Origin of the sequence: Nitrosomonas sp. (assembly GCF_022842015.1) — a bacterium.
Lineage (GTDB): Bacteria > Pseudomonadota > Gammaproteobacteria > Burkholderiales > Nitrosomonadaceae > Nitrosomonas.
On record NZ_JALHQJ010000020.1, the window covers coordinates 1 to 41,241 of the forward strand.

Here is a 41,241-nt window from a genome sequence, read left to right on the forward strand (position 1 = left end):
AGACTCAGGCCCAAAAACCGCATCACGTGCAGATTCGCGTTAGCCATGTCTTCAACTGATTCATCACTGAGTCCACCGTGCCAGATTCCTGTCAGCAACATTTTGAACAGCAGCAACCCGGGATAGGCAGGACGGCCTGCGGCATCAGATGTGGGGGCATAATGTTCAGCGATTGCTTTTTCTATCGGCCCCCAATCAATCAGATAATTGATTTGATTGAGGAAGCTTCCTTTGCGAGTGCGGCGGGTAACATCAAACTCTGAAAAACTCATATCAATTAATTCAATTATATGATTTAAAACGTTATTATATCATCATCTGTACCTGAAAATGACTCTAACCGTGCAAAGGTCTCAAAAATTAAGTCTGTTTTGCGTGTTACGTACAGCATTCTCGACACCAAGCAAAGCTTGGTTTGTTGATTGTTACCACGATGAAGATCATCCGAAACGAGCTTGAATCAAATCTGATAGGCTGGCTGTATACGACAGTGGTTTTAGTCTGGCACGATTCGATAATCAATGCAGTGGTCAATCGAGCATGTACCAGTTTTAAGACGCAGCGTGATAAATGCACCAATACACAAGCGGACTTCACTGCTTCTTGACGATTTTGCTGCTTGGTTAATAAACCTGAATTTAAACAACATACAGTTATTAGATAGCGTAAATTCTACAGATTGATACTCTAAAACTGTAGTACGGGGTATGAAATTGATTCAGCCTTGATTGAGACGGATTGGAATCCTAGGGATAAAAATGTCAGCAAAATAAATATAAATAAATTAAGCGGTTGCTTCTTAGACTGTTTCTTCTTACGACTGGAAAAACTACTTAACATGACATCCTTTCAACAGCAACGATATGCTACGGGTTAATAAAATGTTTCAGCACATTCAAAAATAGTACAGTACAGAGAAAGCTTAACAACCATACTATTTAATGCACCGGCTAAAGAATTTGTTAAATATGGAACATTAAATATAAAAGGCAGCAATTTTAAAGTTTTTTCTTAAAACTTGCAACATTCCATTTCCAGCTTATTCCTTATTCTCTAAAGACCTTAAGTCTATGACCAATTCAACTGTCGAGCAATCACCCACTTACTGCGAATCAATTTCCCCGCAACTTAATCCCCAATAATTTTATTTTGCGATAAAGATGCGTACGTTCTAATCCAGCCCGCTCAGCCACACGCGTCATATTCCCGTTTTCTTGATCAATCAATCTTTCAAAGTAAGTTTTTTCAAATAAATCACGCGCTTCGCGTAATGAAAGGTCAAGAGGAATTTCCGGAGCAACTGATGCGGAAGACGATTCTGGAAATACCATTGCCTGCTGCACTGCTTCAACTGAAATTTCATCGCCGGTGGATGTTAGTGCCAAAGAATGGACGACACCCGTTAGCTGCGTAAGATTTCCTGGCCAATCATAATTACGCAAGCAATTCAGCGCAGCAGTAGTAAACTGCAATGTTGACGAAGCTTCACCTGATTCAACAAAGCGTGATAAAATTTGATTAGCTAATTCAGGAATATCTTCCCGATGTGCTCTCAAAGCAGGAATACCAATACTTAAACCACTTAACACTTCATATAACTTGGGATGATAGTTGCCTTGGGCAGTTAATTCCGCTATTGGGTGCGATGTCGCACAAACCAGCCGTACATTATATTTTTCCAGTTTATTTAGTAACAACAACATACCCTTTTGTGCTAATTTGCTGATTTCACCCACCTCCTTGAGAAATAACAAACCATCACGTGCAGGCTCTAATAAATCTAGTGGTGATTCTGCTAATGAATTCAATGTCTCTGGTTCTACCCACGGTGTATTGGGACGATGCATAAAGCGAGCGCATATTTCGGCCCCTGCACCAGGCTCACCCATCAGTAGCACGGGTGCTTTCAGATTGACTACTTGCTCCAATCTTTTCCGCAGATCTGCAATCAAATTACCTTTGCCCAAGCTAGCCAGAGAAAGCACTGATTGCTGTTTATTTTGCCCACCTCGCAACGCTTTGCTGACGGTGCTCAACAATTTTTGCAGTGGTATCGGTTTTTCCAGATAACTAAATGCACCAATACGCGTCGCTTCAACTGCTGTATCAATGGTGCCGTGCCCCGACATCATGATCACTGGCATCGTCAGCGCTCCATTACTAACCCATTCTTTTAACAACGTAATACCGTCAGTATCAGGCATCCAGATATCCAGCAACACCAAATCCGGGCGCGTCTGATTCCGCCAGGCACGTGCTTGTTCAGCGTTCTCTGCCAACGCCACACGATATCCCTCATCACGCAAAATTTCTGACAGCAATTCGCGAATACCAATTTCGTCATCGACGATGAGTATTGTATTGTTTGTTATCATCTAGAATTCTCTCCACGACTGTAATCCAATCAGCCAGTTTACGGTTAACTATAAAACTTTATGCATATTTTTGGATTCGGAGTTTATGATTAACGAGCACCAACACATGGAATATTCTACTCGCCTTTCTATATTTACAGACTCGATAATTTAATTTAATGTCAATCTGTTATTTCCTACAGCTTTATTTTTTTTCCACCGCAGGCAGGATGATTGAAATCTGCGCACCCAGCGGCTTCATATTCTCGATATGAATAAGCCCATCATGTTCTTCAATAATTTTCTTGACAATAGGCAAACCCAAGCCTGTACCCTTCAATTTGGTCGTAACATAGGGCTCAAAAACACGCGCTCTGATTTCTTCCGAAAAGCCGCAACCATTATCACGGACACTTAGCTGCACACCTCCATGCACTGCTTCGGTTTTTACTTCTATCTCGGGTCTCAAAGCATCAATTAACGCATCCTGCGCATTCTGCAATAAATTATGCAGTACTTGGCGTAATTGCGCAGAATCTCCTCTAACCTCCGGCAATTTTTCCGCCAACTTCTGTTTAATTTTTATGTGCTTACCATTCTCAGCCGCCATACTTCCAGTCTCATAGAGCGATAACACTTCACGAGCCAGCTGGTTAAAATCTAACGGCCGCAATTCCAGTTCAGGAATACGTGCATATTGATTGAACTCATTGACCATTTTCTTTAGCGCTTCGACTTGATTAACAATGGTTTCAGTTGAGCGCCTTAATATCTTGGCGTCTTCTTCGTCGAGTTTATTAATTAATCTATGCTGTACCCGCTCCGCAGAGAGTTGAATCGGCGTCAACGGATTTTTAATTTCGTGCGCAAGACGCCGCGCTACTTCGCCCCAAGCTACCGCACGCTGCACTTGGAGTAAACTAGTAATGTCGTCAAAAACCACCACACCACCGCCGCCCGATAACTTAGGTAGTCGCGTACCCCGCAACAACAAAACCTGGTTGCGACCATCTTCCGAGCGTGTTAGTTGGCGTTGCCAAACACCTGCCTCTTCTGAATTAAAACCCATTCTAATTTCAGCAATTAACGTATCCAATTGCGGCTCATTGGTTACGCACCCTTCAATAATTGAGCCATCCAAACTGATTAAAGGTGTTTGAAGTATTTGCTCTGCACTACGGTTTGCTTTAGATAAAACCAATTGATCATCGAATACTAATACACCGGATGAAAGATTTGCCAGGATACTTTCCAGATGTGCTCGGGCACTTTCTACTTGCTGCTGATTATGCTGCGCAATTGCTTGTGCTTCCTGCAGTTGCTGCGTCATCAAATTAAATGACTCTGTCAACACACCCAATTCATCGCTACTTTGAACCAGATGACGACGGCTGTAATCACCCTGCGCAATAGCGCGCGTTCCTTCAGCTAACATACCGAGTGGAGCACTTAACTTCTCACTAAGCAATGATGCTGTTGCCAGCGCTGAAAATAATGATAATAACAATGCCAATGTCAATGTCACACTATATAATCGAGTTAACCCGTGGCGAGACAATGAAAGCTCCTGGTAATCTCGATACCCGGCCTGCACCCGCTCAGCATCTTTGGCCAACTGCACAGGGACCGGCTGCAATAACTGCAGAACCCGGATATCTTCTTTCAAACTCAACACATTGACAGGCACAACCACACGCAAATATAAACCTTTATCGGCTATCGTCTCAACTGCAGTGTAAGCTTTCTGGATCCTTACATGCCGCATAACCATTGCATTTGGCTTTTCAGGAAATAATGCCAGATTAGTTTCGCTTGAAAATGCAATCACCTTGCCATCTTGGTTGAATAAAGTCGATTCTTCCACCTGAGATTGTAGCAATAACTCGTTAAGCACCAGCAAAGGTGGACTGGATGTTTCTGCTAGCAGCAAAGCTGTAGCCTGCGCTTTTTTTTGCAGCTCCTCCAACAAATTATCCAGCATAGTATGCCCAAGATTCAATCCGCCCTCCAAAGCACGGTCCACTTTTACATCAAACCAGGATTCAATACTTTTCTCAAGGAATTGAACTGACACAGCATAAACCAAAGCGCCAGGAAGTATTGCCATCAGCGAGAAAACCAACATTAATCGTAACGCCAGCTTAGATCCAAACACACCTGATTTAAGTCTGCGCCTGAATCGCCACAACAATATTGCAACGATTGCCATGAGGAAAAGCACAAAGGCCGCATTTATAACCAGCAGCAAGCGGTACTTCCGCTCAAAAAACTCCGTATTGGCACCTGCTGTAGCAAGTAAAAACAACATGACCGCCCCCACACCCGCGCCAATAATGAGTACATACTTCATTACTGACCTTTCATTTGGAAAGGTTGCTCCGGTGTAGGTAACTTCATGCTCCACTCCAACTTGTCTGAACTCAAATTCCATCGACTGGAACCAAAGGCCTCGACCTGGAATGGTTTGGGCATACGTGTCAGATCAAGCCATATACGCAGTGACGCGATATAATCAGTGTTCTGATTTAATTCTGACTTAACCGTCAAGGTAAAATCATGCAATCGACCCATAACCTGCAATGCTTCAGTGAGCGTGTTAAAGCTCTGTGAAAACGAAGCGTGATTTAAATGATACTGTCGCGTCAGTGCATAATACCTCAACCCCACCCTGTATTTACCGCGTACAACTTCGTCATCCAACCAATACCAGCGCACATCGACCAGACTGAATTTGAATACAAAGTAAAGTACAATGCCCTTCTCAAGCGCCTGCTCCAAAGTCGGGTTAAGCGCAATTTCAGAATCTACGCTGATTTTATAACCCTCACCCGCTGCTGCTAAATTGACATTCTTTATGCGGATACCCTCCGCCTGCGCAGTAGCTGCTGGCAACAGCAAAATCAACCATAAGAAAACTAAACTGGCATAAGGTAACTTCACTCGACCCATATATCGATCAGTTTTTTTGCAGTAAGGTATAAAAGAAGCCGTCATGTTGAGTATCAGGTAACAGTTGTCCATCAACCATCCCCGCAACAGAAATCGGCAATTGGCATGCATCAGAATGATGTTTAAGAAATCTCTCCATCTGTATGGTATTTTCTTCTGCGAAGACTGAACAAGTCACATAAAGCAACTTACCATCCTTCCTTAGGGTGTTCCACAATGCATCAAGAATTGCTTGTTGATATACAGCAAACTTGGTCAAATCACTCTCGCGCCGGAGCCATTTAATATCAGGATGCCGGCATACCACACCCGATGCAGAACATGGCACATCAGCCAAAATTCGATCATAGGGTTGCTCATCCCACCATTCATCAGGTTTCGCCGCATCACCGCAAATTAATCGCTCTGATGTCATCCTCAAGCGCTCAAGATTTTGCTGCACCTGGATCAGCCTCTCTGGGTCATTATCCAATATTGACAGCGATATATTCGCCAACTCCAGCAAATGCGTGCTTTTACCTCCGGGAGCAGCGCAAGCATCCAACACCCGCATACCCTCATGCACATCCAGCAATGGCGCAGCAAGTTGTGCACCTGCATCTTGCACAGTCACCAACCCCATTGCAAAGCCCGGCAGAGATTCCACCCTAATCGGCTGACTCAATTGAAGTGTATCCCGCCATAATAATTCAGCCTGAATCCCATTTTCTGTCAATAAATTGCGGTAATCCTCCACGCTAATCTTACGCCGATTAACCCGCAGAGTCATTGGGGGGCGTTTGTTATTTGCTCTCAGTATGGCTGCAAAATTTTCCGGATATTGCCGACGCAACTTATCGACCCACCACTGCGGATGCGAATAACGTCCAACTTCTTTTTCAGTAGCTTGTCTCAATAAATTTTCCTGTTGCCGGATAAAATTGCGTAACACCGCATTGACCAGTCCTTGCATTCCACCACCCTTCACTAAGCAACGTGAAGCTGAGACCGCCTGATCTACCACAGTGTGCGACAACACCCGGCTATATTGCAATTGATATAAACTTACCAGCAGCAGATGATACAAACTTTTATCGCGTAGCGGCTTCTTCAGCAAGAGCTCTAGGATTGCTCCCAGTTGCCCATAGAAACGCAACACTCCGTAACTTAAATCCTGAATGGCACCTCTCTGTTGCTTCGACAGCGAAGAATCCACACGCCAAACATCCTGCAGCACCTCGGTCAAGCTTGCTCCAGCTAGCACTTTACCCACTACAGAAGCCGCAGCAAGTTGCGTTCTGATCATACTCTATGAATAATTAACCAAAGTAAAGCACTCACCTAGTTGAAGGTTATTGCCCGCCAGAAAATCCGCCACATTCATTTTTTTTCCGCCCGATTTCTGTAGCATTTCCACTTGTAATAGGCCAGAACCGCATGTTACTGATATACCATCTCGGTTTGCCGCAACAATTTGACCTGGTTGTCTGGATTCACCCACCACTATTTTTGCCTGCCAAATCTTCAAAACCATTCCTTGGAAAGATGTATAGGCTCCCGGAATTGGATTAAATGCACGCACTACCCGATCTATCTGCTCAGCTGAAAGTCGCCAGTCAATTTCAGCTTCTGCCTTGGCTATTTTAGCGGCATAGCAAGCTTGTGCCTCATTCTGAGCAACTGGAACAAGCTTTCCTTGCTGCAGCTGAACCAAGGTTTCAACAATACTCAGAGCGCCTAACAGACTCAACCTGTCATGCAGTGATTGCGTGGTATCGTCCGGCGCGATCTTCATTTCGTGTTTCAGTAAAATGTTACCCGTATCAAGCCCTGCGTCCATTTGCATGATTGTAATACCAGTTTCATCATCGCCAGCCAGAACCGCCCGTTGAATCGGCGCGGCGCCACGCCAGCGTGGTAAAATCGAAGCGTGAATATTTAAACAACCCTGATGAGGAATACTTAACACTGCTTGCGGCAAAATCAGTCCATACGCCGCGACGACCATAACATCCGCATGTAGCGCTTCTAATTGTGCTTGTATTTCAGGCGATTTAAGCGTCGGTGGCTGTAGTATCGCAAGATCATGCTGTTGAGCCAGCAACTTGACTGCACTCGCAACCGTTTTCATCCCTCTTCCGGCCGGCCGGTCTGGTTGGGTTAAAACCATCACAATCTGATGCCCGGCATGGATCAATCCTTCCAGTGCAGCAGCAGCAAAAATAGGGGTTCCGGCAAAAATAATTTTCATGCAAGTTTCTGCGCTTACATTGTACTACGCAGTTTTTTCTTTAATCTCGCCAAAGTGCGTGCTTGTTTAAGCCGGGACCAATATTCAACAAACACTTTACCTGCCAAGTGATCCATCTCATGCTGAATACACACCGCCAGCAATCCATCGGCATCCAAAACAAATGATTCACCTTGAACATTTAAAGCTTTAACCGTAACAAGCTCAGCACGCTGCACTTTTCCATAAATACCTGGCACTGACAGACAGCCTTCTTCAAAATCAGATATACCACTGCTCGCAATGATTTCAGGATTAATCAAAACGATCAATTCATCCCGCGCTTCTGAAGTGTCAATAACGATAACGCGCTCATGCACATCCACTTGTGTTGCGGCTAACCCTATCCCAGGCGCAGCATACATAGTTTCTGCCATATCATTTATCAGCGCACGGATTTTATCAGTGACTTGCGCAACAGGAATCGCTACAGTATGTAGTTTTTCGTTGGGGTATTGTAATATTTTTAAAATAGCCATGAAAAAATTATGTAGATAAATAAACTCAATGCCGCATTTAGACCGTATCATTAGCCGATTATTCTGCATGTTAATAACTTAACGGGGATCGTCCATGCGAAAGCCTATTATAGCTATGATTTTATTCCTGAGTCTGCTTTCTATTCCACCAGTCAATGCTGAGGATAACTTGTTGCGAAGCGATACTCCCTATCGCCATATCGTTGTGCCAGGCGATACGCTATGGGGGATTGCTTCCAGATTTCTTAACGACCCTTGGCGTTGGCCGGAGATCTGGGGACTCAACCGTGAGCAGGTAAAAAATCCTCACAGAATCTATCCCGGCGATATTGTAGTACTGAGAAAAACATCCTACGGATTTCGATTGAGCCTCGAGGATACTGAAGATGAAATCAGGACGGTCAAATTATCTCCAAAAATTCGCTCGGAACTATCAGATGATGCTGCCATACCCAGTATCCCAGCCGCCGCCATCGAGCCTTTTCTTAGTCAACCGCTAGTTATTGAAAAGGATGGCCTCGACAATGCCCCCTATATCTTAGGCTCCAGCGACAATCGAGTCGTTCTAAGTACAGGTAATACTGCTTATGTCAATGGATTGCCGAAAGATAAAGGCTCGACATGGCAAATTTTCCGTCCGGGCAAAGCATTAAAAGACCCCGATCAAAAAGATCAGATTCTCGGCTACGAAGCAACTTACTTAGGCAATGCCAAAGCTACTGTATTTGCCGATGTTAGCACAGTCACTATCACGCGGGCTGCGGAAGAAATCCTGAATGGAGATCGATTGGTTCCAGCACCTGATAACATATTCAATAACTACGCGCCCCATGCGCCAGATTTTCCAATCAATGGACGAATCATTTCAGTCTATGGCGGTATCACCGAAATTGGCAAAGGCGCCATCGTTACCTTGAATAAAGGTGGATTGGATGGCCTGGAAATGGGTCATGTGCTTGCTATTTTCCGAACAAGCCAAGCTAAATCTCTGACAGGGGAAACGTTACAGTTGCCTGATGAAAGAACGGGGCTAGCATTCGTATTTCGCGTTTTTGACAAAGTATCTTACGCGCTGGTCGTTCAAAGCACACATTCCATTAAAATACTCGATGCGGTCAAAACGCCTTAAAACAATAGCTGCACATTCATGAAATATGCATCTGATATTGAATCATGGCTAAGTCTTAATCTGATTGACGGCTTGGGCGGCGAATCTATCCGTCGGCTTTTGATTGCTTTTGGCAACCCTGCAGCAATCCTTTCGGCACATGTTACAGCGCTCGAACGCATTGTAAAAAAAACAACGGCTCATCGCATCAAGCAAGGCGCCGAACGCGATAACATTATAAATGTACTTAAATGGCTGGAAGATCCCATTAACGCAGTCATTACGTTGGCTGATTCCGATTACCCGGCACAATTGCTCAATATTGCGGACCCTCCTCCATTACTTTATTTTAAAGGCCGGCGCGAACTTCTCCAGCAACCTGCTTTGGCGGTCGTTGGAAGCCGTAACGCAACACCGCAAGGGTTATCCAATGCAGAAGCATTTTCAGAAGCCTCGAGCAATGCCGGGCTTTGTATTATCAGCGGCATGGCACTTGGTATAGATACTGCCGCCCACCATGGCGGCTTGCGTGGCTCTGCCGCTAGCATAGCCATCGTAGGAACAGGGCTAGATATTGTTTATCCAGCAAAAAATCATCCTTTAGCTCATAAACTCGCAAAAGAAGGTGCGCTGATTTCTGAATTTCCTTTGGGCACACCCGCCATAGGCCGGAACTTTCCGCGCAGAAACCGCATCATCAGTGGCATGACCCAGGGTTGCCTAGTAGTAGAAGCTGCATTGCAAAGCGGTTCATTGATTACAGCACGCCAGGCTTTAGAACAGGGTCGCGAAGTGATGGCAATTCCAGGATCTATTCATTCCCCTCTTTCAAAAGGCTGTCATGCATTAATCAAACAAGGTGCAAAATTGGTTGAAAACACACAAGATATTTTAGACGAATTAAGTCATCTGGCATTAATCGATGCCGCACCCGTCAGAAAAAAAGAATTCACCCATGAGGAATCAACCGAAAATTCGTTATTACTGAGTCATCTAAGTTATGATACCGTTAATATTGATACTTTGTGCGCACGTAGCGGCTTGACTGCCGAGGTTGTATCAGCCATGCTATTAACGCTTGAACTTGACGGTCAAATCAGCAGTCTACCAGGAGGATGGTATCAGCGAATTAAATGACATTTGATGCCATTAACTAAAACCGTTCATCTGTAAACAAATCCGCACCAATAGACATAATTATGTTCGATATACTCGTTTATTTATTTGAAAATTATTTTGATTCAGGAAGCTACCCTGACTCTGCAACACTGACACGCAAACTCACCATGGCTGGATTTGCCGACGAGGATATTAGCGAAACACTTAGTTGGCTCTCTGAACTTGAGCGCCATGACATTGGTAATTACCCAGCCAGCTTTGCCGGGAACAATTCCTTCCGATGCTTTACCGAATATGAAATAGAGAAAATTGATACTGAAGGACGAGGATTTATTTTCTTTCTGGAACAAGCCGGCATTATTAATCCGTTGCAACGAGAGTTATTAATTGATCGCGTACTGATGATGCATGAAAACTCACCCAGTCTTGAGAAAATTAAACTGATTGTTTTGACAGAACTATGGATCCAGAACCAGCTTACTGACGATACCATACTAGAAAAATTACTGATTGTCAGTGACTCTCATTATCGTCATTAAGACTAAATCGCATTCTTTTTATACCAAATAGCTGCTTGAGTAAATACAGCAAACACGCTCATTCAGTAAGTTTGATTCAAATTTCACAGTTATCAATAATCATGCGCGACAATATAGAGCCAGCAAATTATTTTTCTCGGAAAACTCATGGGTAAATCTCTAATCATTGCTGAAAAACCTTCAGTAGCAGCAGATATCGCGCGAGCACTGGGCAACTTCACCAAAAATACTGATTTTTTCGAGAATGATCAATACGTCATATCTTCGGCAGTAGGTCATTTACTCGAGCTAGTTATTCCTGAAGAATATGAAGTAAAGCGTGGTAAGTGGAGTTTTGCAAATTTACCCGTGATTCCTCCGCATTTTGATTTGAATCCGATAGAGAAAACGTCCTCACGTCTGAAGCTATTGAGTAAGCTCATCAAACGTAAAGACGTCGATTCATTGATAAACGCTTGCGACGCCGGGCGTGAGGGTGAATTGATTTTTTATTATATTCTGCGCCATGTTGGTATCAACAAACCTGTAAAACGCCTTTGGTTGCAGTCCATGACACCCGATGCCATTCGTCAAGGCTTTACCAAGCTAATGGACAATGACGAAGTCAAGTCGCTTGCGGAAGCCGCTGTCAGCCGCTCAGAATCGGACTGGTTAGTCGGAATTAATGGTACGCGTGCCATGACTGCCTTTAACTCGCAGGAAGGGGGATTTCATAAGACTACCGTTGGACGGGTACAAACTCCCACTTTGGCAATTCTTGTTGAACGCGAAGAAAAAATAAAAAAATTTCAGCCACAGGATTACTGGGAAATTCACGCTACATTTACAGCCAGCAGCGGCAATTATAATGGCAAATGGTTTGATGAAAAATTCGTCAAGGATAAAATCAATCAAGAGTCAAGACCAGAAAGACTTTGGGAGCAGAAGAAAGCAGAAATTATTCTTGTTAAATGTCAGGGAAAATCTGGCCATGTCGACGAAGAAAGCAAGCCCAGCAAAGAAATCTGCCCATTACTTTATGATTTGACTAGCCTGCAGCGTGACGCCAATAGCCGCTTTGGCTTTTCGGCCAAGGCAACACTGGGTCTGGCGCAAGCATTGTATGAGAAGCACAAGGTACTGACTTATCCACGAACGGATTCACGCGCTCTGCCGGAAGACTATATCAGCACCGTTAAAGATACTTTGCAGAGCCTGGAAAACACCGACTATGGTGAATTTTGTCGACAGATTCTAACATCAAACTGGGTTACTCCCAATAAGCGTATTTTCAATAACACAAAAATCTCAGATCACTTTGCCATTATCCCGACTTCATTAAATGCAACGAAGTTAAATGAAGCGGAAGCGAAGCTTTACGATCTGGTTACTAAACGTTTCTTAGCCATTTTTTTCCCAGCAGCAGAATTTCTGATCACCACTCGCCTTACCCGGGTTGAAAATGAGCCTTTTAAAACTGAAGGTAAAGTCATGGTAAATCCTGGCTGGCAGGCGGTCTATGGAAAAACAATCAAGTCAGATAGCGCGGAAGATGACAGCACGCTCGTCGCCATTACTCCCGGTGAATCTGTCAATACAGAAACCATCAACATTGTCGCAAATCAAACTCGCCCGCCTGCGAGGTTTAATGAGGCAACGCTGCTTTCCGCCATGGAGAGCGCCGGTAAGCTTGTAGAAGATGAAGAGCTACGTGCTGCGATGAGCGCAAAAGGTTTAGGTACGCCGGCGACTCGCGCTGCAATTATTGAAGGCTTAGTTTTTGAAAATTATATTCAGCGTGTTGGCCGCGAATTGCATCCAACGGCAAAGGCTTCTTCATTAATCACGTTATTACGCGGTCTTAAAATTCCCGAACTTATCTCACCTGAATTAACAGGCAACTGGGAATTTCAGTTACGCCAGATTGAGCAAGGTCATCTAAAACGCACTGCATTCATGGAAAAAATTGCCGAGATGACGCGGCATATGGTCGAACAAGCAAAGACTCATCGTGGCGAAACCATAACAGGTGATTTCGCTGTCTTGAAATCCCCTTGCCCGAAGTGTAGTGGCATCGTTCATGAAACCTACAAAAAATTTCAATGCCAGAAGTGTGATTTTGCGCTCTGGAAAATTCTGGCTGGTCGCCAATTTGAAGTTGAAGAAATGGAAACATTGATCACTCAGCGTGAAGCGGGTCCATTGCAAGGTTTCCGAAGCAAAATGGGACAATCGTTTAATGCTATCATCAGGCTTACGGATACTCTAGAAATGAAGTTCGATTTCGGTAACAATGATGAAAATCAAGAAGAAATCGATTTTAGTGAGCAACTTTCGCTTGGCAAATGCCCAAAATGCAACCATGCTGTTTATGAACACGGCATGCAGTATGTTTGTGAAAAATCTGTCGGGCCAGCTCGTACCTGTGATTTTAAAACCGGCAAAATTATTCTTGCGCGCCCAATTGATCGTGCACAAATCACCAAATTACTGGAAACCGGAAAAACTGATTTATTAACAAAGTTCATTTCCAAAAAAGGAAGGCCATTTTCGGCTTATTTGGTCAGGAATCCCGATGGGAAAATAGGTTTTGAATTTGAACAAAAAGTACCTAAAAAGACCGCTGAAACAAAATCCAAAACAAAGCAGCCAAGAACTCGATCAACCGGTGATGTTACCTCTTAAACTAATAAGAAATACCATCATTCCAATTACCATTAACACCCGGTAGCTGATCACAAGAGCTCTCCGGGCATCAAGTGATTGCCCGGATTTTCTGCCATTACTGGCACACGCCTTATAAATAAAAATTGAGAATATACTTGCCTACCCCGCTAGTCGCCATAATTATCATTATAAGCCCCCCTATAATGGCAGTGCCTTCTATAATGATTGATGCAAATGCCCCCGTTGTACTCTCAAACTCTTCATCACCCATCGCATTTCTTCGCTTCTCTCTGCGATCTTTCACCCACAATTGCAACCAGATGGCAAAAGGAATTGCCAATAAAGAGAACATCAAAACAATTTCTGCGTCTTCCATTATATAAAACCTCTTTGATTATTAATAATACGATAAATTTATCTTTTAGATTTTCGCAATAAATTACGATATCCGATAGCATCACTTTTAAACCAAACGTCTCGCGTTACCTGATTGCTTTTCGTCCAGAATTTACTACGATAGATTACCTTAAACGAGATAGCATGATAAAGATTTTTCCAAAAGATACAAATTTGACCCGAGTAATACAAGAAAAATCAGCTAACTTACTCGATCAATAAAATTACTCCCTGAGTGTTCTTATGAGATATCATTCTTCATTTTAATTGCGTATACCATGAAATGGCTTGATCTCCCATTAGCCAAGAAAGCTCAAGGCACAATACAGCTGCCTGGATCAAAAAGTATCTCCAACCGGATTCTCTTGCTTGCCGCGCTCGCGCAAGGGATCACGCAGATTCATGATTTACTGACTTCTGACGATACGGCACATATGTTGGATGCACTTGCCCAATTGGGTGTTGCCGTCACTAAAACCGGAAAAAATGATTATCGCATTTGCGGTATAAATGAAACATTTCCAGTTACCAACGCTGACTTATTTCTCGGCAATGCCGGCACCGCTTTTAGACCATTGGTTGCAGTATTGGCTTTAATGCATGGGCATTATCGACTGTCGGGTGTACCCCGAATGCACGAGCGACCCATTGCGGATTTGGTTGATGCATTGCGACAATTGGGCGCAAATATCAATTACTTGGGCAACCCAGGCTTTCCTCCATTGGAAATCAAACCATCTACCCTGCATGTCATCAACGATGCGCACACGGTTACAGTAAAAGGCAATGTATCCAGCCAATTTCTCACGGGATTGTTGATGGCCTTACCACTGAGCGGAAAGAAATCCATCATTGAAGTAACTGACACATTAATTTCCCAGCCCTATATCGAATTAACGCTTGCGCAAATGCAGCATTTTGGCGTTCAAGTGGAACACACCAGCTGGCAGCAATTTGTAATTCCGGCTCGACAAAAGTACCGTAGTCCAGGACACATATCCGTCGAAGGCGATGCTTCGTCAGCTTCATATTTTCTCGCGGCGGGTGCTATCGGTGATGGCCCGGTAAAAGTGCAAGGAGTAGGCCGAAACAGCGTACAAGGGGATATTCGCTTTGCTGCAGCCCTAGAACAAATGGGAGCAAAAATATCCATAGGAAAGAACTGGATTGAAGCAAGTAGCGCAAGAAATGGTTGCAGCAGAAAACTGCTACACGCCATCGATTTGGATTGCAATCATATTCCTGATGCAGCCATGACACTTGCTGTAACCGCATTATTCGCAGAAGGCGTTACCATGCTGCGCAACATTGCCAGCTGGCGCCTGAAAGAGACGGATCGTCTTGCAGCAATGTCCACTGAATTGAAAAAACTTGGTGCGATTGTTGAAGAGGGTGCAGATTACTTGCGCATTACGCCTCCCATTCATGGCTTGACCCCACACGCGGCGATTGATACTTATGATGATCATCGTATGGCCATGTGTTTTTCACTGGCATGCCTGGGCGCACCCGTGCGCATCAACAATCCCGATTGTGTGAACAAAACTTTCCCCGATTATTTTGAAAAATTATCACAAATTGTTCACTCTGAAACCAATTAATTTCACTGTACCGTCTTAACAAAACAACAAGATTCTTAATGAAAACCAAGAAAATTCCTGTTATCACAATTGATGGCCCGTCAGCATCCGGGAAAGGCACCGTCGCCCAATTAGTTGCCCAAAAAATTGGATTTCATTACCTTGATAGTGGCGCACTTTATCGTCTAGTTGCTTTAAAAGCACTACTATCGCACGCTGATATCCAAAATGCTGACCAACTTGCAGACATCGCCAAATGCTTGGACATTGTATTTAAAAATGAACAGATCTACCTTGATGGCGTCATCGTCACAGAAAATATCCGTACAGAACAGTGCGGTTTACTAGCTTCCCAATTAGCTGCTTATCCACAAGTTCGGGCAGCACTCACAGAACGCCAACGCGCATTTCGCCAATCACCTGGATTGGTTGCCGATGGACGTGATATGGGGTCTGTTATCTTTCCTGACGCCATGCTAAAAATATTTTTAACTGCCAGCGCAGAAGTGCGTACACAACGTCGATATAACCAGTTGAAAGAGAAAGGAATAAGTGCTAACATTGCAGATCTGTTGCATGACATCAAGAAACGGGATGAGCGTGACAGCAATCGTAGCATCGCTCCGCTACAGCAAAGCGCTGATGCACGATTATTAGATACTTCAGCGTTGACCATATCCCAGGCACAAGACGCCGTTCTCTCCTGGTATAATGAAATTGCGCAGAAAGCAAGCGTTTGAATATAGATAACTTCCTTCTTAACGTCCGCAAACGAAAAGAAGGAAGTTATCTATTATTTGAATATTTTATCAACTAACCCAGTCCACTGGCAACCAAGCCAGTTGGAATATCAATCAGGTATCTTTTATAATGACTACTGCTTCCACTGCAGCTTCTACTGCAACCCAACAATCCTCCGAAAGTTTTGCCGCACTCTTTGAAGAAAGCCTTTCACGACAAGAAATGCGTATTGGCGAAGTAATCACCGCCGAAGTCGTCCGTGTTGACTACAATATTGTAATTGTAAATGCCGGACTTAAATCTGAAAGCTTTATTCCTGTCGAAGAATTCAAAAATGATCGTGGTGAGATTGAGGTTAAACCCGGCGATTTTATCAGTGTTGCCATAGAATCTCTTGAAGATGGCTACGGCGAAACCCGCCTTTCCCGCGACAAAGCTAAGCGCTTAACCGCATGGCATGATCTGGAACAGGCGATGGAAAGCGGAAAGATTGTGACTGGCATGGTTAATGGCAAGGTGAAAGGCGGCCTGACAGCAATGATTAATGGCATACGGGCATTTCTACCCGGCTCTCTTGTAGATATCCGTCCTGTTAAAGACACCACGCCTTATGAAAATAAGGAAATGGAATTCAAAGTCATCAAACTGGACCGAAAACGCAACAATGTGGTTGTTTCACGCCGAGCTGTACTAGAGGCGTCACAAGGTGCAGATCGGGAATCCTTGCTAGCTAATTTGCAAGAAGGCGCGGTGGTTCAGGGTGTCGTAAAAAATATTACGGATTATGGCGCGTTTGTTGATCTGGGTGGCATTGACGGTCTACTACATATTACCGACTTGGCATGGCGTCGAGTTAAACATCCTTCTGAAGTCGTCAACATCGGCGATGAAGTTACCGCCAAAGTGCTCAAGTTCGATCAAGAAAAGAATCGTGTCTCACTAGGGATGAAGCAGCTGAGCGAAGATCCTTGGGTAGGCCTATCACGCCGTTATCCGGCACGCACGCGTTTGTTCGGCAAAGTGACCAACCTAACCGACTATGGTGCTTTTATTGAAATCGAACAAGGTATCGAAGGATTGGTGCACGTTTCAGAAATGGATTGGACCAACAAGAATGTTTATCCTTCGAAAATCGTGCAGCTTGGCGATGAAGTTGAAGTCATGATTCTCGAGATCGACGAAGAACGCCGCCGCATCTCATTAGGCATGAAGCAATGCCAAACCAATCCATGGGAAGAATTCGCCGCGACTCATGATAAAAACGCCAAGGTGCGTGGTCAAATCAAATCTATCACCGACTTTGGTGTATTTATTGGACTGCCTGGAAATATCGATGGTCTTGTTCATCTATCAGATTTATCTTGGAATCAGTCTGGCGAAGAAGCCGTTCTTAATTATAAAAAAGGTGATGAAGTCGAAGCTATGATTTTATCAATTGATGTCGAGCGCGAACGCATTTCATTAGGCATTAAACAAATGGAAGGCGATCCTTTCACCAGTTTCGTTGCCGAGAATGACAAGAACAGCATTGTTGCTGGCACGGTAAAATCGATTGACCCCAAAGGCGCTGTTATAGCACTCACTGATGAAATCGAAGGTTATTTGCGAGCTTCCGAAGTTTCGCGTGATCGCGTTGAAGATATTCGCACTTTCTTGAAGGAAGGCGATAAAGTTGAAACCATGATCATTAATGTTGATCGCAAAAACAGAACCATTAATCTATCGATTAAAGCGAAGGATAAATCAGATGAGTCAAGCGCCATGCAAAAAATTAAAGCTCCAGCTAATGCTGGCACAACCAGCTTAGGTGCTTTACTGAAAGCGAAAATGGATAGTAAAAATACTGAGCAATAAGGACATTTCATGACGAAATCTGAATTAATTACTCGACTCGCAGCACGATTCCCTCAACTGGTGGCAAAAGATGCAGAACTATCAGTTAAAACGATTATTGATGCAATGGCTAAAAGCTTGGCTGGTGGTCAGCGTATAGAAATACGGGGCTTTGGCAGTTTCGATTTGAATTATCGACCGCCGCGTATCGGGCGCAATCCAAAGTCGGGTGAAAAGGTCAAAGTACCAGAAAAATATGTACCGCATTTCAAAGCCGGAAAAGAAATGCGCGAACGCGTTGATTATACGGACAAGAAGTAACTTTCACCAATTGCAGAACACTTGTATTTGTGCAGCGCACTTCAGCCAATGAAGGTGCTGCACAGATGGGTTAAGTACTCACTTCTGCAACATTGGATCAATCTCTTGTTTGAGTGAAGAAATATTAAGAACTTGGTTTATTTCGAGCTTATAATTTAACTACATCCCTAATAACCTGTACGGACTATACTTATTATGATGAATCTAGTTGCTTGGCTTTTTCGTATTGTAGTCTTTGTAATTTTCGTAGTATTTGCATCCCAAAACTCACAACCTATTATGCTGCAATACACTATTGATCAATCTATCGAACTACCTCTCAGTGTTGTGCTTTTGATATTCTTCACACTGGGCGCTCTTATTTCTATGATTTTTATTCGATGCCAATGTAGTTCGAGCGATTAAACACCACTTCGCTTCATGCATGAACCTCGCATCATCGTGGCACTGGATTTCTCAAGTGCCGAAAGTGCCTTACGGTTAGCAGACCAACTTGACCCTCGTTTATGCCGTCTTAAGGTCGGCAAAGAGCTTTTCACTGCCACTGGACCACAGCTGGTTGAGAAGCTTATGGTGAAGGGATTCGATATATTTCTTGATCTTAAATTTCACGATATTCCGAACACAGTTGCCAAAGCTTGCCAGGCTGCCGCAAGTTTAGGTATATGGATGGTGAACGTACATGCTTTGGGAGGACGGAAAATGCTCAATGCTGCACGTGAAGCAATTGATCCTGGATCAACCAAACTTATCGCGGTAACTTTACTCACCAGCATGAATCATGAAGATATCTCCGATATTGGCTTACTGGGTGAGTCTGAGCAAATTGTAGCACGTCTAGCGCAGTTAACTTACGACTGCAATTTGGATGGCGTTGTTTGCTCTGCACTTGAAACCGCGCTGCTTCGTCAACAATTTGGTAATGAATTTTGTTTAGTAACTCCAGGTATTCGTCTGCACCATGATAGTATGGATGACCAAAAAAGAGTAACGACACCGACGAAAGCAATTAGTGATGGCGCCAATTTTTTAGTTATTGGAAGACCGATATCACAAGCAATCAACCCGCTTGAAAAGTGTATGGAAATATATAATGAAATGGGTATTTTTTTGTAGAATCAAAAAACTCTATTAAGAATAGACGGTCAAGAGAGTGCTTAATCCGTCAATCGCTTTTCACTTTGATCACCCCAATAGATTGAAATCTTAGTCTAATCAGAGGTTCCACTCAACCAGCCATAAACTTTACTTTCCATCTAGGAATGCTCACTCGACCTTTTGCAAAAACCTCAGAATACGAGTCAGCTGAAATTTTCCTCTCCTATTTGTTGCCTCAATTCACAGGCGTCTACACAATCTGTGTAAATAAAAAACCCTCACATATTACTTGTGAGGGTTTTTTATTGTGAGAGCCTTCAGTGTCTATGTCATGCAAGTCACTGAAAAAACTATTTCAGACTTCCCGCTATTAAGCGATGGTCAGATCCGTCGTTGCAATTGTGCTGTCTGACAGGCCAACTACACCGGTCAACTTGATCAGCATATCGCCTGCACCTACACCATCGGTTCCTTCTGATACGAATACATAGCTGTCAGCACCCAATTCAAATATTGCAAATTGCCCTGCGGCAGCCGCACCTGTTTGAATTGCAGCCTCAACAGCAGTGATTCTTTCAGCAAGCGTATCGTCAGCTGCGTTGAATGCGGTCACAACACCTTCAGCACCGATTGATGCTACACCCGCATTGCCTGAGCCTCCAGCAACGATCGACCAGTTAGCACCGCCAGTGAGCGCAAGGATATCAGAGCCGACAGCAAAATCAGTGATGCTATCAGCATTATTCCCCAACGCATTCGCAGTTGCTGCGGTGAAGTCTGCAGTTTCGTCAAAATTGAAAGTGTCTGCACCATCACCACCCGTTAGAGCATCTGCACCTGTTCCGCCAGTAATACTGTCGTCACCTGCACCTGCACTGATGATATCACCAAAGATAGTACCGGTTAGCGTATCAGTACCGCTATTAGTGGTAATAGTCACGCCTTGTGTACCCGCGAAGGCAGCTGCATTTACGATGACGTTACCAGTTGTTGTCGATGCATCGACTTCTGATAGCGCGGTGGTAGCTGCGTTAACTGTGTAAGAAACTTGCTGCTCGCCACTGATATTGACGGTTGAAATATTAGCACTATGACCCGCAGTACCACCTGCCAAATTAATCACATACCCTTCATTGCCATCTGCATCTGTGTCAGGATCTGTGTCGGTGTTGCTATCGCTTGCCACAACATTAACAATATTGATACCTTCCAAGTCTAACTGCACGGTATAGGAAGTATCGTTAGCCGTCAGATCCGCGTTCAGCATTACATTCAGCGTATCGTCGTTGGTACCCGCTCCCGTTGCTCCGGTCATGCCAATGATGTAATCGTTACCGGTATTTGATGCGCTCTGGAATTCCAGCGTTGCATCACTGCTGAAACCAGTGATGGTGCGATCAGCGCCGATTGCATTCACTGCAAATTGAATGTAGTTATACCCTAGGTTGTCGATCTCCAGGTTGGCACCGAGCGCATCGGTAATACGCAGCTGTTCAAAACCGGTGATTTTAGCCAGCACAGCGGTATCAGGTGCATCGCCATCGTCCAGAAGCGCAGCTTCTGCACTAGCAATTCCCAATGTATCAGTACCCTCGCCACCTGTCAGCGTATCTGCAGTCGTTGTTTCACCAGCAGCGTTCGCTGTGATCAGGGTATCGTCACCTGCACCGAGGTCTATGGTGTAATTAACAGCAGCGACAGCGGTAATGGTGTCATCTCCGCTTCCCGTGGTAACGGTTGTATTACCTGCACTTGCTCCAAGATCTGCGGTCAGATTACCCGTCAATGCTGATGCAGCTAAAGTAGTTACTGTGGTTTCGCCCGTTAATGACAATTGCAGATCTTGATTACCTGTCACGTTAACTGTAGCAACACTGCCACTAGATGACAGTGCAGCAAAGCTTGCACTGCCGATAGCAGCCAGATTAACTGTAGTCAGTGCGGCGCCGTTATAGTTGACAGAAACATTTGCTGTGGTACCTAATCCACTTACACTCAGATTACCGCTGGTTGCCGCAGCATCATTCGTAATCGTGATGGCTTCACCATCCGCCATGTTTTTGATTGCGGTGGAGACACCCGCACCCACAACGTAGGTCTGAGCGGTAGAAGCGTTATCCAAGGTCACTTTAGTTGCACTGGAACTCGAGGTATCAAAACCAGTTGGAGAATTGACCAATGTAAGATTTTCAACAGAAGTTGTTGCACCAATATCATCTAAAGCAGCGGCAGCAAATACTGTCAACGTATCCGTACCGGCACCACCATTGATCTGATCAGCAGCCGAAACAGTATCTGCATCACCGATAAAACCATCGTCACCAGTGGTTCCGTTAAGAATATCAATACCCGTAGTGAACGCAAACACTTGTCCATTTGAGCCTGATTCTGCCAGCACTTGATCAACATCGGCTTGTGTATAGGGTGCTGTTCCTTCAACATTGCGTAAAACATTTTGCAAGGAAGTCAGATCGGTGGAAGGTGTTGTGCTAGAGAAAGTTTCAGCAACCAATGCCTTATTTGCCAGTAATGTGGCCGCCTCTGTAAATTCCTCTGGTGGATCATTTGACAAGAAAGTGACCGCATCAAAAACAATTCTTCCAAATCCAACACCAGCATCAATCTGCGTGGTGAAGTAGTCCTCAGCTTGTGAAGCTGCACTGCCTTCAACGCCATCAGCCGTCAAACCAAAGTTATCCATCAATACCGCAACTTGTGAAGCAGTTGTTACTTTACCGCCCATAATATCGTTGGTAAAAAGTGGCAGGACAGCTAATTCATCAGCTAATTGACTTCCACTCCCTCCATTCTCTACGTAATTTGCCAGAATTGTTAAATAAGTACTGCCTGGTGCCGCATTGAACAAACCTGCAACAATCTTCAGAATTTCAGTTTGTTGTGTACTCGTTATAGCCATGGGAGCTCCCTTGTTTTAAAAATTAAAAATAAATACTAAAGTAAATTACTTGCAAGTTTTTCACTTTCACTTTGTCTCTCTGTAACTTCTGCGCAACTTTCCTAGCAGAAAATACCACAAAAGCCAAGTTAAAGTCCATTCTGCCCAAAACAAAACCGCTTTGCAAGTTTGTAACCGAAGTTTTCATGGGGTGTGTTGCTTAATTGCAACATTATAACGCCATTGATTTGCACTATTATTCTGATAAGCAGGACAAGAGTACGTTTATTCCCACTATTCATCTGTGCAAGAGTGTGCTTATTGCAACGATACCAGATTTGAAACAGATAGCCGTTGCCCAAACAATGAAAGGACTGCCAGACACAATCAACAGTTTAAGCAATCGGATGAGATAACAAGAACGCTGTATCTATATAGATGAAAAGTGAACCAATCTTTTCCTACTCATTAATTTTCACTTATTTATCTGCGATAATACACTATTCAATATTCCAAGTTCGGCTTCTTGCCCCTGTTTAATATCATCTTCCTAAATAACTTCCGCAGCTTATGGCCGCACGCTCCGCTCATCCTGCAAATGATTAGACGCAAAGTGACTCGTCGATATCAGGACTCATTCCCGGAATTATTATGGACCTTTATCAATCCTATCCTGATGTTGTCGATATACACATTTGTTCTCAGCGTTGTATTTACATTACGACTGAACCCCCAACACCATGATAAATTTGCTTTTGCCTTACTAATATTTATTGGATTAATTCTGTTTAATTTATTCTCTGAATTTCTTTCCCTTGCATCCGGATTGATACTTTCAAGCGTGAACCATGCCAAGAAAGCTATTTTTCCCCTAGCAATCCTGGTCGCTTGGGCCGACCTGAGTTGGTTTAATAAAATACGTAAAGGATTTGCAGATGTCCTTTAATGTTTCGGGCTATGAACCAGCCATTAGTACGGTGAAGCTGTCTAAATGCTATCAGTTGTATCAACATCCCAAAGATCGTTTAAAGCAATTTTTATGGCCACACAGATGGTGGGGTTCACGTCAATATTATCGCGAACTGTGGGCATTAAATGACATCGATTTAACGATAATACCTGGAGAAGTCGTGGGTATCGTAGGTCAAAACGGTTCGGGAAAATCGACACTGCTGCAATTGGTTTGTGGCACCTCAACACCTACATGCGGTGAAGTGCAAGTGAATGGCCGTATCGCTGCTTTATTAGAACTCGGCGCTGGATTCAACCCAGAGTTTACCGGACGCGAGAATGTCTTAATGAGCGCAGCAATCATGGGGTTAAGTCAAGCAGAAATTACTGAACGCATTGAACAAATCATCGATTTCTCAGGTGTTCGTGATTTTATTGATCAGCCAGTAAAAACATATTCCAGCGGTATGTATGTACGTCTGGCGTTCTCTGTTGCCATTAATGTCGACCCGGATATCCTTATCATTGATGAAGCTTTATCGGTAGGGGATGGCGCATTTGCCCGCAAATCATTCACCCGCATCATGCAAATGCGTGATGCGGGAAAAACAATCTTGTTTTGCTCACACTCGCTGTTTCAGGTTGAATCTTTATGCAATCGTGCAATCTGGCTCAATAAGGGCAAAATGGTCTTAGACGGAGAGTCTGCCCAAGTCGTGTCCGCCTATCAGTCATTTCTGGATCAAAGCACAACTGACTCAACAGTAGAAACACATTTTACAAGCAAGAATGCCCCGGCACAGGACAAGAAACATCCATCCGGCAGTGCGCATCTGGAAAAAGTACAATTAATAGCGGATGGCGCCTGCACGCCGCATACTGATATCACCAGCGGCCAATCCAATGTCCTGATAAACATAAGCTTTATTTCTGACCCCTCACTCCCGTGCCCGAATATCGCGATGACCCTGAATACCAGAGATGGCCGAATCATCACCAGTACAGCCACATGGGAAGATCAATTCGTGATTCAACGATCACCCGGTGGATCAGGGCAAATTTGTCTCAGATTGAAACGATTGCCACTCCTCAAAGGAGAATATCTGGTAAATATCTATTTATTGTGTGAACGTGGCTTACATCTGTATGATTCAGCAGAAGCTATTGCAACCATACAAGTAAAACAGGTAGGACGCTTACAAGGATATTTTTCAATTCCTCATCAATGGGAAAATACTACTATCATTCAGAATGACTAAATCTATCAATCACAGCTCAATACAAAGCACTCAACATTATCGTCAAGCTACTCATGTTGCCGCTTCAATGACAACCATTTCGACCTCTCCTTTTGAGTCTCTGGCGTTTCCATTCAATATATACGCTCATGCGTTACACCTACATGAGGGTATGGCTTCTGATTTGCATTTCGGCTTGTTTCAAAATGACAAAACTAGTATGCGAACAGCGCAGCAATCAACCCATGAGCTGCTTCTATCAAAGTTGCCGCCACCTCCTTGCCGTATTCTGGAAGTAGGGTCTGGTTCAGGAACTACCCTATCTATGCTCAGCCAGCGCGGTTACGACATCTGTGGCATCGCACTCGATACGCAACCAATCACGCACATTAACAGGACCCTGGAGCCAAAAGTTTCTGCCAGTTATCCATCACTGGAAGCTTTTAATGCCAAATCAGATAGCTTTGATATTGTTTTATTTAAGGAATCCGCGCAATACATTGATCAGCTTGTAATTTTTAATAAAGCGTTGGATCTGTTATCGCCATCAGGGCAGTTGATCATCATGGGCGAATTCGCACTGAAGCGCGATGCAACAAATTCGGAAAACCTCCATTCACTCGCAAACATGATCACGCTGACTGAGCGATCTGGGTTTGAGTTAATTGAAAATTTAGATTTATCCGTCTTAGCAGCACCAACACTTGATTATCTGTTACAAGCCATCTCAACATATCGGCAAAGGCTGATCAAGGATCTTTTTCTTAACCCTGAACAACTGACACAACTTGAGCAATCTAACCGAATCAATCGGGAAAAATATACCAATGGACAAAATGGATATGCTTTGCTACGTTTCAGGAAAAAAACAACACCTCAATGGCGGCTGCAACTACTAAAAGAAAATCAGCAACATGAGATGTTTGACTTGTTTAAAAAAACATTTCATCACACCATGACATCCGCTGTCTGGCAATGGAAGTATGGTTCAAATTCAAATCATAAGCTGGGTGTATGGCGAAAAGACAAACTGATTGCCCACTATGGCGGTATTGCCCGGCAGATTCTATTCTTTGGACAACCACAAACAGCGGTACAAATCGCGGATGTCATGGTTGATACCAATGAACGGGGAATACTCACCAGAAAAGGACCTTTTTTCCTGATGACAGCAACCTTTCTGGAACATTACATTGGATATGGCAAACCTTATCTAATCGGGTTTGGATTCCCGAACGAGCGACACATGAAGATTGCGGAGCGGCACGGATTATACGGCGAAGTTGGAAAAATGGTCGAAATTTCCTGGTCTCCGTTATCAAAATTCCCTCACTGGCGCACTCGATTATTTCCTATCACCTCATCAGATAATGACGCGCAAATCAGGCTAATCGTTAATAATTGCTGGCACCAAATGGCCAAGGATTTGCAAACTGCATTAGTGGGTGTTCGCGACTGGTCTTATGTACAACATCGCTATATTAATCATCCTAGCCAGCACTACCAGGTCGTGTTGATAAAAAACCGCGGCGGCGACCAAACGCGAGGTGTGCTGATACTGCGCTATGATGATCATGGTTGCGAAATCGTCGACATCATAGCACCATTAGTCGAGATTCCTCTTCTCGTTCTGCATGCTCGCCGATTGGCAGGGATCAATGGCCATCAGCGATTGTTTTGCCGCATTACAGAAAACTTTGCGGCCTATTTCACGATCACCGGCGGCGCCCAAAAAATGCTGGATATTCGCATTCCCGCCAGCACTTGGGATACTGCCCCGCCGATTGAATCTTTACGTAACCATTGGTGGTTGATGTCCGGTGATACGGATTTCCGCTAAATGAACCTGCATTTGGTTAAATCCGGCAGTTAATTATGCTGCGTAATTATAGATTTCGATAAATGGACTCTCGACAATGGGTGCAATCTCCACGCAGGTGAAGGATTGACTGCCATGAAGATTCTCATGGTTACACGCGAAACCCGATCAGATCAGCGTTATGGCCTCGGACGCAGTTTAGCACCGATTGTTAAAGAATTTCAGCGCCGTGGAGTCGATGTGGACTATCTTTGCCAAGCCGATTTAGGACAACGCGCCATACTCTGGCAACATCGCTTCCAACGCTTCTTTAGCTCATTACCAGGAACTAAAAACACCCACACTCATTTCCCTACACTGTTTCAGGTTCTGCTGGAACGTATTAATATGGGGCGTCTTGCCGCAAAACTAGCAGCTACGCAGAGATATACCCACATACACTGCCACGACCCCTATATTGCTATGGGTTTACGTTTTTTCTTGCGATTCTATTCGGATTGTATGCCAGTCTGGGGAGTCACTGAACATGGCTTCGGTTGTTATACCCAAGCCATTCACGAAGATGGCGTGCATCTTGGTCACCACGTGATGCGCATCATGCGTCGCTGGGAAGCCGATACACTGCGTGCAGCTTCTTGGGTAATCGCTCCCACTCGACGCGGCATCCTCCAGATCGCACAGGATTTAGCGATTCATCCGTTACCTGCTAACTGGCACCACCTAGTTCACGCACGTCCAGTAGTTAACTACTACAGCCGTAAGGACGCAAGGAATCGCCTTGACTGGAACGAATCAACAATTTATATATTAAGTATTGGCCGCATCGCCCCAGTCAAGCAATATCCATTGTTGATCGAAGCGTGTGCCAAACTTGAACTAGAGAAAGAACTCCAACTAGTCATCCTAGGTGAAGGAAACCACGATACTCTGCAAAAACTGGCACAGCAACACAAGCTTCCACGTAAAATTCTTTTCACCGTTACAGAAGATGTCAGCTTATACCTGTGTGCCGCTGACTTGTATGTCAGCGCCTCAGCTTCTGAATCCTTCGGATTGGCAAATCTTGAATCACTCACATCAGGTACAGCGACAGTGTGTACCGCTGTAGGCGGCGTACCTGAAGTCGTAAAAGACGGCGCACTATTGTCAGAACCGAACACTAATGCCTTAGCGGAAGCTATGCAACGCATGTTGAATAACCGAACACTGCGCGAAACAATCGCACAGCGAGGACTGGCACACGCTAACTCATGGCCGGATGTTATTGAAATTACGGATAGGTATGAAGCAATTTATCGCCAAGCTACAACAAGCTAAAATAGCGCAGTTGGCACTCTGTCCACTGCCGACATCGCTCGTTCCGATCCACGGCGGAAAAGTACTCGTTTTCGCTCCTCATCCAGATGACGAAGTACTGGGTTGTGGTGGAACGTTGGCTCTACTGAAACAAAAAGAATGCGCTATCAAAGTTATTTTTGTCACCGATGGTGCCGGCGCCGGTAGCCTCAATGCCGACGCACCTATGATTCGACGCAAGGAAGCAGCGGAATCTTTGGCGATATTAGGCATCAATGACATGGAATTCCTCGACGAACCCGACGGTAGTTTCCGCAATTCTTCTAACTTCGAAACCAAAGTTGATTCATTACTAAATAAATTTAACCCGGATTGGCTGTTCCTACCTTCGGTGCTTGACTATCATCGCGACCATGTCGCCATAGGCCACGCTGTTTTGAACTGCTGGCAGCGCTGGAAAACACCGTCGCGCGCGTTCATTTACGAAATTTGGACTCCGCTTCCCGCCACGCGGGTAGTAGACATCACCAGTGTAATCAATCTCAAAAAACATGCCATATCCTGCTATGCGCTACCACTTTCTCATTGTAATTATCTTTCTGCCATCATCGGTCTTGCCAGTTATCGAGGACTATTCCTTCCTAAACAAGTAGGCGAAAATTACGCAGAAGCTTTTGTAGAAGCCGAAAAGAACGGTTATTTTGGAAGCTTGCAGTATAGAATGTTAAAATTAAGAATCTATCTCGAAGGTCTTTTAAGAAACTAATTTTTAGAGCTCTCTTTGTAAAGAAATAATTTTGGTGACTTAATGCGGTAACAAAAATTGCCCAAACTGTCATTTATTTTGTTACTAGGGTTCAAAACATTTCAATAAAGCTGTGTAATATCATGCTACGTTGAAAATAATTCTTAATTCATCACTCATACATGACCAATCACCAATTTCTCCGCAAGGTATTGAGATACCAGAAAACCTACGGGGCAAAAGCGACAGTAAAACGCTCTATCAATGAGATTCTTAATCGAATGCGTCGCTCGATTGGTCACTCGCACCCTCATCACGTACTCTTCGACCGTCATGCACTATTGACCAAGATTGAGCATCCGAGCATCAAATTGGTAATTTTCGACATCTTTGACACGCTCATTACACGCCCGCTTCTTGATCCGGAAAACACCAAACATTGGATTGCAAAGCGCCTCGATTGCAGGCATTACCCGGAACGACGACGAGTAGCGGAAATGTCACTTCGTGAAGCGAGAAATACCGACGTCAGTTTAGCCAATATATGCATTGAATATGTTCGTCTTTTTGGCACCACCGAAGGCGACGCACAGCAACTGCAATCAATTGAAGAATCGGTAGAATTGGTCCTAGCGCAACCATTGCTGGGCATGATTGAAGTGCTGAAAATGGCAAAACAAGCTGGCAAAAAAGTGGCGTTGGCCAGTGATATGTTTCTACCCTCAAGTGTCATCAGAAAAATTCTAAAAAAGTGCAATATCTTTGAATACGATGCTCTATACATTTCGTCCGAAGTGGGCGTGCGTAAATCCACTGGAGAGCTCTTCCACCACATTATTGAAGAAGAACAAATACTGCCAGAACAAGCCATTATGATCGGGGATCACCCCATTTCGGATCAACTGATTCCGGAACAACTGGGCTTTCATGTCACCGCTCTGGAAAGTCCATTGACACTAGCAGAAAATTTCCCGCGCCTCAACGCCTGGATAGAAAAAGTAAAATTATCCGGGTCGTCTGCTGATGAATTGGTGTTGGGTAATATTGTGCGTACTTTCTTTCAAGTTCAGCCCAGGCAACTCTTACTGGATCGCGCATCACTGACCCAATGCGGGCGATACGGCATAGGCTATGCCATTGTAGGCCCATTGCTAGCTACTTTTAGCGAATGGCTAATTGAGCAGGCTAATGCCGACAACATCAAGCGCTTATATTTTCTTGCCCGCGAAGGGCAGTTAATGAAGGATATCCATGAAATATTAACTGCAGGATATGACACGCCACAGTCTAATTATCTCGTACTATCACGCCGCGCTATTTCAGTCGCAATGATTCGATCACACGATGATATTCTAGCAATTGCCCGCACGGATTATCAGGCTAATTCACTGGCCGAATTCCTGCTACGCCGTTTTGGCCTGACCTTAGATAATACAATACTAACAACTCTGGAGCGGCGCGGCATTTGGTCACGCAAACGTCAGGTAGAGATTCATGCGGGGCAGATTGATAGCGCTCTACTCGCGGTGCTAGATACTTTGTCAGTCGAAATCCATCGTCGTGCAGCTAGGGAGCGCGAACCCATGCTATCCTACTTACAACAAATCAAGCTAATGGAAGGGTCAGCAGCATTGGTCGATGTTGGCTATGCAGGAACTATTCAGGGCCGATTATGCGACCTTTTAGAACGGAAAATTCAAGGATACTACATGGTGACCCGGGAAGCTGCAGCAGAAGTTCGCGCGCGCTATGGCGTGCGCATCTCAGGCTGTTTTGGTGAAGATTTGGCAACACCCGACCAGTCACCTTTATTGCGTTATAACGTACCTTTGGAAATGTTCATGGGCTCAGATGATCCACAAATCAGTCACTATCGCTATCAAAACGACCGAACTGTTGTTGGCGTATACAATCCATTGAGCGAAGCTGAAAAAGCTTCAATACCATTGCGTTCTGAACTGCGCGCAGGCGCATTGGCGTTTGCCCGTGACTATAGGTCAATGAAAGATTCTGGTCTCGGTAAATTACGCATCGATCCGTCTTTGGTTGTCGATATTTTCCGCGATTTTTGGGAAGGCACCTCGGAGTTTGAACGCGCTCAAATCATGAGTATTGCAACCGACGATCATTATTGCGGTATGGGAATCGTTCATTTCGCAACATTCTTGTCACATTAATCCACTCAAGTTAGCACGCGCGTCCCTTTTTTATCCCATCCGATCGAAGATTTTGGTTTTGAGTCGTAATAACACGTTACGAATTGAATTCAAAAAGACATTTTTACTGAATTTGAAATCAGAAGACACCATTAACTTACAAGGCCACGCCCACAATAATGATCGTCCAGCGTCAGTCTGCCAAGAATATCTTTTTCAGATTGGGAGGGGCGCTTGATAAATTCGTCAAACAATTCGATCACGACATCCGAAGGAACCTCGAAATCACTGACTAACTTATCCCGTATTGCGATCGATTGAGTAATAAAATCCATTGTTCCCCGCCTGATTTCCGCACGTATCAACATGGATTGACGCTCTTCGTCAGCAAGCTGGCGGAACTCAGGAACAATATCACCTGAATCTGTCCGCCGGTAGCAAACAATTTGTGCGTCATCAGAACTTAAGAATTTCTCGAGCGAAAAGCTATTGCTGAATATCGGCGGTAGATAAATTTCTGGATCAATGTAATGAGCAAAACATCCTTGCGTGATCGCTCCATACTGTGAGGACACCTTCTGCGCACGCTCTACTGTCATTAAATAATACCCGTGGATTGTCGGATCCACTAATCGATTCAAGTAGCCTTGTATGGTTGCTGCATAACCAATGTCTACAACAGCGGATTTCTGGTTCATATTTAAGCCTAGATTATTCAGGTAAGCCAATAATCCAGGGCGCTCACCCTGCGCATTGTTTAGAATACGTTGTTCCAGAGCTTGCAATACAGGCACCAAGTGATCAATGTTTTCATTTTCAACCGAAACCAGCTTATTCCTTGACCAGAGTCCAAGTCGGGCAAAATTATCAAGTTCTTCGTGGGATAACGCCAATCCATACCGTACCTGTATAAATTCAGACAGATGATTCGGATAGTACTGCGTCCTCGCTATTTGAAGAATATCATCAAAGCTTGAAATCATCGGCACAGTGACAGCGCGGCGAGAAAGCACAAGGTAATCGGAAACGATTGCATGGGCATCATTGGATACCCACCGATCATAAACTGTTTTTAGTATTTGGCCTTCGCGAGCAAGAAAATACAAATGCTGAATTCCATCCGCCACAGCTTTTGCCGCTAACCACTGTACAAAAGACAGAATCAAAGGTCCGATAACAGTATACCCAATGGCCCAAGGCGTCGAAGGAACGAGATCAGCAGGATTAAAGTGCGGGAAAAACAGAGAATTAAAATTTCCTTGCGCAATGGTTCCAAGCGTAAGCTGCTTGTTGAGGTCATCGCAATATAATGCGCGTTCCATGATAGATTCTAATCGCGGCATTGCTCGAGCTAATTCTGTAGGCCGCATCACATGCAATGCTTTCATTTCCATATCACCAGGTATTTGAACATCAGAGTGCTCATTGTCGCCGATAACTATAACCTCGCTTGTAGAGACATTCTCCTGTATCAAGAGTTGACGATAAAACTCACCACTGTCTTTTCTCAGCCCATTATCGGAAGATAAATAAAACGCATGCCAACCATTAATATTATGACGCTGCAACATCCCTTCAACAAGTGATTTGGGAAGGCAAGTACCGTCGGCCAGAATAACTCGCTTACCCAAGGCAATAGCAAATTGCAGCAAATCAATGACTTCTGGTCGTGGGGTTACAATCTCCATTTCAATGGTTTCTTCAAGGTTGCGTAATCGTTTCACAGCATCGAATGAGAGTCCCGATAGAATTGAAAACTTGTCGAAAATAACATCCAATCCAATATCACGATCCGCTTTTTGACGCGCTTCAGTTTCTGCTATGGCACGTAATGCAAGATAAAGCTTGCCCTCATTACCTCCAGCACGATGAGCAACAATATTTTTAATGATTTCAGGATTTAGTAGCGGCCGACTCAATAATGTATCAAAGATATCAACAATAACTACGCGTATTGTCGCATCAGCCAACATTGCATGTACATTTTCCTGTTTGCGTAGCAGATACTGCTCAAAACCCCAACGCGACCAACTGTTGGAGCTATCGTCCCGAAGGATGGCCGTCTTAAATCCGGATTGCCCAGTTACCAAAACCAATAAACGTTCTATACAATGCGCAAGCGTTGCATCTTTTTGCCCGGCTTCTTCAGGAAAATCCTCAATGTTGATTTGTGCATCAAACAGGGGTTGCAGTGCTTTTGTACGGGCCCAGAACATTGATCCAGCCGGAAAATCAAAATAACCCTGCGGTATCTCTGTGATACCCAATTTATGGCACCAGAAGCGCCCATTGTCCCGATTGGAAAGCCATGTATATGCCATGTAAGGTAGCTTTGAGAAGTTCTGGGGATAAACAAAACCGATCGATTCCTCTCCAGTCAATAGCGTAAAAATTCTCTGTATTTGTGATTTGCTACCCAACAGGTTTGTTAGCAAATATTCTCGCCATCCATCGGTAGCCCCATTGTTGTACAGCGATTTTTTGCTATGAATATGAGCAATATAATCATAATGCTGCAATACTTCGCCAAAAGTACAGAACATGGGCGCAATGTCGCGCCCACGATTGGGTACAACAGTGATAGTCAGTTGCTCCAATTGAGGCAGATGGGAGAAAGCCCGCTCACATATTTGAATTGCCCCCTCATCGGTTGTTGAAACAAACAAATCATAGGAAAACGGCACCTGACTCAGATATTTTGCAAACTCTGCTGCCAGATCTGCATAGAAAATATGCGCATGGATTGCAATGCGCCCTGATGGCGGCGTGGTCAAAGGAGCAATAGCGGAAAGATCCATCATTCCTGTTAAAGAATCATCGAGATTCCTGGATAATAGACTGGCACGACCATCTTTACTTATCTGCCATACCTCATAATGCCTCATTCCAGTAAAGAGAGGACCTGCAAGCTGGTAGGCTGCATTTAATGCTGTGCTGCGCCAGCGAACAGGCAACCACGAATAAATGACTTTTAACAGCAGTAGCATTCGACGACGCAAACCATCCCATGCTTCGCGGTACTGTCCACGAAGAATCCGCACTATAAATCGCAAGGGAGCTGTGATTTTCCATGACGTTGAACGAAACAGATCATTGATGGCTTTATGCTGATCATTGATGGCTTTATGCTGATCGCTGATGGCTTTATGTAGTAATTGCTCACGTTGATTGCTTGCAAGCATATCCTGCTGTAGACGATGCTGCAGAGAGGCAACCAAATGTTCACTATCAGCTAAACGAGCGTGGAGACTGGATATCAAATCTTCTCTGTATTGAATCAAGCCTTCCAGTTGCTCGCCCGTTAAAAGCATTTTCCATTTATCGTAAACTTTACTTCTCGATGCTTTCACAAATTCTTCACTATGCTTAAATCCCATTCCGGAATGACCATGATTCCGATAAGTGGCCGTAATTTTATCGACATGCAATATTTCACTGTGTTGTGTAAGTTGAATCCAGAAATCCCAATCTTCAAAAACTTCCAGGTTTTCATCAAAGCTACAATGATCTTTCGTTATCAAAGATTGCTCAAACAACACCGCGTGAATCGGTATAAAATTCCTCCCCCAAAGCCGACGCTGATCGAACGGTTCATTAAATTCAGCGGTGGTTTCAAGCTGCCCATTCACATAGTATTCGACATATACACCGGTATAAGCACATCGGGCATCCGGATGGTTTTGTAAAACAGCGAACAAACTGGAAATATGTTCCGGATAAAATAAGTCATCATCATCAAGAAATATTAAGTAGCTACCTTGGGCTGCATTCAAACCGGCATTCGCCGCGCGGCTTCGGTTGAGCGGCTCATCTTCACCAACGACACGGACCGGGAAACGCCCGCACCATTCGCTAATTACTTGATGGCCTGCACCTTTGGCATTGACGATAATGACTTCAATATTTGAGTAAGTCTGCAAAGCGACAGAATCCAGTGCGTCCGACAATGTCGCACGACCCACACTGCGAATGATGACACTGACCAATGGAACGTCACTACTATCCAGAACCAATCCCAAAGTTCTTTGGCGAACATGCTCAGATTGATACAATTTAAGCGGGTCATTGGACAGTTCTTCAGCCGAGATCAGAATGAAAGCTTCCGCTGCAGTTACGCTGACAGGCAAAGTATAGGTACGATATCGATTGAGCGCAGCAATATGCAGATCGTAACGTTGGATTGCATTTTGCGAAGCGAAGCATTCCATTGCCATTGTTTTGCGTGCAGCCCAATCGCTGATATTAAGTAATTGATTTGGATGCAGCGGAATGCTCACTTCATATAGTGCGACGTACACCGCTTTGCCGATTCGCCTGATCGCCTCTACGACAGCCATACCCAGCACGCGATGATCCGGGTGCATCTCGAAAATTGATGGCGCATAAACCAAGTCAGCGCCAATTTCTTGAATCGTTGTTTGAATTTCTCGTATTAGCCTCTCGCCATAACAGACTTGTCGATCCTGGTATTGCCAGAAAATAGGCGTGCCATATCCTAGGATATGAGCAGCAGCGATGCTTTCATTCTGACGTTGCAGGATGTATTCAGCTGCTTTCTTCTCGCTTACACCATGCGCACCGTCAGATACCACGATGACGTGAACAGGGATGCCTTGCTCAACGTGACGCATAATGGCTCCGCCACAACCGAATATCTCATCATCGGGTTGAGGCGCAAATACCAATATACAATTACCAGGAATTTGTGTAACAGCCTGATGGGGGATAAGTGAATTTTCCAATATTTTTTCCGCTCAGTTAAGATAATTTTACTAATAGACTCCAATGCTGTCCCTTAACAAGAAAGCATTTTAGTTGTTTATTCGGATAACGTGGAGAAGGTTGTGCATGAAACTTTCAATTATTTAGTCCTGAAGAATATTCCTACAGAATTCTAAAGAATGTGATACTTTATCATCGCAAAATTAATTAGTACGACTCGATAATTTTAACCAGGAGAATTGATATGTTTCAACGATCTACGATAGCGAGAACAGATGGGGTGCTGCTGCGGCTTGCTACCGCAATTGTGGTAGTATTTTCATTGATTGCCTGTGCATCACCTCCCGCACCTCCAGCTCAAGAGCTGGCGGCCGCAGAAATGGCAATCACCAATGCCGATCGAGCACGTATTGCGGATCACGCATCGGCTGAGCTACGCGAGGCGCGGACAAAACTCACCGCAGCCCGGGATGCGGTTCGGCAAGAAAAAATGATCTTGGCCCAACAACTCGCTGAGCAATCACGGGCCAATGCCGAGTTAGCTTCAGCCAAAGCTGAAGCCGCCAAAGCTAAGGCAATCAACGATGAAATGCAAAAAAATATCGACATCATGAAGCAAGAAATGCAACGCAACAGAGGAGTTCGGCAATGAATACTTCAATCCATAAATTAACAAAGCTGATTGCTCTCACTCTAACCCCTATTATTTTTGTAGCTTGTTCGGCGGTTCCGGAAAAACCGGTAGGTGCGGATGCGGTTAGAGACAAATTAATACAACTGCAATCTGATTCGGAACTGTCCAGCCGTGCACAGCTTGCGATTCAGGAAGCCGAACTTGCTGTGCGCGCTGCCGAAAAACCACAGCTGCCCGAAGATATGGAACTTGGGAGACATCTGGTCTATATGGCTGACCGCAAGGTCGATACCGCCATGTACCGGGCACAAGCGCGCCTATCAGAAGATCAGCGCAAAATGTTGACTGAGCAGCGTGCCAGCGCGCGTCTAGACTCACGCACACGCGAGGTTGATGATCTGCAACGGCAGCTTGATGAACTGAATGCCAAGAAAACAGACCGCGGCCTGGTTATAACACTGGGCGATATACTGTTTGATACAGGGAAGGATACGCTTAAAGGTGGCGCAATTTCCCATCTTGTCCAGCTCGCAACTTTTCTTAACGAGCATCAGGACCGCACCGTGATTATAGAAGGTCACACCGACAATGTCGGCAGCGAGAATTACAACTTTGGCTTGTCACAAAGGCGGGCCAATTCTGTGATGACCTATTTAGTAAGACAGGGTATAGCTCCTGGACGCATCGTGGCATATGGCAAGGGTGAAAACTTTCCAATCAGCGATAACGATACCGCAGCTGGCCGTCAGCAGAATCGTCGCGTCGAAGTTATCATCTCAAACCCGACGCCTTAATGACATAAATAAAAATTATCGAAATACCGCGACCTCTGCATAAGATAACAAAATGCAGTGTCGCAGTATTTTGGTGATGACTGCACCAAAACAGTTAAATCACGCTTTGCCAAATAGGTCTGAATACCCAAAACAAGCAATCTTACCTACGTAGCAGTCGATGATAAAAGCTCAGTCGCCTGGAGTTAATTTTTCCTTGTTGCGCAGCTTGTATCACTGCACAACCGGGCTCAGTGATATGACGACAGTTACTGAATTTACATTGTCCAAAGTAAGGGTGGAATTCGATGAATCCCCAAGCCAAGTTTTCTTCTGCGATATGGTTCAGACCAAATTCCTGGAATCCGGGAGAATCGATGATAGCGCTATTAGCATCAAGGAAATAAAGTCGCGAATGAGTGGTCGTATGACAACCGGAATCAAGTGCCAATGAAATCTCTGCGGTGGCACGCCGGGCCTGCGGGATCAAGGTATTGAGCAAGGTAGATTTGCCCATGCCCGATTGACCGGCCAGGACACTAAGATGACCCGACAAATAGGGCTGTAACACTGAGACATCTTGCAAAGCGCTTAATGGCAGTACGCGATAGCCTAGGTCTCGGTAAAGCAATAGCGTTTCCATCGCAGCTTTGGCCGGTTCAACCAAGTCAGCTTTATTCAGCACAATCAATACCTCGATTTTCTCACTTTCCGCCGCGACCAAGCAGCGATTAATCAATTCCTCGCTAAAGCTGGGAATCGCCGCGACAACAATGATGATTTGCGTCACGTTGGCAGCAATAATTTTTTCCTTGAATGCATCACTGCGGTATAACAATGAAGTGCGCGGAATAACTGCTTCGATGACGCCTTGCCCTAGAGTAGTAGACTGGTATTCAACCTGATCACCACAAGCAGTGCCGCCTTTTTTGCCACGCATGACGCAGGAAATAATTTCTCTGCTTGCTGTTTCAATCGAATAGCGTCTGCCGAATGCAGCAATTACTTGTCCCGTTAAATACTTATTTTGCTGCTTAGCTTTACTAGGGCGAATGCTCAAATTAAGAACAACTTGTCGATTTTCGCCGCACAAATGAAATCATTCTCGGACAAACCGCCAATGGCATGCGTCGTGTACGTGACCACGCATTTATTGTAACTAACCAACATGTCAGGATGATGATCTTCACGGTGTGAGACCCATGCAACTGCATTCACGAACGCCATTGTTTGATAATAATTCTTGAATTCATAGGTCTTGTTGATTTGTTTGTCCTGCAATTGCCAATCATCAATCTGCTTCAAGTAATCGGCAACTGCAATGTCAGACAGCGGCGGCACGCCACCCTCGCATGGCTTGCATTGTTTGGATGTCAAATCACATACGGTATTATTCATGCTGGCTCCTGACTTTGTAAATGCGCCACCCGGATTGATGCTGGTGGATGTGAATCATAAAAAGTCGAATGCAGTGGATCTGGCGTAAGCGTCGCAGCATTATCCTGGTACAGCTTCACCAGCGCTTGAATTAAATCATCTGCAGACGAATTCTGTGCTGCATAGGCATCAGCCTCAAACTCATGTTTGCGTGAATAAATGCTAGAGATTGGATGCAGCAGAAAAGTGAATGCCGGCATCACCAGAAAAAACAGCAGCAATGCCATCGCAGTTGACGGTACGGAAGCAACCTCTACTCCCAATCCTTCGTAAAACCAGCCTTGTCCCATCAAATAACCCAGAATCCAGAAAAATGCCAAACTCATCGCAAATGAAATCACCATGCGCTTGATCACATGGCGATGCTTGAAATGCCCCAGCTCATGCGCCAGCACCGCTTCGATTTCCGCAGGATTCAGACGTGCCAGCAGGGTATCAAAAAACACGATACGCTTGGTTTTACCAAATCCGGTAAAGTAAGCATTGCCATGATTGCTGCGACGCGAACCATCCATCACAAACAGTCCGCTGGCTTTAAAGCCGCATTTATTCATCAGTTGCTCGATGCGCGTCTTGAGCGTAGCGTCTTCCAGCGGGGTAAACTTATTAAATAACGGCGCGATCCAAGTAGGGAAAATCGCCAGCACCAATAAATTGAACGCGATCCAGGCAAACCAAGCATACAACCACCAGCTTTCTCCCATTTTTTCCATCAGCCACAGCACGCAAAACAACAAAGGCGCGCCCAGCAATAAGCCGAGTGCAGATTGTTTGATCAAGTCGGCGAAAAACATCTTCGGAGTCATCTTATTGAAACCAAACTGTTCTTCAATTACAAAAGTACGGTAATAACTTAATGGAATTTCAGCGACACTCATAATAAAGAAAGTGCTGATGATTAACACCATACCATGCGCCAAAGGATCATTTAGCCAGCCTGCCCAGAATTCACTCAAAACATTTAAACCACCGCCCAGTGTAAATGCGAGCAGCAATCCTGCATGCAGGAGTATGCTTGGATATCCTGCGCGCGTTTTGGCACAGGTGTAGTCCGCCGCCTTTTGATGATCAGTCAAGCTGATCTGGCCAGCAAATTCTTCCGGCACCTTGTCCTGATGAATACGCACGTGACGGATATGCCTGGCTGATAACCAAACCTGGGTTAGTGTGGTAAGTAATAACACAATCAGAAAAATCAACGTAAATGTTTGCATAGTTTTTAAATCGAATACAAAAGTTTATAAAAGTGACTGACGGATAGCAATATGACACAATTAAACACATTGCATTCAAAATTAATATAGATAAACAATTATGGCACAAGACAATAATAACCTCATCTGGGTCGACATGGAAATGACCGGACTCAATCCAGACACCGATCGCATCATTGAAGTCGCTTTAGTGATAACCGATTCGCAATTGAATACGGTTGCCGAAGGTCCAGTCCTGGTAGTGCATCAACCCAATGAAATACTTGATGGCATGGATAAATGGAACCAATCGACTCATTCCAAATCGGGTTTGATCGACAAAATTAAAGCCTCCAAACTGACGGAAGCCGAAGTAGAAGCACAAATGATCGAATTTCTAAAATTACACGTGCCCTCAGGGATCTCTCCGATGTGCGGTAATTCCATCTGTCAGGATCGGCGCTTTATGGTTCGTTCGATGCCACAACTGGAAACCTATTTTCATTACCGCAATCTGGATGTCAGTACGTTAAAGGAGCTGGCAAAACGCTGGAAGCCGGAAATCGCAGCAGGCTTCTCCAAAGACGGCAAACACGAAGCGCTGGCGGATATTTATGATTCCATCAACGAACTCAAACACTACCGGCAACATTTCATCGTTGCCTGATTGCCTGAAAATAGTGACGAAATTCATGCTTGTCGATTTACTTAGCACTTGGCATTGAAATTAACTTACGAACTTTCAGGATCTGTTCGTTTCTAAAAAACGAGGATTGTTTATCCTTTCGCTAATTCATTATTTATGGAGAACAAGATGCATCTTAAAAGAAACTTGGTTTCAATCGCTATCGGAGCTGCTTTTATTGTTACACAATTTGTAACTCCGGTCATCGCTGCAGATACCGCTCAAGACAGCAACCATCAGCACCAAAGCGGACAACACTCAGAACATAATCATAGTGACACAAAATCTGGCGGTGATCACGGTCACCAGTGTGCAAGTAAAATGTCATCAGTGGATACAAATAAAGATGGCAAAATCAGTAAAGAAGAATTTATGAAGCACCATGAAGCCATGTTTGACAAAAAAGATAGCAACAAAGATGGCTTTCTGGATGATACAGAAAGGCGCAACATGAAGGAAAAGATGCATAAACACGATCACGGCAAGCAACAAAATAACGGCGATCATGCACATGGAGATGCGAAGAAATAATCTCGCAGCTTTTTGCTTTGACAGTGGTCTTTTATCTCCTTTAAGACCGCTGTCAAAACAAGCAGCCGCAAGTTCAATTCTAATGTCTTAAACTGCCCGGCACTCTGCTTGGAGTTTTCTGTTCCAGTGGTTGTGGATCTAAAACAGCGACCGTCAAACCATCATCAATGAAATATTTTTTTGTCACATCGCGTATCTGCTCAGCAGTGACGGCTTTTAATTTTTCCAGAATGGTATCTATGTCACGATACGATAATCCTGTGCTTTCCAGCCTACCAAGTTGCATGGCCTGAGAAAAAGTGGAATCTTGCTGATACACATGACCCGCAATTACCTGCGTTTTCACTCGGGTAAGCTCTTCTTCCGTAACACCCTCTTTAATAATCTTTTCGATCTCGGATCGCAGCGCCTGCTCTAATTCGACTACTGTTCTGCCAGCGCTTGGTACTGCACTAATAAAGAAAATGCTCGGACCACGCGCGATCGCGCCATAGCTCGCACTGGTGGAATTAGCGATTTGACTTTCCCGCACCAGTGACTTGTTCAGTCTGGCTGAAGCATGCCCGTCCAGAATCCCTTCCAATATTTCCAGTGCATAGGGCTCCCAGTCTTCTTTAACACTTCTAATCGCAGGCGCATGAAATCCCATGATGAGATAAGGCAGCTCTGCCGGAGCCTTGACGCTTATCCGTTTAGTGCCTAGTTGCGGTGGCTCGATTTGCGGTTTACGGGC

General features: G+C 44.5%; 34 protein-coding genes. 20 read left to right on the top strand and 14 right to left on the bottom strand.

Features of this window, described 5'->3' with window-relative positions; translation table 11 throughout:
- From Q0C11_RS05265 to def, 7 genes are all read right to left on the bottom strand, one after another.
- Positions 1-272: transposase (locus tag Q0C11_RS05265; protein WP_293006379.1), on the bottom strand; the 272-nt coding region annotated here is incomplete at its 3' end.
- Between the two features lie 840 nt (positions 273-1,112).
- Complete coding sequence (locus Q0C11_RS05270) at positions 1,113-2,375, bottom strand: sigma-54 dependent transcriptional regulator (protein WP_293006380.1); 1,263 nt, start codon at positions 2,373-2,375, stop codon at positions 1,113-1,115.
- 184 nt (positions 2,376-2,559) lie between these two features.
- Positions 2,560-4,704: an ATP-binding protein gene (locus Q0C11_RS05275; protein WP_293006382.1), complete on the bottom strand. Its 2,145-nt coding sequence runs from the start codon at positions 4,702-4,704 to the stop codon at positions 2,560-2,562.
- A complete protein-coding gene (locus Q0C11_RS05280) occupies positions 4,704-5,348 on the bottom strand; it encodes a DUF4390 domain-containing protein (RefSeq protein WP_293006384.1) in 645 nt (214 codons plus the stop codon). The genes Q0C11_RS05275 and Q0C11_RS05280 overlap by 1 nt, the downstream gene beginning before the upstream one ends.
- Positions 5,311-6,588, bottom strand: a complete 1,278-nt coding sequence (gene rsmB, locus Q0C11_RS05285; RefSeq protein ID WP_293006386.1) for a 16S rRNA (cytosine(967)-C(5))-methyltransferase RsmB — start codon at positions 6,586-6,588, stop codon at positions 5,311-5,313. Before rsmB ends, Q0C11_RS05280 begins: the two co-directional genes overlap by 38 nt.
- Positions 6,589-6,591: 3 nt before the next feature.
- Positions 6,592-7,533: a methionyl-tRNA formyltransferase gene (gene fmt, locus Q0C11_RS05290; protein ID WP_293006388.1), complete on the bottom strand. Its 942-nt coding sequence runs from the start codon at positions 7,531-7,533 to the stop codon at positions 6,592-6,594.
- Positions 7,534-7,547: 14 nt separating this feature from the next.
- Positions 7,548-8,051, bottom strand: coding sequence for a peptide deformylase (gene def, locus Q0C11_RS05295; protein WP_293006432.1), 504 nt, complete (start codon positions 8,049-8,051; stop codon positions 7,548-7,550).
- 94 nt (positions 8,052-8,145) lie between these two features.
- On the opposite strand from def, the gene Q0C11_RS05300 reads away from it, so the two are divergent.
- From Q0C11_RS05300 to Q0C11_RS05315, 4 genes are all read left to right on the top strand, one after another.
- The gene (locus Q0C11_RS05300) at positions 8,146-9,180 is read left to right on the top strand and encodes a LysM peptidoglycan-binding domain-containing protein (protein ID WP_293006390.1); all 1,035 of its coding nucleotides are present in this window, start codon (positions 8,146-8,148) and stop codon (positions 9,178-9,180) included.
- A gap of 18 nt (positions 9,181-9,198) precedes the next feature.
- Positions 9,199-10,296: a DNA-processing protein DprA gene (gene dprA / locus Q0C11_RS05305; RefSeq protein ID WP_293006391.1), complete on the top strand. Its 1,098-nt coding sequence runs from the start codon at positions 9,199-9,201 to the stop codon at positions 10,294-10,296.
- Positions 10,297-10,358: 62 nt separating this feature from the next.
- Positions 10,359-10,817 carry a DUF494 domain-containing protein gene (locus tag Q0C11_RS05310; protein ID WP_293006393.1) on the top strand — a complete coding sequence of 153 codons (459 nt, stop codon included), beginning with the start codon at positions 10,359-10,361 and terminating at the stop codon, positions 10,815-10,817.
- 147 nt (positions 10,818-10,964) lie between these two features.
- Positions 10,965-13,481, top strand: a complete 2,517-nt coding sequence (locus tag Q0C11_RS05315) for a DNA topoisomerase III (protein WP_293006395.1) — start codon at positions 10,965-10,967, stop codon at positions 13,479-13,481.
- 112 nt (positions 13,482-13,593) lie between these two features.
- Here the strand turns inward: Q0C11_RS05315 and Q0C11_RS05320 are convergent, their stop codons facing one another.
- Positions 13,594-13,839 (bottom strand): hypothetical protein, encoded by a 246-nt coding sequence (locus tag Q0C11_RS05320; protein WP_293006397.1) that lies wholly within the window; start codon positions 13,837-13,839, stop codon positions 13,594-13,596.
- Between the two features lie 298 nt (positions 13,840-14,137).
- Between Q0C11_RS05320 and aroA the strand changes: the two genes are divergently transcribed.
- The 6 genes from aroA to pyrF all read left to right on the top strand — a co-directional run bounded on the left by aroA (position 14,138) and on the right by pyrF (position 19,450).
- Positions 14,138-15,460, top strand: a complete 1,323-nt coding sequence (aroA, locus tag Q0C11_RS05325) for a 3-phosphoshikimate 1-carboxyvinyltransferase (protein ID WP_293006399.1) — start codon at positions 14,138-14,140, stop codon at positions 15,458-15,460.
- A gap of 38 nt (positions 15,461-15,498) precedes the next feature.
- Positions 15,499-16,179 (top strand): (d)CMP kinase, encoded by a 681-nt coding sequence (cmk, locus tag Q0C11_RS05330; RefSeq protein ID WP_293006401.1) that lies wholly within the window; start codon positions 15,499-15,501, stop codon positions 16,177-16,179.
- Between the two features lie 130 nt (positions 16,180-16,309).
- On the top strand, positions 16,310-18,034 hold the full coding sequence (rpsA, locus tag Q0C11_RS05335) for a 30S ribosomal protein S1 (RefSeq protein ID WP_293006403.1): 1,725 nt from the start codon (positions 16,310-16,312) through the stop codon (positions 18,032-18,034).
- Between the two features lie 9 nt (positions 18,035-18,043).
- Positions 18,044-18,334: an integration host factor subunit beta gene (locus Q0C11_RS05340; RefSeq protein ID WP_292921729.1), complete on the top strand. Its 291-nt coding sequence runs from the start codon at positions 18,044-18,046 to the stop codon at positions 18,332-18,334.
- A gap of 198 nt (positions 18,335-18,532) precedes the next feature.
- Entirely contained in the window at positions 18,533-18,739 is a 207-nt protein-coding gene (locus Q0C11_RS05345; protein ID WP_293006434.1) for a LapA family protein, read from the top strand.
- Between the two features lie 15 nt (positions 18,740-18,754).
- Positions 18,755-19,450, top strand: coding sequence for an orotidine-5'-phosphate decarboxylase (gene pyrF / locus Q0C11_RS05350; RefSeq protein WP_293006405.1), 696 nt, complete (start codon positions 18,755-18,757; stop codon positions 19,448-19,450).
- 352 nt (positions 19,451-19,802) lie between these two features.
- Here pyrF and Q0C11_RS05355 read toward each other — a convergent pair whose 3' ends face one another.
- Positions 19,803-22,349: a calcium-binding protein gene (locus Q0C11_RS05355; RefSeq protein WP_293006406.1), complete on the bottom strand. Its 2,547-nt coding sequence runs from the start codon at positions 22,347-22,349 to the stop codon at positions 19,803-19,805.
- Between the two features lie 577 nt (positions 22,350-22,926).
- Here Q0C11_RS05355 and Q0C11_RS05360 point away from each other — a divergent pair.
- From Q0C11_RS05360 to Q0C11_RS05385, 6 genes are all read left to right on the top strand, one after another.
- Positions 22,927-23,274 (top strand): hypothetical protein, encoded by a 348-nt coding sequence (locus tag Q0C11_RS05360; protein ID WP_293006407.1) that lies wholly within the window; start codon positions 22,927-22,929, stop codon positions 23,272-23,274.
- On the top strand, positions 23,264-24,538 hold the full coding sequence (locus tag Q0C11_RS05365) for an ABC transporter ATP-binding protein (protein ID WP_293006409.1): 1,275 nt from the start codon (positions 23,264-23,266) through the stop codon (positions 24,536-24,538). Before Q0C11_RS05360 ends, Q0C11_RS05365 begins: the two co-directional genes overlap by 11 nt.
- Positions 24,531-26,357: a GNAT family N-acetyltransferase gene (locus tag Q0C11_RS05370; RefSeq protein ID WP_293006411.1), complete on the top strand. Its 1,827-nt coding sequence runs from the start codon at positions 24,531-24,533 to the stop codon at positions 26,355-26,357. The genes Q0C11_RS05365 and Q0C11_RS05370 overlap by 8 nt, the downstream gene beginning before the upstream one ends.
- Before the next feature lie 114 nt (positions 26,358-26,471).
- Positions 26,472-27,653 carry a glycosyltransferase family 4 protein gene (locus Q0C11_RS05375; RefSeq protein ID WP_293006412.1) on the top strand — a complete coding sequence of 394 codons (1,182 nt, stop codon included), beginning with the start codon at positions 26,472-26,474 and terminating at the stop codon, positions 27,651-27,653.
- Positions 27,619-28,398, top strand: coding sequence for a PIG-L deacetylase family protein (locus Q0C11_RS05380; RefSeq protein ID WP_293006414.1), 780 nt, complete (start codon positions 27,619-27,621; stop codon positions 28,396-28,398). Before Q0C11_RS05375 ends, Q0C11_RS05380 begins: the two co-directional genes overlap by 35 nt.
- A gap of 161 nt (positions 28,399-28,559) precedes the next feature.
- Positions 28,560-30,554 (top strand): HAD family hydrolase, encoded by a 1,995-nt coding sequence (locus tag Q0C11_RS05385; protein WP_293006416.1) that lies wholly within the window; start codon positions 28,560-28,562, stop codon positions 30,552-30,554.
- Between the two features lie 131 nt (positions 30,555-30,685).
- Here the strand turns inward: Q0C11_RS05385 and Q0C11_RS05390 are convergent, their stop codons facing one another.
- Positions 30,686-35,275 (bottom strand): rhamnan synthesis F family protein, encoded by a 4,590-nt coding sequence (locus Q0C11_RS05390; protein ID WP_293006417.1) that lies wholly within the window; start codon positions 35,273-35,275, stop codon positions 30,686-30,688.
- A 224-nt stretch (positions 35,276-35,499) separates the two neighbouring features.
- On the opposite strand from Q0C11_RS05390, the gene Q0C11_RS05395 reads away from it, so the two are divergent.
- A complete protein-coding gene (locus tag Q0C11_RS05395; RefSeq protein WP_293006419.1) occupies positions 35,500-35,907 on the top strand; it encodes a DUF4398 domain-containing protein in 408 nt (135 codons plus the stop codon).
- Positions 35,904-36,683 carry an OmpA family protein gene (locus Q0C11_RS05400; RefSeq protein WP_293006421.1) on the top strand — a complete coding sequence of 260 codons (780 nt, stop codon included), beginning with the start codon at positions 35,904-35,906 and terminating at the stop codon, positions 36,681-36,683. Before Q0C11_RS05395 ends, Q0C11_RS05400 begins: the two co-directional genes overlap by 4 nt.
- A gap of 142 nt (positions 36,684-36,825) precedes the next feature.
- On the opposite strand, the gene rsgA is transcribed toward Q0C11_RS05400, so the two are convergent.
- From rsgA to Q0C11_RS05415, 3 genes are read right to left on the bottom strand one after another with little or no spacing between them, the layout of a single operon-like run.
- Entirely contained in the window at positions 36,826-37,722 is an 897-nt protein-coding gene (gene rsgA / locus Q0C11_RS05405) for a ribosome small subunit-dependent GTPase A (RefSeq protein ID WP_293006436.1), read from the bottom strand.
- Positions 37,719-38,060, bottom strand: coding sequence for a 4a-hydroxytetrahydrobiopterin dehydratase (locus Q0C11_RS05410; RefSeq protein WP_293006423.1), 342 nt, complete (start codon positions 38,058-38,060; stop codon positions 37,719-37,721). The genes rsgA and Q0C11_RS05410 overlap by 4 nt, the downstream gene beginning before the upstream one ends.
- Complete coding sequence (locus Q0C11_RS05415; RefSeq protein ID WP_293006425.1) at positions 38,057-39,313, bottom strand: M48 family metallopeptidase; 1,257 nt, start codon at positions 39,311-39,313, stop codon at positions 38,057-38,059. The genes Q0C11_RS05410 and Q0C11_RS05415 overlap by 4 nt, the downstream gene beginning before the upstream one ends.
- Positions 39,314-39,413: 100 nt before the next feature.
- Here Q0C11_RS05415 and orn point away from each other — a divergent pair, with 100 nt between their 5' ends.
- Together orn and Q0C11_RS05425 are read left to right on the top strand one after the other, a co-directional pair.
- Positions 39,414-39,959 carry an oligoribonuclease gene (orn, locus tag Q0C11_RS05420; RefSeq protein WP_293006427.1) on the top strand — a complete coding sequence of 182 codons (546 nt, stop codon included), beginning with the start codon at positions 39,414-39,416 and terminating at the stop codon, positions 39,957-39,959.
- 147 nt (positions 39,960-40,106) lie between these two features.
- Complete coding sequence (locus tag Q0C11_RS05425; protein WP_293006429.1) at positions 40,107-40,508, top strand: calcium-binding protein; 402 nt, start codon at positions 40,107-40,109, stop codon at positions 40,506-40,508.
- Between the two features lie 79 nt (positions 40,509-40,587).
- Here the strand turns inward: Q0C11_RS05425 and Q0C11_RS05430 are convergent.
- The coding region (locus Q0C11_RS05430; RefSeq protein WP_293006430.1) for an insulinase family protein at positions 40,588-41,241 on the bottom strand (654 nt) is incomplete at its 5' end.

What these genes read in the sequence shown, in the direction of transcription:
- Q0C11_RS05280 (WP_293006384.1), bottom strand. Translation starts at nt 5,348, where the DNA reads ATGACGGCTTCTTTTATACCTTACTGCAAAAAAACTGATCGATATATG.
- aroA (WP_293006399.1), top strand. Translation starts at nt 14,138, where the DNA reads ATGAAATGGCTTGATCTCCCATTAGCCAAGAAAGCTCAAGGCACAATA.
- Q0C11_RS05360 (WP_293006407.1), top strand. Translation starts at nt 22,927, where the DNA reads ATGATTAGACGCAAAGTGACTCGTCGATATCAGGACTCATTCCCGGAA.
- Q0C11_RS05380 (WP_293006414.1), top strand. Translation starts at nt 27,619, where the DNA reads ATGAAGCAATTTATCGCCAAGCTACAACAAGCTAAAATAGCGCAGTTG.
- Q0C11_RS05425 (WP_293006429.1), top strand. Translation starts at nt 40,107, where the DNA reads ATGCATCTTAAAAGAAACTTGGTTTCAATCGCTATCGGAGCTGCTTTT.
- Q0C11_RS05275 (WP_293006382.1), bottom strand. Translation starts at nt 4,704, where the DNA reads ATGAAGTATGTACTCATTATTGGCGCGGGTGTGGGGGCGGTCATGTTG.
- orn (WP_293006427.1), top strand. Translation starts at nt 39,414, where the DNA reads ATGGCACAAGACAATAATAACCTCATCTGGGTCGACATGGAAATGACC.
- Q0C11_RS05385 (WP_293006416.1), top strand. Translation starts at nt 28,560, where the DNA reads ATGACCAATCACCAATTTCTCCGCAAGGTATTGAGATACCAGAAAACC.
- Q0C11_RS05365 (WP_293006409.1), top strand. Translation starts at nt 23,264, where the DNA reads ATGTCCTTTAATGTTTCGGGCTATGAACCAGCCATTAGTACGGTGAAG.
- dprA (WP_293006391.1), top strand. Translation starts at nt 9,199, where the DNA reads ATGAAATATGCATCTGATATTGAATCATGGCTAAGTCTTAATCTGATT.
- Q0C11_RS05410 (WP_293006423.1), bottom strand. Translation starts at nt 38,060, where the DNA reads ATGAATAATACCGTATGTGATTTGACATCCAAACAATGCAAGCCATGC.
- rsmB (WP_293006386.1), bottom strand. Translation starts at nt 6,588, where the DNA reads ATGATCAGAACGCAACTTGCTGCGGCTTCTGTAGTGGGTAAAGTGCTA.
- Q0C11_RS05315 (WP_293006395.1), top strand. Translation starts at nt 10,965, where the DNA reads ATGGGTAAATCTCTAATCATTGCTGAAAAACCTTCAGTAGCAGCAGAT.
- fmt (WP_293006388.1), bottom strand. Translation starts at nt 7,533, where the DNA reads ATGAAAATTATTTTTGCCGGAACCCCTATTTTTGCTGCTGCTGCACTG.
- Q0C11_RS05375 (WP_293006412.1), top strand. Translation starts at nt 26,472, where the DNA reads ATGAAGATTCTCATGGTTACACGCGAAACCCGATCAGATCAGCGTTAT.
- Q0C11_RS05415 (WP_293006425.1), bottom strand. Translation starts at nt 39,313, where the DNA reads ATGCAAACATTTACGTTGATTTTTCTGATTGTGTTATTACTTACCACA.
- rpsA (WP_293006403.1), top strand. Translation starts at nt 16,310, where the DNA reads ATGACTACTGCTTCCACTGCAGCTTCTACTGCAACCCAACAATCCTCC.
- Q0C11_RS05270 (WP_293006380.1), bottom strand. Translation starts at nt 2,375, where the DNA reads ATGATAACAAACAATACAATACTCATCGTCGATGACGAAATTGGTATT.
- Q0C11_RS05310 (WP_293006393.1), top strand. Translation starts at nt 10,359, where the DNA reads ATGTTCGATATACTCGTTTATTTATTTGAAAATTATTTTGATTCAGGA.
- pyrF (WP_293006405.1), top strand. Translation starts at nt 18,755, where the DNA reads ATGCATGAACCTCGCATCATCGTGGCACTGGATTTCTCAAGTGCCGAA.
- Q0C11_RS05400 (WP_293006421.1), top strand. Translation starts at nt 35,904, where the DNA reads ATGAATACTTCAATCCATAAATTAACAAAGCTGATTGCTCTCACTCTA.
- Q0C11_RS05370 (WP_293006411.1), top strand. Translation starts at nt 24,531, where the DNA reads ATGACTAAATCTATCAATCACAGCTCAATACAAAGCACTCAACATTAT.
- Q0C11_RS05355 (WP_293006406.1), bottom strand. Translation starts at nt 22,349, where the DNA reads ATGGCTATAACGAGTACACAACAAACTGAAATTCTGAAGATTGTTGCA.
- Q0C11_RS05320 (WP_293006397.1), bottom strand. Translation starts at nt 13,839, where the DNA reads ATGGAAGACGCAGAAATTGTTTTGATGTTCTCTTTATTGGCAATTCCT.
- Q0C11_RS05340 (WP_292921729.1), top strand. Translation starts at nt 18,044, where the DNA reads ATGACGAAATCTGAATTAATTACTCGACTCGCAGCACGATTCCCTCAA.
- Q0C11_RS05300 (WP_293006390.1), top strand. Translation starts at nt 8,146, where the DNA reads ATGCGAAAGCCTATTATAGCTATGATTTTATTCCTGAGTCTGCTTTCT.
- Q0C11_RS05395 (WP_293006419.1), top strand. Translation starts at nt 35,500, where the DNA reads ATGTTTCAACGATCTACGATAGCGAGAACAGATGGGGTGCTGCTGCGG.
- Q0C11_RS05345 (WP_293006434.1), top strand. Translation starts at nt 18,533, where the DNA reads ATGAATCTAGTTGCTTGGCTTTTTCGTATTGTAGTCTTTGTAATTTTC.
- cmk (WP_293006401.1), top strand. Translation starts at nt 15,499, where the DNA reads ATGAAAACCAAGAAAATTCCTGTTATCACAATTGATGGCCCGTCAGCA.
- def (WP_293006432.1), bottom strand. Translation starts at nt 8,051, where the DNA reads ATGGCTATTTTAAAAATATTACAATACCCCAACGAAAAACTACATACT.